We start from the raw sequence: 57,383 nt of genomic DNA, 5'->3' as shown, positions 1-57,383 counted from the left end.
GCCGGCTTCTGTTGGGCTCATGCCTCGCAGTAGGCCTGTGAGTAATCCGCCGAGAAAACTATCCCCTGCACCCGTAGTGTCGATCACGGGTCCCGGGGGGGGTATGGATGGAACTTCGACGTACTCACCGTCGGTTGGGCTTAGCAGGGCACCTTGCTCGCCGAGCTTGACCCCTAGGAGTCCTTTTGCACCTGCGGTGCGATAGGTGGTGAGAATTTTTTCCGGATCGCTCTCGCCGGTTTGATGCTTCGCTTCCTTGTGGCTCGGCACATACACATCGAGATACTGCAAACACTCGGCGAGTGGCTCCATGGTGCCGCCGTCTCCGGCGGCATCGAGCGCTGTCAGGCATCCTGCTGCTTGAATTGCCTTTAGCACTTCCGCCAGATCATCCTGCAAGTTCGGCAACAGCGAGTAGTATCCCAGCAGCATCGCCCGACTCTTAGCGAAGAATTCGAGCTTCGAGAGGAAGGCCTGCTTGTTGAGTTGCTTGGGTGCCCCAACGGCATGCAAAAAACTGCGTTCCCCTTGGGGATCGATCAGCACAGCGGTGGTGCTCGTTGGCTCGGTCTCATGCGTCATGAGTTGCGAAGTATCAATTCCCTCCGCGGCATACCGAGAGTGAATGACTTCAGCCCACTCGTCTTTGCCGACGTAGGTGAATGCGGCGGTGCGCATGCCAAGTCTCGCCAGAGTCGTCCCCGAATTGGAGACAATTCCTCCGGTGGTAATCAGCAGAGGTTCGGTGCGGACCAATTGTCCCCCGCCGATGGGCACGTCCAATGGCACCGGACGCACCAACACATCCACCACACAGGAGCCACAGACGATAGCGTCGAATGATTTGTCCAGTGGAGGCTCCTAGCCGGACCGCCACGAGGTCCGAGAATTTCAGTGTTGCGCTATCCCGGAGGCAGGTGTGCCTCCGGCTAAGGGTTTTACTATGCCCGAGGTTTTTCCTCAACTAGGCCGTAGCGGCGAATCTTCCTGTCCAATGTTGAACGCTCGACTCCCAGAATACCGGCTGATCGACTCTTATTCCAACCGGTGGAATTGAGCGTTTGCAGGATGTGAATTCGCTCGATATCGGCCAGGGACATCGGCTCATAGTCCTTCGGGTTGGCCAGCTCGACTCCTATCTCCGTGTCGCCAGCGGTTTTCAATGCAGAGAGCACCAAGTCCGTGTGGTCCACATACTCGCCGCGCGCCAGCACGACGGCCCGTTCGATGACGTTCTTGAGCTCACGCACATTGCCTGGCCAGCGATACCTCAAGAGTTCTTCCATCGCGCGGGGGGTAAATCCTTTGAGCTTGCGACCCGTCTCTTCGCTAAAGCGGCGCAGGAAAAACTCTGCCAGATCGGGAATGTCACCGGGCCGTTTGCGTAGACCAGGAACGATGATTTCCAACACGTGCAGGCGGAAATACAAATCGCGGCGGAATTTGCCTTCTGCGACATCCTTTTCCAAGTCGCGGTTCGTCGCGGCTATTACCCGCACATCGACTTTGATCTGTTGCGTTCCACCCACGCGCTCATAGGGATGCCCCTCGAGCACGCGCAAGAATTTCGCCTGCAGTGACTGGCCCATCTCGCCGATCTCGTCAAGCATCAGGGTCCCTTTGTCGGCCTGCTCGAACTTGCCGATCTTCCGCTCGGTAGCACCCGTGAAGGAACCCTTTTCGTGGCCGAAGAGTTCGCTCTCCAGTAGCGACTCGCTCAGTGCGGCACAGTTGAGACACACAAACGGTTTCTTCGCCCGCGGGCTGGAGAAATGCACGGCCCGGGCGACCAGTTCCTTGCCGACGCCACTCTCCCCGCGAATCAAGACTGTCGCGCGACTTGGGGCAGCCCTAGCAATCTGCTGGGTCACCTCCATCATTACTTCACTGGAGCCGACGATCTCGCTTTGCACACCCAGCTGCTCGCGAAGCTGCACGTTTTCGCTTCGCATCTGGTTGAGGTTCTCGGCCAGCTCTTGCCGCTTGTTCATGTTCTCCAGGGCCACGCCGACGGTGTCCGCCACGGCCAGCGTAAACTCTAGATCCTCGGGATCGGTCGTGCGGTCAGCACCGGTGGTGTAGAGATGAATCAGACCAAAGATGCTCCCCGCCATGCGGATGGGAGCGCAAATGACACTGGTAGCCAGGATTTCCCCTTTGCTGTCGCGGTTGCCCAGATCGCTGTCGTCCATCACGTTGCGTGCCATGACCGCCTGCCCATCACGCAACACGGTCGCAGTCAGAAACGACGAAACTCGGTGATACGAATGTTCGCTGTCGCTCCGTGATGCGATCACGTCCAACTCCTCCGCTTGTCGTTTGCCGGTGTTATCTTGCGAGCGAAGCAGAATCGCGCCGGCATCCACGCCGGTTCCTTCGAACAAGCCGGCCAGTGTCGCATTGGCCAGTGAGACGATGTCGGTCGACTTGGCCAAATCGAAAGCGAGGCGGCAGAGTTTGGCAGCAGCGCGGCCGACCTTGGGAAACGCTTCATCGCTTTCGTCCAGGTCGCTCTCATCGAGAAAGCGACTCTGATCTTTGCGATGCGTAATCATCGTTGGTTCGAAAGATTCGAACACACTCTCGGTGTCTTCACCCAAATCGCCGGTGATCGCATCAGGCTCGCCCATAGGTTTAGACGATTTCAGAAAGCTCCCCGACTCGGGAAACGCTTCGGTCAGCTCATGCACAAAAGCCAACTGAGAGTTGCCAATCTGGATAATGTCGCCCGGCTGGAGTTCGTGATCCTGCGAGACTTTCACGCCGCTAACCAGGGTGCCATTGCGGCTTTCCAGATCGCGGAGCATCCACTTGCCCTGTGTGAAAAAGACCTCAGCATGGTTACGACTACATCGCTCGTCTTTAATCGAGACCGTGTTGGTCGGGGCCCGTCCAATGGTTGCCGATTCGCCAGGAACCAGGCGTATGACATCCGCCCATTTCGAGCCCTCGCGGATTATCAGATAAGCATTCATGCAGTTTGGCAGGGGTCAGCAGTTTCACTCTCGCAAGATAGTCCTATTGTAACCAATTGCTGCACTTGGCGTAGCCTTCTCTTGTGTCCAATTGTCCGACTGGCAATCGTGGAGACGTTACAGGCCGCATGATCGGAAGCGTAAATGTCCTCTTGCCAATGCTGCCAAAACCGGCGGAAATCTGGCTGCGGCACTTGATCTCCGCCCAGTGAAGGCGTTTAGAAGATACAAAACGGCTGCTTTGCCCTGGCTGAGAAGAGAAATGGGGCGAAAAATGTTGAATATCGTCTCTTTACCGACTAGTCTAAAGGGAGAGGCAACCAATACCCAACAACCCTTCTCTTGCCCACACCGGGCGAGATTGTGTCGTTAGCGTTCCGCCGAATCACTTCTGATTTGGTCCTGAGGAGAAGCACAAGAGATGAACCGATTTTCAACCCGCTATCGTTGTCCCGTTTTTGTTCTGGCATTAGGTCTTGCCTGGTCGCTGGCCACGGCGGAACTATCTGCACAGTTTGTGCAACAAGCGATCGGTGGTATCGCCGTCGATGCCGAGGGTGTCGTCCAGGCGCCCACGGTTGAAGACGAAGCCGCCTTGGCCAAGATGCGTGAGTCAGCGCTCGCTGAAGTGCCCGAGGATTTGCAGGCCTTCACCGACGTGCGCGCCGTGTCGCTCAAGCAACTTGAAGCCGAAGTCGCCAAGCACTTGGCCGAAGGCTCGGAGCTTCCCGAGTCGGTCCGCTACCTAGCAGGACTACAACGGGTGAAGTATGTGTTTGTCTATCCCGAACAAAACGATGTCGTCATCGCGGGCCCGGCCGAAGGATGGCGTGTCGATAGATTGGGCAATGTGGTGGGTGCCACGACCGGCCGCCCCGTGTTGCTGCTAGAAGACTTGGTCGTCGCATTGCGCACCCGCGATGTCGAACAACTCGAAGCGATCTCCTGCTCGATTGATCCCACCCCCGCCGGGATGCAGCGACTCCGCGGTGTGATGCGCCGCATCCAGTCGATGGGCGATCCCGAGCAAACGATGACCACGATGGAAGAGGCCCTGGGCCCACAAGTCGTCACTGTCACCGGTGTACCACAATCCAGCCATTTCGCTCGCACCATGGTCGCCGCCGACTTCCGCATGAAACGGCTCGCCATGGGTTTTGATGCGTCCCCCGTCGGAGACATGCCAAGCTTCATGGAAATGCTCGCCTCGAGTCGCGGCAGCACCAGTGCCACGCCTCGTTGGTGGCTCGCTCCCAAGTACGAACCCTTGGCCAAGGATGCTGCCGGCCTGGCCTGGGAACTTCGCGGCCAGGGCGTGCAATGCCTCACCGAAGAAGATCATTTCAATGCCGCAGGCATTCGCCAAAGCAGCTCCAAAGCGGGTGCCGCTGCTACTGCTTGGGCCAATAAATTCACCGAGCGTTTCAACGAACTGGCCGACCACGATTCCTCGTTCGGATCCTTGCGCAACGCGATGGACTTGGCCGTCGTGGCCGCCCTGATCGACAAGCAGGGCTTGCTCGACAAGGCAGGCCTCACTTTGCCCGAGCTAACTCACGCCCTGGCTCTGAGCGAGTACTATGCCCCTCGTCAGGTCAATTCCCAAGCGAACTTCGTACGCCGCCGCAACGATTTCGTCGTGAGTGCTTCCGGTGGCGTGCAACTCATCCCCTGGACAGTCGCTGACGAGATCGAAGAAGTCGCTGCCGTGGGTGATGTCCGTGCGAAGTTGGCCGCACCCAGTGGCAACTGGACTTGGCAATAGCTGTTAGAGGCTTAGCCTCTGAATACTGTTTTTTTCCCGGACCAAGGTGTTAGTCCGGCTAGGGCGCTTGCGGTTTCGCGTTAATTTTCTAGCCCCTACAGTTTCGGGCCGAGATTCGCTAAAATCTCCTCAGCGCATAAAAAGAGGGTCCCTGCTCGCCGGGGCAAGAACCCTCGAAGTTTAGGCTGACCGGTTGTCTCACTTGCGTGTTCAACACCCGGAGACCCACAGCCTAATTTGGGCTATCGTCGTAAGAGCTGACCTGGCTTGACCGCCAAATCCCTTCCCACTCCCCGGCAGGTAAAGTAGCAACGATTCAAATGGCACAACCGGCAAAATTGGCACTCGAAGATGGAACCGTCTACGCCGGCAGTTCGATCGGCGCCGAGGGCGAAGTCGATGGCGAGGTCTGTTTCAATACCTCGATGACCGGCTATCAGGAGATTCTCACTGATCCGAGCTATCGGGGGCAGATTGTCACGATGACCTACCCCCAAATCGGCAACTACGGCGTAAACGAAGCCGACTTCGAAAGCAGCCGTCCCCACTTGGCAGGCTTCGTCGTGCGGGAGCATAGCCGCATCCAAAGCAATTTTCGCTCAGAGGCCTCACTTTCAGAGTTTCTCAAAAAGTGGGGGGTCGTAGCCATCGAATCGATCGACACGCGAGCCCTCGTCCGTCGTATTCGCTCCCAGGGAGCCATGCGGGGCGTGCTCTCCACTACGGATCTGGACGACGCCAGTTTGGTGGCCAAGGCCAAGGCGAGCCCCGGCCTGGTCGGCCGCGATTTGGTCCAAGAGGTCATGCCAAGCGAGTCCGCCACATGGGATTCCACCGTCAGCAACTGGACGCATTTGAATGCGGAATGCGGAATGGGGAATGCGGAATCACCCCACGTTGTTGCTCTGGACTATGGCATGAAGTGGAATATTCCTCGGCATCTGGTTGACCAGGGTTGCCGGGTGACGGTTATGCCAGGGACTTCGACGGCTGCGGATGTGATAGCTCAAAATCCCGACGGGGTGTTCCTCTCCAATGGCCCCGGCGATCCGGAGCCGCTGGAATATGCAATTGGCACAATCCGTGAGTTACTAGGAAAGCAGCCAATTTTCGGCATCTGCCTGGGGCACCAGTTGCTCTCCCTGGCCTGCGGGGCAAAGACCTTCAAGATGAAATTCGGCCATCGGGGCGCGAACCAGCCAGTGCAAAACCTCAAGGACGGAACTGTTGAAATTACTTCACAGAACCACGGCTTTGCCGTTGACGAAGATTCACTGCCGGAAGTTCTGGAAGTCACCCACCGCAGCCTGAACGATGGCTCGATCGAGGGTGTCCGGCATCGGGATCTAGCCGCATTCAGCGTGCAATACCACCCCGAAGCATCCGCTGGTCCCCACGACAGCCACTATCTGTTTCAGCAGTTTTTGGACTCGATGGGGAAGGGTCTAGAGTTGAGTGTTTAGTGTTGAGGGTCCCGAGCCCGATTCTTGTCCTCAACTCTCCACACTCAATCCTCAACTTCTATTGCCCCGTCAGCAATTCGATCACTTCAATCGCCGCAATGGCATGCTCGGGATTGCGCACGCGATCCGCTTCACATTCTCTCATGAGATCGGTAGCGTAGCGCAAATACTGTTCGCGCGATTCTTCCACAAGTTCCCAGCCGATCATCTCGACCACCTGGGGCCACAACTGGTGGGCCTTCGCTAGCGACGCAGCATCTCCGCGGATCGCTTGGAAGACAACATCGTCGAGTTGCTCAAGTAGGTGCCGCACCTGCTCAGAATCAGGATGGAGCCGATGGGATGGGCATTCTAAAGTGGGTGACGTACCACCTCCAACATCTGAAGGCTGGCTATTATGTGCAGCGTGGGGATGGTATTTCATGGACGGTTAGCTCTTTGTGAAAACGTTCAAGACAAACTCTCGCAGAGACGCGGAGTCACAGAGAAAGAGGTTGTCGTTTCCTCTGTGTGGCTCTGCGAGAGTCTCTTCCCTCACTCCTAGGGTTCGAATGATCAAACCGATTCGAGACCGTTTGGACTATTCGCACTTAGTGCAGATGCGCTGCTATTTCTTAGCTCTGCGCCGCGATTGGTTCCGTTGCCGAGGAGCCGGGCTCTCTGCAACTGAAGGAACCGTTTTCGTCGGATCAGGTTCGCCCGTTTCCGTCCCCTCTTCCAGAGTTGTTGATTTCTCTAGATGGACCAGGAGTTTTGCATGGTGCTTATCGAGTGCTACGTGCAGTCGCTCAAATTCTTTTTGCCAGATTTCACGTGCCTTTTCGGCACTGTGGCGTTGGCTCTCGATTGTGGACACGAGCTGGCTGACTTGTTCCTGAGCCGCGTGCAGCTCCGACTTGATTTGCTCGTATTTGCTCACCAGTTTCTCGTATTGAATCAGTTGCTGAGCCTTTTCTTCTTCCAGGACTTTCGCGTCTTCTTTGGCCGCGGCTAGCTCTTCCTGGAGCTCCGTCAGTTGGTGCTGCTGATCCTCACTGCTACCCTGAGGGCACTTTTCCAGTGCATCCGAACGCAGGTCGAGTTGCGTTTCCTTTCGTGCCAATTCGCTCTGCCACTGCGTGAGTTCCTCGTGCAGTTTCTCTAGGGCTGCAAACGAGTCGTGTATCCAGGTCCCCAAGTCGTCGTTCTCGGTCCGTACTACGCCTAGAGGCTCCAAAGCTTCGTGCAAAGATTGCATGGAATCAAGAGTTGATGTTGACATGATATGGTTCCGATCGTTCGCGCAGCTCATGAGCTGCGATTTGATGTCGTTGATTTGTTCGGCAATGGCCTGAATATGGGGCTGTTGAACCAGCCAATGCGGCAGGATGGGTGGAAGCCGCATGGGAAAAGGTGCGCGAGAGGTCGTCATAAGCCTCCGCTGAAGAAAAAATAGCTCGAATCTACTCGACAGGCAAATCAAATAATCTGAAATTTTGAATTCCAGGTCCTAGCCAGACGATGGGGCACAAAGTTAAATGGTCTAAGCTCTCACTTTGCTGTTTTTTTGCATCACCGTGCAATTCTCGCAACGAGTCTTATGACTGCCAAGAAGAACAAGCCATCCAAGAAGCAAAAGAAGCTTCAATACCGGACTCCCGCCGAATCGCGGGGGAGCGAGGCAATCACGGTGGCTTGGACCGTAACGATCACCACGCTGTTCTTCTGCGATTTGGCGATCGTGGCAATTCACTTTTGGTTGGCCGATTCGCCTGAAGCAAAAGGACTCTTGGCCTTGCGTGAATTAATGCTTTTTGCTGGGGCCTTTATCGGCGTGTTGTCGCTGCTGCTCTTGCCAGCGGTCTACAAACTGCGGAGCACTCTCCCACCGACAGGGCTGGTCGTCTTCGGAGCCTGTCTGGCGATCGCCCCCATTTTGACCCTGCTGGTGCGTGGATTGCAGTAGAGGACTTAACTTCCTCGCACTCGATCCCACGATAGGATACCAACAAGCGTCTTCGCGTCCTCGATTTCGCCCCGCATTGCCATGGCCACCGCGTCCTCCCAGGGGACGATCAAGTTCTCAATGTCCTCTCCAGCTTCGCGTGCGGTGGAACCGACCGTCAAATTTTCAGCGACGAACAAGTGCATGCGTTCACGGAGAATGCCCGGTGAGAGATAGAAACTCGGTAGTTCTTGCCAGCTTTGGGCCTCGAAACCGGTTTCCTCTTTTAGTTCTCGAATAGCCGTCTCTGAAGGGGAATCGGGGGGTTCGATCGTGCCGGCTGGAAGTTCGATCAAGGTTTTCTTCACCGCGATGCGATAGTTCCGGATCAGGCAGACCCGATTTCCTTCCAAGAGGGGAATAATGGCTACCGACCCGGGATGCTCAATCACCTGGCGATGAACGACACTTTGTCCATCCCCAGCTTGCAAAGTGTGCTCCACCACACGGAAACGGCTTGTCTTGAGCAAGAGCTTGGATTTCTCGGACATTTGTGGTTTTTTCCAGGGATTCGCAGTACCATTTCAAGGACTTTTTCCCGCTCCAGAAAACTCTGGTTTGCCGACAATTGCAACCGTTGGTAGGATACTTAATTGGAAGGTGTGTTGTCTATTCAGGCTGCCCATCAGCCAGCATGGCATTACCGCTTCCTCCGTCGACCTCATCAATGGGCCAGATTATTGAGCCACGGCGAGTACCAACATGAACCCTTCGAATGAACGGCTGAGTCTGTGCGTGGGACGTTGGCGTGGGATCGATGTGCGTGTACACATCCTCTTCCCTATCTTGGCCTTGAGTGCTCTGCTGCTGACCAAAGATTTCAACAGAATTCATGCCGAAGCTGAGAGCGTCATTACGACCGAAGGATATCTCATTCCCCATACCTTCGGGGGAGCGAACACGCGGTTGGTTTGTCTGGCGCTACTAGTTCTGCTTGTGAGCGTCGCCCTTCATGAACTCGTTCGATTGCTAGCGGCCAGACGTGTCGGAGGTCATGCGACATCGTTAGTTTTAGGCCCCATTGGCGGATTATCGAGGATCCACCTCCCCGCTGATCCTCCAGCCCATCTGCTTACTGGGTTGGTTGGCCCCTTGGTTGCACTTTTGCTCATTGTGGTTGCTGGCTGTGGATTGGCCTTCGCGGGGGATCGTAGCGTTTTGGAACTACTCTTCAGTCCCCTCAATCCCGAACTCGCTTATCCTGGACCTGGCACGAGGCTTTTCTCGATGAAGCTGGTAGGGCAAATGATCGTGTGGATCAATTGCTGTCTATTCCTGGTCGATCTCCTCCCGGTTGATCCTTGTGCGGGTGCCGAGATCCTGCGAGGCGTGTTGTGGCCTGTCGTAGGTCGCAACACCGCAGCTTATGCAACTTCGCATGTCGCTTTGGGAGCGGCCATCCTCTTGGCTATCTCAAGTGCCGTGCTGGTTGGCCAGGCCAATCCAGACGCCCTGGTTCCCGCTTGGTTTCCGCTTGCTTTGGCTTCCGTTTTCCTGCTGTACGCGGCCCGTGGAAATATGCCGTCGAAGAACTACGATGTCGGACTGGCAATCGACGAACTAGATTCGGACGATGAGATTTGGATAGCGGGGGATTGGGTCGAAGAAGATCACGCAGCAGTTCTCGTTGAGCATATCCAGGACAAACAACAGGAAGCATTGGATCGCAAACGGCGGGAACGTGAAGCCAATGAGGATGCTCGTGTCGATGCAATTCTGGCTCGGTTACATGGAACCAGTTTCGAGAACCTCTCGGAAGAAGAACGCGCCTTTCTTAAGCGAGCAAGTCGCCGCTATCAGCGACGCCGTGGAACGGCCGGCGATACTCCGCTGTAGAGGTTCAGACGGTTTTCCGAGTCATGTCGCACTCAAACTTGAATGCCCAATTTCCAATACCCAATGACCAATACAGGTAAGTAGCACCAATGTATTGGTCATTGGGTATTGCACATTGTTCATTTCCTAATTATGGCTCGCCACACAGAAGACCGCGAAGACCTGCTCCGAGACGCAACTGCCCTAGTTCCTCGTGTTATGCTTCAAGTTGAAATTGAAGAACGCACCGTCGAAGTCTTTGCAGGTTTTCGCAATGGCGAGGCGCTGAGCCTCTATTTCGATTCCGACCCGGTGTTTCACTTCAATAGTGCCGGACACCTACGGCGGGCCTTCGCCGCTGGGCACATCCTCAAGGCAAGTCAGGGTCGGCTGGTGTCCTGGAGTCCCCAACGAACCGAATCAAGAGTCACCATGGCCAGCGAGGAGCTTACTACCGAGAAGCAGGAGCAACTTGGCAAGCGCATGCTGGCATTATTGTGCAATCTGAAGAACGCCATGGCTCGGCAACAATTTACACTCATGGGACAGGTGCCGGCGGACGGGGATGGGCTTGAGCGCCTGAGCAGTTGGCTAGAGTCACACTCAGGATTTACCATAGCCGAATTGCCGAATGTGAGTTGAACACGCTTTAAGTTTTACTGATTCTGCAACGACTCCACAATAACTGCGCTGCCTGCCGGACTTTCCATCTCGCTACCGATTTCATTGGCTCCACGTTTTACCATTGCCAAAGCTGCAGGGCGAGACGCTTGAGGAGACCAGCAAGGAGTCGTAATCGTCCCAACTTCGGAATCGCCGCTTAGCAATTTCGCTCCAACTTTAGGTACAGAGGTTCCCTGGATAGAAACTAGCACCACTTTCTTGTTCACATGCCCCAAAGCATCGATGCGCGCAACCGTCTCCTGTCCGAGATAACAACCCTTGGTAAAGCTAATCGACTGAGCATCGCGATTCACTTCTTGCGGTAGATTCGAATCATCGAAGTCGATGCCAAAGAGCGGCAACTGGGATTCGACTCGAAGAGAGGACCATACGGGCGAATCGGTATCGATTGTTGGCACATCGAGGCCATTTAAGGGCGAATCTGTAGCAGCAGTTCGGACCAATAATGCCCCCGGCCAAAGTATCGGGAGTCGTGCCACCAGACCTTGCTGTCCAGCCAGTGTACAAGTGGCGTGATTGTAGTTTTGTGTTGGGATGTCGTTTTCGTTCTCAGTGTTTTGCTTGAGAGTTGCGTGAGCCTGGGGGCCCACGACGATCCACCAAGCGTACTTGGCAGTACTATCGGCTAGTTCAACGTCTTCGCGAATAACATAACGCCCCAGTTGAGCTATGATCCGTTCGGCCTGTCCTGGAACGGTGAGAAGTGATATTCGGTCCTGTTCGATGAATACGAACACCTGGGCTTGGATCTTACCTTTCACATCCGTGCAAAATGCTTCGCAGCATTGACCAGCGGACAACTTACGAATCTCGTTGGTACACATGTTGTGCAAGAATGTCGCGCGGTCACTACCAGTAATGTCTATCTGCGACCAATCCGTGAGCGCAACAACTCCACATTGTTGCGAAAGATCGCGATAGACTTCCTCCCAAGGTGTCGACTGATCAGGCATCTTCTGAAACCTTCGGTTGCAGAAAATGGGCATGGTCCAAGAGGAGGCAATTATTCTGCGATGCAATCAACCGCCCAAGTTCTTCCTCGTTTGTAATGGGTGCCATTCCTAGGCATTCAACCGTGGTAGGCTTAAGAGAACTGGCCAAATAGACCGTGTGCTGCTGTAAGATTCGGCATAGCTGACGTGCCAGAATACTGTCTGCATGGTGAGCGTTCTTTAGTTTGTTCTCTAAATCGGAAAGGTCAGCAGTGTCCTTGAGACGCTTTAGCGCTGGACCCGGAGGCGTGGCAATTGCAGAACAGATCGCGATCGCGCCGTTTGCAGAGACCAGCTCTTCGGCCACCGACAACGCTCGACTCAACGCGTGCCAGGTCTGTTGCGATGGGTCACTACCAAGTGATGCGACAACCAGATCAGCACTTTCCGACGGAGTATATCCCCAAATATCTCGATACTGTTGTGCTGATCGCTTTGCCACGGCACGGGGAGTACCGCACATACAAGCGGCGACCGAACCCTCAGGGCCAGGTACCACGTCCATGGACAAACTCAACCCAAGCAATGCATTGCACCTGTCTGATTCCTGAGCCAGCCTCGCCCGCTGACTCGGCGTCTCGCAATGGCGAGGCGTCTGAAATCGGTTGATAGATTCCTGATCCGCAAAAGTTGGGAAAATCGGTTCCATTGGCATCGGGTGCGAGGACTTGCCTTGAGCAGGTCTAATGGAAATCACCAGATCCGCATCGCACAGAATTCGATTGAGCCGCAAAGGTTCCCCTGCTTCAGTCACGCCAAGCATGGCAAGTTGTTCTATGTCGTCGGAAGAGTGAACGACAATCGAAACTCTAGATCCCAATTCGTCTTGCAATTCGGATTGAAGCTGTTCTTGCCCCGGAGGAACAACGACCGTAACGTACTCTTCCTCAACGCCTGCGTGTGCCAGAGCTGACAGTGTTCCAGAGAGAATCTGATTCAGTTGCGGGACACCCGCTTGGAGGGCAATAGCAACGCGATCCCCGGGTACAGTGGCGCTTGCGAGAGGGGGATAGTCCAGCGGATCGTCGAATGCCCGCTGCACATGATCTGGCAATTGACGATTATCGATTGGCACCACCGAACGGGCACCCAGTGTGGTGACTGTCGAAGGAGAAGTCTCGGTCAAGTTGATTGTGTCGAGTAGTGTTGGCATAGGGATGTTGGGGAGAAACAAGGCGCAGTGCCTTGTTAAAACCACCTAAGTTTTCTATTTTTGAGGATGTCCTTAGACCGCGTTTGGGATAGCAATTGCTCTGGGCGCATCATACCCTTTCCCCTTTTTATTTCCAGTCAAACAAGAAAGAACCCCATGTCTGTCTCTCGCGAGTCAATGACCCAGTGGTGCAATACCCTACTTGCTGGTCGGGCAGCCGCCCCCACTTTGGAGCTCGTCGACTATCTTGCTGACGTTCCCCGTCTAGACACTTTGTCCGATATCCCTTCGGGAACCGCCGTAGCTATCCGCGGCGATGTCGATGCCAAACCGGGCGACAAGGTTGGTGAGGGCGATATCCGGCTGCGCTCGATGGTGGAAACATTGAAGTTTGGCATCGAGCGAGGTTGGAAGCAAATCGTATTTGGCCATATCGGACGCAAGCCTGAAGGGTCACTCAGCAAGGTAGCTTCTCGGCTGGGCGAACTGCTGGGCCAGGAAGTGACTCTCGTTAGCGACTGGATCAACGAAGAAACGGATTCAATCACTGACGCGGCTCGGGATCAGATTGCCGCTGCCAAGCCAGGGTCGGTTCTCGTATTGGAGAATACGCGTCGCTACGAAATCGAGCGTGTACTATGGAACGCCACTCCTGACGACGTTCCTGCACTAGCAGACAGACTCACTCATTTCACGAACGAATTTGCGGAGAAGATCGCTAGAGTCTATGTCCACGAAGCGCTTTCCGCGGGAAGTCTCGATACATCGAGCACGATTATCCCCGCCGCGATGGACCATGTCGCGATGGGACTCTATGAAGCGTCGGAGTTTGACGGGCCAATGCGCAAGTGTCTGGCCACGCAACTCGTGGTTTTCAGCGGCCTCAAGATCGACAAACTGGACGACCTTGATGCGATGATCGGCCGTGGCAGTATCGAGTGTGTGTTTGCAGCTGGATCACTGGCGATGGCACTCAAGAAGGCGATTGGCGAAATCGATGGTAAGCCCTGTTGCTTAGGTGTAGCTGAAGACCCAGCGCATTCAGATAAACCTTATTTCATACCCGCCGAAAGAGTTGTCCAGGCCAAGCGTATGGTGACCGAAGGTCGAGCCAAGGGGATCAAGTTCGAGGTGCCAGTGGATTCGGTTATCGAGGATGGGTCCGTTGTGGATGAACTCCAGCCCGGACAGCAGCAATTCGACATCGGTCCCAAGTCGAGCAAACTATTTGAGACGCAGGTCGGCGAGTTTATCGCTACTCATCCTGATGGAGGAGTAGCTTTCCACAATGGAGTTTTCGGGATGTTCGAAGATCCCCGATTCGAGTCAGGCACCAAAAACTTTATCCCCCAGTTGCAGCGGATGACCGAAGCGGGCATTGATGTCTACGTCGGAGGCGGAGAAGGAGGCAAGGCACTGGAACTCTATGGCAAACCCGACTGGGTGACCCACGTCTTCACCGCTGGTGGCACGGTTTTGAACGCCCTCGGCAGCGAACCGGTACCCTACCTAGTCGCGCTCCGACTGGCGGCGAAAGGATAACCTCACTGTAACACGGGCGCTCCAGCCCATGATTGGTGATCGTGAGGGAATGTCGCTAACCACAGGCATGTTGACTAGGCAGCGGAATTGCGTGGCAACTGAAGAACCGGCGGCAAGAGCCGATCCGCCCAATTATCCTACGCGGCAGCCCCAGCTCGAACGAGTTCGCACTGCTCGACAAAGTTGTCTAGCGATCGCAGGATCTCATCCGAGGAATTCTCGCCGCGACAAGCGTATTCGATGCGAGCCGCCAAAGTGCTGAGCTGAGGAAATCCATAGCTACTCGCATTCCCGTTGAGCTGATGGGCGACGCGAGAGAGCGATTCCCAGTCTTCCACTTCTGCATGGGACTGGAGTGTTTCAACTCGTTGGGGAAGTTCGCTGACAAAAATCTCTACAAGCTCTGCGAGGTTCGGGTTGTCTCCAAAAACGGAGTATATAGGCTGCAGCGTTTGTGATACTTGCACGGGATAGATCTCCTAGTCTTAGCGATGCATTGGGACGTCCCTGGGATGCGTCCCCAAAACGAGACTGATACAAGGTAATACCTTGGAAGCCTAGACCACTTTTCGGCATGCAGGCACTCATCCGTAGAGATAGGCAAAGCGGAAAAGAGAGAGATTTTCCCAGCACGGGTCATATGCGGAGAAACCGTCAGTATTAGAATTCCAAGAGAGCACAAATCTTCATCCGCTGATGATGTCGTTCGACTTCATCTGCAAATTGAATAGAGGTTCTTATGCTTACCTTTAATTAGAATAAACGGTCGACTGCTCTGGACGAAAAGGAGAACTGCAGTTAGGGCGATGTAATAGTCAATATGAGCGACAATGCGCTAGGCGCCGATTCCCACTCTAGTTGTGCCATCAGTTTTCATTCTCAACCCACCGGTAGTGAGCGCCGATCCGCTCACTCAGAAGGCGTGGTCCCGAACCACGAGTTCCTGTTGTAACGCTCTCGCCGGTTGCAGCGGCCTTCATATCCCGCTGTTTTCAGTCGTTTACCGTCGCAATCGGTACGAACGAAACACCCTGAACTGCGAACCCCATTCGAGCTAGCAATTTCTTGAAACTCTTCAAGGGTTTCTGTGGGGCTCGTCGATATCCCATCATATCCAATGGAGCGTTAGCCTCTGGCAATCAGAAGCGACCCCTATCGAACTGGCACAATAACAATACGAAAGTAAGTGCGGTCGAAGGCCTTTGTGATTGCCATGTGGCGACTGTGTTTCCCTCTCAATTTTAGGAGCCTCCCAAATGAAGAATCAAGTCCTTTTGTCGACGCTAGGCGTTGCAATCGTTCTGAGCTGTGCTGGAAACGCAAATGCGTTCTTCGGCATGTTCGGTGGTTGTGCTGAGCCTAGCTGTGGTTGTGCTGACGACTGTTGTGAGCCATCCTGTGGATGTGCTGACGCATGCTGCGAGCCAAGCTGTGGTTGTGCTGATGATTGCTGCTGTGCCTCAAGCTGCTGCTGCAAGAAGCCAGGTCTTTGTGCACGTCTCAAAGCCCGTCACGCTTGCAAGAAAGCCCGTAAGCATTGCTGCGAGCCAAGCTGTGGCTGTGCTGATGCATGCTGCGAGCCATCCTGCGGATGTGCTGACGACTGCTGCAATGGTGGTTGTGGTTGCGAGCCCAGCTGTGGCTGTGCCGACGCATGCTGCGAGCCATCCTGCGGATGTGCTGACGATTGCTGCGACAGCTGCTGCAACACCTGCTGCTGCAAGCCAAAGCGTGTTGGCCTCTGTGCCCGCATGAAAGCCCGTCACGCTTGCAAGAAAGCCCGTAAGCATTGCTGCGAGCCATCCTGCGGATGTGCTGACAGCTGCTGCGAGCCAAGCTGTGGCTGTGCCGACAGCTGCGGTGGCGGTTGTGGCTGCGAGCCCTCCTGCGGTTGCAACGACAGCTGCTGCGAGCCATCCTGTGGATGTGCTGGCTGAGCTAAGTTAGCTACAACCTCGGGTCACACGACCTGAGTTTGAAACCTCTCAAACGGCCCCTTGTTCTCACGAACAAGGGGTCGTTTTTTTTATTGCAAGAAGAGATTCTCCGTACTTGCAAGTCATAAGTTCTCGTCGTTCCGCTTGGTACCTCAGCGGCAGAACAAATAATCACTAGAATTGAAGTCGAGCCGAAAAACGCGAATAGGTCGACATTCTCACAAACGGTCCACAACTGGGAACAAGTTCTTGGACCATGCCCCGTTCATCGCAGGCTCGTGTTGGCGAGAGATTTGCGTCATAATCATGCACTCGATTCGATTTGGCTAAAATGCGACAAGAATCACTTGATCCAAGAGAATCGAATTAGCTTGGCAACCCCAGAAACCTCGAATGTCCATTTTTGAATAGTGCGAGAAAAATATGCCTGTCCACAAAGTAGCACGAACTTATGTTGAATCACTTGTATTGCCATGTGCCAATTCATCCCTACTGGGCTTCGCTCTTCTCATGGGCTTTCTCGCCATCAACTTTTCACTCGCAGAAGAAACTACCCTGGAGCAGCGGCCCTGGCTCGATAAATCTGCAAGCCCTGACGAACGAGTTAGTTCATTGCTTTCCCAAATGACTCTGGAAGAGAAGGTGGGGCAACTTAATCAGTCTAACGGTATCAGTGGGCAAGCAACTGGAAACACAAAGAACCTCGTAGCCGATAGCGCACTTTACCAGTTAATCAGCAAAGGGCAGATTGGTTCAATCCTCAATGAAGTCGACCGGGCCATTGTCAATGAGTTGCAACGGGTCGCGGTCCAGGAGAGTCGACTCGGAATTCCGCTCATTTTTGGGAGGGATGTGATTCATGGATTTCGTACAATTTTTCCCATCCCTCTCGGCCAGGCTGCCACATGGAATCCCGAATTGGTAACTGCAGCATGCCGTACGGCTGCCAGAGAAGCACGCTCGAAGGGCATCCAGTGGACGTTTGCCCCGATGGTCGATATATCTCGCGATCCCCGCTGGGGGAGGATCGCTGAGAGTTTTGGCGAGGACCCATATCTCGCGAGCGCTCTCTCCATTGCTTCAGTTGAAGGCTACCAAGGTGACGACTTGTCAAATAGCGATTCCCTCGCAGCCTGTGTAAAACACTTTGCCGGATATGGTGCTGCAGAAGGAGGCCGCGATTACAACACGACGATGATTTCTCCCTCGGCAATGCGCAACGTGTATCTTCCACCATTCAAGGCAGCGGTCGACGCCGGCGTGGCGACCTTGATGTGTGGTTTTCACGATGTAAACGGAATTCCAATGTCTGTCAACAAATACTGGCTGAACGACGTGCTCCGCGGGGAGTGGGATTTCCGCGGCTTTGTGGTGAGCGATTGGGATTCCATCTTCGAGACAATCGAACATGGGGTCTCCAAGGACGAACAGACGGCAGCATTGGCTGCTGCGCGGGCGGGAGTCAACATGGAGATGAACAGTCCCTGCTATAGGAACCACCTGGCTGAGTTAGTCTCGAATGGACAATTATCCGAATCGACGCTTGACGATTTGGTCAAACCAATACTCCGTATCAAATTTCGCCTCGGTTTGTTTGATCAGCCTTACTCTGAGCCCAACTCTGAAAGACTACTCCTAACCAAGAACAATCTAGAATTGGCCCAGAAGGTCGCAAGACAATCCATAATACTACTCAAGAATGAAGATGGCACTTTGCCGATAAAGAAAAGCCAAATCAAAGAGTTAGCCGTCATCGGCCCCTTGGCAGATTCCAAGCGAGACCAACTCGGAACTTGGATCCCCGACGGAAAGGAAGCCGACAGCCAAACTCCGCTGGCTGCCATTCGTGCGACCGCCAAATTGCATGGAACTGAGGTCCTGTTTGTACCAGGGCTTGAGGATGATTTTGATCGAAGTACTGAGAGATTTGCAGAAGCCGTGACCGTTGCTGAACGGGCAGATTTGGTCATCCTTATCGTTGGTGAACGGGCAAACATCTCCGGCGAAGCGCGGAGTCGAGCGATTCTTGACTTGCCGGGAGCGCAGAACGAATTGATCAGTGCGATTTCCGAAGTGGGCAAGCCTCTCGTACTTATAGTGCAGGCCGGGCGACCGCTGACTATTGGTAAGCAAGTCGAACAAGTCAATGCCTTACTCTACTCACTACATGCTGGCACTATGGCCGGCCCCGCGTTGGCCGATTTGCTCTGGGGCGTTGAATCTCCCTCAGGGAAGACTCCCGTGACTTTCCCTAAATCTGTAGGACAAGTCCCGCTCTACTACAATCACGTTAACAGCGGTCGGCCACCGCGTCCCTATGAGTATGAGAAAGACAAGACTGTTGATGACTCGATCAATGTAGAATTGGGCTACAACTCAAACTATATAGATGTCGGACCCTATCCTCAGTTTCCGTTCGGATTCGGTCTCTCTTACACAGCGTTTAGCTACGGCGAAGTCGAGCTATCTGCAGCAAAACTTCGTGACGGCGAGACACTAGCGGTCCGCGCACCGGTTACGAATTCGGGGGAGGTCGCAGCCGATGAAATTGTGCAACTCTACATACGGGACCTCGTTGGAAGCCTCACGCGTCCTGTCCTTGAACTCAAGGGATTTCGCCGCGTCCGCTTAGCACCAGGCGAAACCAGTATCGTTGAGTTCGCCCTTCCTGTTAGTGACTTGGCTTTTTACAACAATGACGAAGAGCGCCTCATAGAACCTGGCGAGTTCGAGATCTTCGTCGGTGGCAGTTCACTGGCACCCAAGGTCGGCAAGATTGAAATCGTCAAGTAGTTCGCCTGGCTCTACCAGCACATCTTACGATTGCTGCGATGCGCCATTCCTCGGACAGGGTTGGGCAGAGGACGTTTGCGGAAGCTGCGTCGCTTGGATTTCATGCGGTCAGGAGCGACTCCGCTGCGGTGGCGAGGGGCACCAGCTGAGAAATGGACCTGCGAAGAGTCATCGTGGTCGTCTGAAGAATAAAAACGGTCTGCGTTCACAAGTCGGCCCTCTTTTCTAGCGTTTGAGATAGTATCTTCAAGCCGTGCCACAACGCGGCAAACGGACAAAAAAGTACCACGAGAGCCAAACTGAAGTGCAATCACTATGCCAAGCCATCTGTCTTGCGTGGGGAATGATCAGGCTACGCAACCTTGGGATCTTATAAGGCTGATAGAAATCTCCAGATTGCGGGAGAGAACTGCAATATTCCGGTGTGCAACGGCGCAAGAAAACTTTTACTCGAACGATATAGCTCTGCAAGTGTCGACTGTCAGTTTCACCAGATGTGTGATGAGAGGCCCTATCGTCATAACTCATTGTTAAAGAAGCATTTACGTGTGACCGGAGAGATCCGCAATTGCTCTTCGACGCATCCAATCCTTTTCACAAGTCACAGTCAGAAAAGAAGTTAGAACAACGTCTCACCAATATGCACCTGACGATTCACCAAAATGGTGAAACGGTCGGCTGCTCACAGAGCGCATATTACTTGATGCTCGGTTCATTCTAAGCGGGGTTGGCCCTGCACCGTAGACAGCAACTCAAGTGACTGGCAGCGGCCTGGGGACAAGCAGATTGTCTCGCTGCCAACGCGAACTAAACCGCTTCTACCAAGGGTTTTCCAACGAGCAGTAAGAGTGCTACGAAAAGGGAAGTATCTGTAACTCGAAGGAACGCCAAACTTGTTTAGGTCGCAAGAAGGTGCGAGCTGAAGAGTTGATTGATTAGCGTCATCCTTATCGTGAATTACTGTGAAGACTTCTAACAGTCGCAAACAATGTGCCAGAACCTGGAATTCAGCCTAGCGACGCAAATTCTGGGGCGTATTTTACTAGCCCATCGCCAACCGGCAGGCTGCCCTCAACCAGTTCAACCACCTGGAAAGCGACACCTCCTCCGTACTCATCCGAAAGACCAAACTCCGTGGCTGGCTGAAATCCACACCGAGCGTAGTAACCCGGCTCTCCCAGCACGACAACCCAGCCGAAGCCATTCTCGCGGCACGCCTGCAATCCTGCCCGCACCAATTCGGCAGCGACCCCCTGCTTTCGATACGACTCGATGACGGCAATGGGAGCGAGCCCAGCGCCGACCTCGCCAGATTCAACCGTCACTGGACTGAACGCGATATGCCCGACGACCAAGCTATCTGCCTCCGCCACCAGCGATACTGAGAGTCGATCAGCCTCTCTCAGCAAATCGACCAACTGTGCCTCGGCGTTGGTGGGAAAGCTGGCTACGTGAACAGTATGGATTGCCTGTAGATCTTCTGGTTCTTCGGAACGAATCATTCACGGCACTCCGTCTGGCGCTAAAATTATACCGTTGGTAACCATACGAGTCCGGCACACTTCGCAGGATATGTTAACGAGCGATGCTCTGGATTAAGTCCGAATACCCTGATAAATCACGGGCCTAGTACCGGCTGCGCCGGGGAAGGGTCATGTACTAAGCGGAGTAGTAGTCCTGGAAGGTTCCGGCGAAAGTAAAGCCGTCTGATGGTGGCCAATGAATGCAACTGCCACTAGTCCACTGCCAGCAGTCGGGCAGCATCCATTTGGCCGAACAGCGGATAGCCGAGATTCTTAATGCCGAAGATGCTGCTTCCTGATCCAACTACTCAAACGATTGCCGACGCACGTCAAGAGCGGGATGCAACACACGTAGAAGTTTCAACGCTTGGCGTTGGTCATCAATACGGTAATAGAGACCATAACCGCGATAAGTGAAGAGTCGTAAGCCTAGCTTGAGATCGTTTTTTTTTGACCCCTAGCTCCGGAATCTTTTCCAGTAGTTCACAAGTCTCGATCAATCCCTCGCCAAATCGAACGGCTGCGGATTGGTTGTCTTTGGCGATATAGTTGAGAATGCTCTCAAAATCTGCCAAGGCCCCCTCGGTGAAGATCAATCGCATCATGCCGACTTGTCTTTTAGCTCCTGCACTTTGGCCCGCATCCTTGCGAAACCTTCCTCACGCGAAACTTCGGCGCTCTCTTCCCCCTCTTGCAGCAACGCCAGTAGACGAGCCCGCGACGCCTTGTCCTGCTCGACTGCTAGAAAGAGAAATTCTTCACCAACGACGAAGTATGTCCGATTCGACAATTCGTCGACAAGCGGCACTGCCTGACCTGGGTTGTCTGCGATCTCTTGGCGGAGTTCTGGGGAGAGTTTAGCAGCCATGCACCAATTATACCATGCTTCGAAACAGGTGACACCCAGGATTATTGAGTCGTCTCAGCATAACTCCATCCATTTCTTGCATGCCGATTTATCGGGGTTTCCCGGCGCAGCCGGTATTAAGCCCGACATTTATGTCGGGTTTGGTTGCGACCCCAACTCGACGTCACGATTTGCCCGGCCCGATGGTCGCCGCAGACGGCCATCGGGCGGGGGGGATGCGTGTCGCCGAGGATTGGGTTTATTGATTTGAGTACCCGTGATGAATCAAGGGCCTAATACCGGCTGCGCTGGGGAAGGATGATAAATGCCCCCCAGAGAAATGCAAAAGGGAGATCGAATTGGCTGGGAGCCATTCTTGAACACGACTCCCGATTTCTTTGGGTCTATTCTAACATTTTCCTATTGCTCACCTCGAAGTATTAGCATTTTCCGAATTTCGCTCGGCTTGGGAGGTGTTCCATTCCAACTATCCATTTTCAAGTCGGCCTCAATATTGCTTACACTCTTGAGGACCCACTCGTTCTTGTCCTGGCTCAATCCATATGCTGCCATTGAACGCGCCTTGCAATCGACAATTGCGACGAACTCTTGGGCTCCATGTGGTCTAATAGTGAGCGCCATTAAATCACCGTTCGATGTCAGCCAACCAACTGCATTCGCGCTAACGTCCTCATTGGGTAGTGAACCGGGTTGGGAGGTTGCCTATGTACAGACCAAACTGACGACCCCCCAGTCTGCCAAAATGGCATTCCGCCGGATTCGCTTGGCAACTCCCACTTGGGCATTGGTGCTAGAAAACCAGCCGTTTTTCCCGCTATCCCCCCCTCCCACCACCACTTGGCACGCCTCTTGCGTAAAGTAGTTGGCACGTGGTGGTCTGTCTGCCAAAATTGGTCGTTCATTGGCAGCAAGACTCTGCCATCCGCACACAATAACACAAAAACTGACAATTCAAACAAACCGGCTTAATCCAAGCCCTGACCAACGAAATCTATAAGAGGAGTAAACCGTGGCCAAGCTAATGCTATTTGAGGAAGAAGCCCGCAAGCCCCTGCAAGCCGGCGTTGAGAAACTCGCCCGGGCAGTTCGTAGCACCCTCGGCCCCCGGGGCCGCAATGCCGTGCTCGACAAAGGGTGGGGCTCGCCCAAGGTGACTAAGGACGGCGTGACCGTCGCCGAGGACATCGAACTGGACGATGCCTTTGAGAATCTCGGTGCCCAGCTTGTGAAGGAAGCCGCCAGCAAGACTAACGATGTCGCTGGCGATGGCACGACCACTGCTACTGTGCTGGCCGAGGGAATCTTCCGCGAGGGCATCAAAATGCTGGCCGCGGGTGCGGATGCGATGGCCCTGAGCCGTGGCATCGCCAAGGCTGTCGAGGCAGTATCCACTGCGATTGGCAAACTCGCAGAACCTGTTGACGTCTCCAACAAGAAAAGCCTCCAGCAGGTCGCCACGATCGCAGGCAATAATGACCCGTCGATTGGTGCAGTGCTCGCCGAGGCTTTTGCCAAGGTCGGCAAGGATGGCGTGATTACGGTCGAAGAAGGCAAAAGCAACGAGACCAGCGTCGAGGTCGTCGAGGGAATGCAGTTCGATCGCGGTTTCTTGTCGCCCCACTTTGTCAACAACGAAGATGATCAGTCCGTCGAATTCGAAAACTGTCTCGTGTTGGTCTATGAGGAAAAAATCTCTAACGCCAAGGCTTTGGTTCCTCTTCTGGAAGCCGTTTCCAAGGCGAGCAAGCCACTTTTGATTCTCGCTGAAGATGTTGAAGGCGAAGCCCTGGCTACGTTGGTCGTGAACAAGATGCGCGGCATTGTTAATGTCTGTGCCGTGAAAGCCCCCGGCTATGGCGATCGTCGCAAAGCGATGCTGGGCGATATCGCTACGCTCACCGGTGCGACTGCCATTTTCAAGGACCTTGGCATCAAACTCGATGCCATCCAGCTTTCCGACCTGGGCAAGTGTCGCAAGATCATCATCAAGAGCGACAACACGACCATGGTCGGCGGTGGCGGCAAGAAGGACGACATTGTCGCGCGTGCGGATCAAATCCGCCGCGAGATTGAAACCACCGACAGTGACTACGACCGTGAGAAGTTGCAGGAGCGACTGGCGAAGCTAGCCGGTGGTGTGGCCCAAATCAACTGCGGTGCCGCCACGGAAACAGAAATGAAAGAGCGCAAAGCTCTCTTGGAAGATGCCCGTGCCGCCACCCAGGCAGCTCTTGCTGAAGGAATCGTTGCCGGCGGCGGTGTCGCCCTGTTGCGTAGTGAAAAGGCTCTCGACAAGCTGAAGCTTGAGGGAGACGAAGGACTCGGCGTCGAGATCATTCGCCGTGTACTCGATTACCCCTTGCGGTACATCGCCGAGAACTCCGGCGTCGATGGTGCCGTGGTCGTCAACAATGTCCGTCATTCCAAGGGTAAGAACGAGGGCTACAACGCCGACAAGGATACCTACTGCGACCTGGTCGAAGCGGGCATCATCGATCCTGCCAAGGTAGTTCGCACCTCGCTGCAGAATGCTGCGAGTGTCGCATCGCTGCTGCTGACCACTGATTCGCTAATCGTAAACGCCCCTCAGGAAGATGAGCCAGCCGGTGGCGATCACCATGACCACGGTATGGGTGGCATGGGCGGAATGGGTGGCGGCATGCCTGGCATGGGCGGAATGGGTGGCATGGGTGGCATGCCCGGAATGATGTAGAGAAAGAGGTGTTAGTCGTTGGTAGTTAGGTATTAGCCAGACAGAATACTAATGACTTACGACTACAAACTTACGACCAAAGACTAAAAACTAACTGCTTACAGCTACTTAATAAGGAACCTAAATATGGCCAAAATCAAATTGCGTCCGCTCGATGACCGCGTTGTTGTTGAGCCCAGCGAAGCCGAAGAAGTAACCGCCGGGGGCATCGTGCTGCCGGACGCCGCCCAGGAAAAGCCACAACGTGGTAAAGTCGTCGCCGTAGGCGGTGGCAAACTACTCGACAGCGGCAAGCGTGGCGAGCTCTCCGTCACCATCGGCGACGAGGTCATCTACGGTAAGTATGGTGGGTCCGACGTCGAAGTCGACGGCCTGGAACTCAAGATCCTGCGCGAGAGCGATATCCTGGCAAAGGTAGTTTAGTTTGTCAGTGGTCCGTGGTCAGTAGTCAGTTGCATCAATATTGCGACGGGCAACTAACAGCGGACAACTGACCACGGACAACGAACAACTGACCAACTCAATCAAGAGGAAGAATAATCGTGGCTAAGCAATTAATGTTCGAAGATCAGGCCCGGAGCAAACTGCTTCGCGGCGTTGATAAACTGGCCGACGCCGTCGCCGTGACGATGGGGCCCACCGGCCGCAATGTGATCATCAACAAGTCCTTCGGTGGTCCGACCGTCACCAAAGACGGCGTGACCGTCAGCAAGGAAATCGAACTCGAAGATCCGTTCGAGAACATGGGTGCCAAGCTCGTGCATGAGGTCGCCGACAAGACCTCCTCGATCGCTGGCGATGGCACGACTACCGCTACCGTGTTGGCCCGGGCGATCCTCAAAGAGGGAACTCGCAACGTGGTTGCCGGCAGCAATCCGATGGCCGTCCAACGCGGCATCCGTAAGGCTGTCGACGCCGCCGTCGAATATCTCGATTCCATCTCCAAGAGCGTGACTAGCAAGGAGCAAATCGCTCAGGTGGGCTCCATCAGTGCTAACAGTGACCGTGTGATTGGCGACCTCTTGGCCGACGCCATGGAAAAGGTTGGTAAAGATGGCGTGATCACGGTCGAAGAAGGCCGCTCGATGGAAACTACGCTTGAGTTGGTCGAGGGCATGCAATTCGACAAGGGCTTCCTCTCGCCCTATTTCATCAACCAAACCGCCGACATGGAATGCGTGCTCGAAGATGCTGTCATCCTGATCCATGAAAAGAAAATCAGTAACCTCCGCGACTTGCTGCCGATCCTCGAACAGGTCAGCCAGAAGGCCAAGCCGCTGTTGATCATTGCTGAAGACGTCGAAGGCGAAGCCTTGGCCGCTTTGGTCGTGAACAAGCTCCGCGGCGTTCTCAATATTTGTGCCGTCAAGGCCCCTGGATTTGGTGATCGCCGCAAGGCGATGCTGAGCGATATCGCTACCCTCACAGGTGGCACGCTCATCAGCGAAGACCTCGGCATGAAGCTTGAGAACATTACGCTGGAACAACTTGGTCGTGCCAAGAAAATTACCGTCTCGAAAGAGAACACGACCCTCGTTCAAGGTGCTGGCAGCAAGGCTGATGTTTCCAAGCGTATCGATCAGATTCGCAAGTCGATTGAGGCTTCCACAAGCGATTACGATCGCGAAAAGCTGCAAGAGCGGCTTGCCAAGCTCACCGGTGGAGTGGCTATCATCTCGGTTGGTGCGAGCAGTGAAGCCGACATGAAGCAGAAAAAGGCTCGCGTGGAAGATGCCCTGCACGCGACCCGTGCTGCCGTGGAAGAAGGAATTCTCCCTGGCGGTGGCGTTGCTCTGCTCCGTGCGAAAGATGCAGTCGCTGCGGCTAAGAGCAGTGCAAAAGGTGATGAGAAAATAGGCGTCGAGATCGTGCTCAGCGTACTCGATGCCCCCATCAAGCAGATCGCCGACAACTGTGGGTTGGACGGCAGCGTGATCGCCGACGAACTGCTTCGCAAGCCGCAAAACACCGGCTACGACGCGAACAAGGGTGAGTACGTCGACATGATCAAGGCTGGCATCATCGACCCAACCAAGGTCGTGAAAACGGCTCTGTCCAACGCGGCCAGCATCAGCGGGCTGTTGCTCACGACAGAAGCTCTGGTCACCAACTACGATCCCAAGGAAGACGACAAGCGTGGAGTGGTCGGCAGCATCCGCTAGTCGTTCGCCACATTGAAGTTTCGCCACCGGGCCGCTCGGCAATTTGCCAGTGGCCCGGTTGCATGTTGGAATAGTCGAGAGCGGATTCATGACCGAGAAGCGATGCTATTACGAAGTGCTGCAAGTCGAGCGAACGGCCTCTACTGGGGAGATCGCCACGGCCTACCGCAAGCTCGCCGTTACTTACCACCCGGACAAGAACCCGGGTGACCAAGAGGCCATCGATCGCTTCAAAGAGGCCTCCGAAGCATTTGAGGTCCTCCACGACCCGGACAAGCGCGCCCGCTATGATCGTTTCGGCCACGCTGGAATGAACGGCCAAGGCGGAGCAGGGCACTTCTCGGATGTAGAAGATATCTTCTCCGCCTTTGGCGACATCTTCGGCGACCTCTTTGGTGGCGGTCGAAGCCGCCGCAGTCGAGTTCGCAAAGGGCGAGACGTGCGATGCACGGTGACCCTTACCTTGCAGGAAGCTGCTCAGGGTGTCCGCAAAAAGGTTGAGTTTCAGCGACACGAACCTTGCGATACGTGCGAAGGATCGGGAGCCACTAAGGGAAGCAAACGAGAAAAGTGTTCCTACTGTGGAGGTCAGGGACAAGTCATCCAGCAGGCTGGCATCATCCGTGTCCAGACAACGTGTCCGGCATGCCAGGGTGAAGGCTCGTCGATCACTTCTCCCTGCAAGTCATGCCGTGGGACAGGACAACGACTCAAGTCCGTCGAGGCTGAGGTTCAGATCCCCGCGGGAGTCGACGAGGGGATGCAGGTACGCATCACAGGGCAGGGCGAGCCAAGCCCCAATGGAGGGCCTTCCGGCGATTGCTACTGTTTTGTCTCAGTTCTCCAGCATCCGTTGTTTGAACGGGAAGGCCGACACCTGATCTGCCGAATTCCCATCACGTATTCGCAGGCGGCTCTAGGGTGTACATTAGAAGTCCCAACTCTGAGTGGCCCCGGCACGGTGGATGTGCCGCGGGGGACTCAATCGGGCGACGTATTCCGCATGGAAGGGGAAGGCCTCCCCGATCCTCGTATTGCTGGACTCGGCGACCTGTTGGTGCAGGTGAACATCGAGGTTCCCAAGAAACTCACCGACGACGAAGAACGGCTCTTGAGAGAACTGGCCGAAATCGAGCACAAGAACGTTGCTCCTGAGCGCAAAGGTTTCTTCGACAAAGTTAAAGAGTATTTCAAACACGAAACAGTGGACTCATAAACAACGAGTCTTCCAAGAGGAGAAATTGGACCGATGGCGGTAAAACCATCCCCTGAAGATAGTCAAAAGGCGAACTCGGACGTCGAAGAGTTGCAAGACGAAGCGATCGCTGACATGAATTTCGAAGAAGCCGAGAGCAGCGAAGCCGCTGAGTTGGCTGCCGAGAAGGACCGAGTCCTCCGTTTGCAGGCTGACATGGAAAACCTGCGGGCCCGCACGACACGTGAACTCAACGAACAACAGCGTTACGCGGCCATGCCCATCCTCCGCGATCTGCTGCCTGTGGTCGACAACATCGAACGTGCCATCGAGGCCGCTGAGAAATCAGGGGAAGCTAAATCTCTGCTCGACGGATTCAAATTGGTCCATCAACAACTGCTGACCCTGCTTGCGCAGCATCATTGCAAACCAATTGAAGCCATGGCTGAACCCTTCGATCCGCAAATTCACGCCGCAATCCTGCAACAACCCAACGAAGAAATCCCCGCCCAGCACGTTGCCCACGTTGCCCAAGTCGGCTACCTGCTGCACGACCGAGTCGTTCGCCCCGCACAAGTCATTATCTCGACGGGGCCCGCAAGCTGAATCCTAGCCTTCGCCGGAAGGCGATGGTTGCACAGTTTTCCAATCAAACAACGCCTTCCGGCGAAGGCTATTACGACACATATTTTTTACGCGACAACTTACTATGCCAACCTACGACTATCTCTGCGACGGCTGTGGCCACGAGTTTGAACTGTTTCAGTCCATCAACGAATCAGTGAAACGTAAGTGCCCCGAGTGCAAGAAACCCAAACTCCGCCGCCTCTTCGGGACGGGCGCCGCCGTAGTATTCAAAGGCTCAGGCTTCTATCAAACCGATTACCGTAGCGAGTCGTATAAATCCGGCGCCGAAAAAGACAAACCGCCCGGCGACGCCGCATCAGCGACCGGCGACAAAAAAACCAAGTCTGAACCAAAGACCAGCGAATCCAAGACAGAAACTCCCAAGAAGAAAACAAAGAAGGATTCGTAGGGTGGGCACCGCCCACCAATCAAGGACTACGATCAATTTCGTGGGCGATGCCCTCCCTACATGCACCATGCAATGCCCTATCTGCAACTCGCAATTCGAGCCGTCTGAAACTACGGCCATGCCCTTCTGCAGCAATCGCTGTCGCCAAATCGACATGGGCCGCTGGCTCGAAGAGGGCTACTCCTTGCCTCACGTCCCCGATCCCGAAGACGATGAAGTCCCGGACGACGATACTCTGCTGAACTAGACGATGCGGCAATTACCTGCTGACTAGGAGAAACTTCACCGCCGTTCTATAATGCCTGTGGCAATTGCCCCTAAGCGAAGCTCTGCAAGCCCTCAGCAAGTTGACCTCCACGATGTCGCAATCCCCCGGATCAATTTACGAAATCCGCTGGCGCGAGCTTTTCCCGTGGCTGATTTTGGTGAAAGCTCTGCGGGCAAGCCTCTTTATTCGAGTGTTGGTCATCGCCTGGCTGGGGGTGCTGGTCACCCAAGGTGGTTGGTTTTTTATCGAAGGCACTTTCAGCGATCCTGCGGATTTGCCAAGAATCGCGTCAGTAGAGCGGCCACCTGATAATTCATCACCAACGCTTGTGCTTGCTTTGTCGAGTGATGGCGAAACTTTTTTTCGTACGACGACGGACGCAGAGTTTCGCGGAACGGGTATCACTCGCTGGTTATGGCGACATCTAGGTCAGCACGAAATGGGACCACTCGTTGAAGGCTGGAGTTGGCTCGCAATCCCGTTTGTACGCATCTTACGGCTGGATACCTCGTTCTGGCAGGCATTTCAACTTTTCCTCTGCGGTGTCTGGGCCATCGGTGTCTGGGCGCTTGCCGGAGGGGCTATCTCTCGTATTTCTGCCCGCTATCTGTCTCGTGAAGAAATTCTTGATCCACTCGCAGCCCTCAAGTCAGCGGCCACCAAATGGACGGCCACGGCTGGATCACCGCTGGTTGGTTTGCTCTTCGCGGCAATGTTCGCCTTCCCGCTTGCCTTGATGGGACTATTGGTGCGTCTTGACTTCTTTGCACTCATCGCTGGCGTTCTCTGGGGACTCTATTTGGTCTGGGGCATCCTCTTGGCCGTCGTGCTGATCGCCCTCTGGTTTGGCTGGCCGCTCGCATGGGCAGCCATTGGAGTCGAACGGAGCGATGCCTTTGACGCCGCCAGTCGGGCAACTGCCTACGTTTACCAAAAACCGCTTCGGTTGGGCTTCTACGTGATCGTCGCCTCACTGCTCGGAATATTCGGTCATCTAGTTGTTGCAGGATTTGCTACCGCTGGAAGCGCACTCACCGATTGGGCAGTTAGTTGGGGAGCAGGTTCCGAACGGACCGCTGCCCTCGTGAACACATCACTCTCAGAAGACAACCCCGCGCTTTCAACGGGGTCCGCCATCACGGGTGCCAGAGCAATCCACTTCTGGAAGAACATGCTCGCCTCTTTCTCTGATTCCTATCCCATGGCGCTGCTGTGGACCGCCAGTACAGGGATTTACCTCCTCCTGCGGCACCATGTTGATTCAACCGAAATGGATGAAATCGAGGGAGAGCCAGGAGAAGATCTCCGCTCGCCACGTACTCCCAAAAGTAACAAGTCCCCTGAGGTGGCGTCAAAAACACCGTAGACGGAACAAGCGTCATGCCGGAACTGCGCACTGCTTGTTATGGCCTACAAGAAACTCCGCAGGATCGATTCCGCATCGCTCATTATTTGGCCTCGCGAGACGACAAGATCACAACCGGCTTCCTTGGCTGCTGCGAGCTTTTCCGTACGGACATGGGGAGCATAAGCAATAACCTGGATCCCCTCTGGGGATCGAGCTTTCAGATTCTGAACCAATTCATCTATGTCCAAGCCAGGAATTTCCAGATCGACCACCATCACACGACAATCGGCCACACTTTCCAGCACTGCCTCGTCTGTGCCGATTACCTTGAGCGTTTGATCAACCCTCCGTGCCGCTCCCTCAAGCTTCGAGGAAAGCATCAGATCACGTGAAAGCAAAACAATGGACATGGAGTGAAGGTACCCTGACTAACGACTAAAGACTAACAGCTAACAGCTTCTCTTAAATCGCCCCTGGTCCGCGTGTTCCATCGCTCACCTGAATCGATTCTTCCATCGGCAGCACAAAAATTTTCCCGTCGCCGATGTTTCCTTCCGCGCTCGTACGGCATTGCTGCGCCAAACATTCGACCGTGCGCTCGACAAAATCATCGTTGACGGCAATTTCCAATGATATTTTTCGTAGCAGATTGGTGGCGTATTCGCTGCCGCGATAGGTCTCGGTTTGGCCGCGCTGACGAGCAAAGCCCATTGCATCGCAGATGGTTAGCCGTGTCACACCGAGCCGCCTGAGCGCTTGCTGGACCGATTCCAGTTTGATCGGCTGAATAACTGCAATAATTAGTTTCATGGCATGTGCTGTCAGGTTAAAATCGTCAATTCCCAGTTTAACCCGCATGAGGCGGGGGGCAAAGTGGCGAGAAACGAGCGAATTGGCGCCAGACCACTGGTGAGTTGCATTTTGTACCGATCGACGAGTCGTTTGAGAAAGAACCGGCAGATAGCGCCGTTCCACTCAAGAAAGAGGCACCAGAAGCAACTCACCTATTACACCAAGAAGGCAATTCCTTTGACGCCGAAAATCGAAGTTGCAGAAATAGCTCCACTCCTCAGCCACTGGGGAATTGAGCCGCTTGAACTGAAAGCCGTTCCAGGGGGCCTCAGCGGAGCAAGAATCTGGCGAGTATCGCATGAAGGGCATGAATACTGCCTACGATGCTGGCCAGTAAATCATCCTTCTCCGGACCAATTGCGGACCATCCATCAACTAATAGAACATGTCAGGCATCTAGGGATAACCAGCGTCCCCAAGCCCTACAGAACCCTCACAGGAAATACCTTTCTTTCAAATGGGGGCCACCTCTGGGAACTCACTGCCTGGCTTGCTGGCCAACCACTCGGGAGTCACTCTTCAAACGAGCAACAACGCATTGCGGCCTGCGAAACACTTGCTAGGTTTCACCTGGCGGCTGCGAGCTTTGGACCCGCGAATCTCGGCGTCAAACGTGAACCCGCACCAGGGCTTCTCCGACGCCGGGATCTCCTCGCAGAGTTGCTTCAGGGCCGATTGGCCGAACTGTTTCAGGCAGTTCATGATGAACCTCGTTCGCCCACACGCGAGACACTTCTCGAGTTACTCTCTCGAATCGAGCGTATCCTGCCTGGAGCGACTGCTACCGTTGAACATTGCGCCAGTATTCCCCTCCCCTTGCAGTGGTGTCTCCGTGATGTGCATCCTGGCAATGTGCTGGTTATTGGCACTCAGGTCACGGGGATCGTCGACTTTGGAGCAGTCGCGATCGACTCGGTCGCCGGAGATATTGCCCGACTGGTTGGGGGTCTCCAGTGCGAGAGAGCGGACCGTCAAAAGTGCTTCAGTGCCTACGCCAGGCTTCGTCCACTAACGAACGACGAGCTGCGCTCCATCGCCGCGTTTCATGTTGGTGGTTTGATCTTATCTGCAACCAATTGGATTCGCTGGATCTGTATCGAACATACTGTATCTCTGGCCAATACTACCCAGGCCAGGCTGGAAGAACTTCTCCGCCAAATCACTCTGATTGGTGACTGGAATATGCAGTAATCACCGAGAATCTGAGAGTATTGCTAGGTAGGTTTCCCCCATCCTGTGGCGAGCTTTGCAACTTGAGCGTTTTGACAAAAATTCCGTCTATTCTTCGCACTCATCTCATCTTCAGTATTCGATACATCTTGCCGATAAATAATCTCATCGCCAGTTCACCTAATTTAGCCAAGCTACTTGACAGGATTTTTTCATTTATCATTCGCCCTATTACTTCAGTGGAGGCAAACGATCTCAATGCTGGAGCGCCACGAACGCATTCATAACTTTGAGGAAATTCGTTGTTACGTCGTTGAAACCCTTAGCAAAATGGAGTTATTGAAAAGTGATTGCTGCCATTTGACCGTGAGAATGCTCTCGCGGGCTGGCAAACCTTGCGGAGTTTATTTCTGCCTGCACGGGCCCCGAGCCGTGAGGCTCTCTGCGATCTGGGAAACAGATTCGAACTCGATTCTGTTCTACGGGTCAGGAGGCGAGCGAGTCCAACGGACACGCTTAAAGGAGGCCCCCAAGCTTCCTCTCGAAGAGACGGTTTGCTAGCACGAGATACGAATGCACTAACAATTTTTTGTGCAATAGCGGCCAACTGGAATTGCTAGACTACCTAACTACGATTACTATACATAAGTACACATCGCCCAACACGGGCCTAACAAGGAGGTGCAAGATGCTAGTTTTATCACGCAAAGAAGCCGAGAGAATTCGACTCGGAGACGACATTGTCATCACCGTCGTGCGAATCGGTGGCGACAAAGTCAGAATTGGTATTGAAGCTCCCAAAGAGGTTTTGGTTCTCCGCGACGAACTGGAACCCTTTGAAAAAGCTCCGCAGAGCGTTTCCGCTTGCGTGGAAACTGGACTCGCAGAGCTCCAGGCGGCAGGCTGAGCGGTCGCTTTGCCTGGTTACCCCCGTTTGCATTGACCCCCGCAATGCCTACTGGCTGCCAGAACCTATTCGCAACTCTTTTCACTCGGCGAATGCAAGAAATAGAACACAGAGGAACGCGGTTCACTTCCTCCGTTCGAAATCGATAGTAGCAGAACCCACAAAACGAGCCGCCCGGAAATCTCCGGACGGCTCGTTCTAATTCTGCTTACTAACTTCTTGTCACCCAGCACTAATCACGCGGCCGGACGGCTCCCGTTAGACCGCTGTAATCAGCCCGGTCATCAGAGTGCCACAAGGGATGGCCCATGCGAATCCGCTCGGCCATAACTTCCAGCTTTTCACGGGATCCGGCGGGGGCTTGGGTGCTCTTGAACTGGTCATCGACTCGAGGAGCAAAATCCTCGTCGTGACCATACTTCAAGATCGCTTCAAAAACATTCTTCAATTTTGGGTCTGGCATTTTTAATTCACTCCTACAACAACATTATTGGTCCCGGCGGGGCCAGATTCACTCCAAAAAAAGCAGTATTACGGTGAACCTGGTGTGACCAACTCGACAGGGAAGGAAAACTCACCACAAATTGCCAGACACTACCATCCCAGGAAGGGGTCGCTTCCCAAAACCAATATTTGCCTAGCTCGTCAAACCTTTGAGTAAGTGATTATTACCACACAGAACACAAAGTCAAGTTTTTTTCTGATAGGTATTGACAAAAAGCAGATGGACGAGATTCGAGAGGGTAAAATGTGCCGTATGGGTAGCCGTGGCAGGCTTTGAACCCTCAAATCCCGAGCTTCCAGCGGCCAAATCTACCTCTGGACGAAAAAAAGTTGGCCGGTCAAATTGTCCACCCGGCTAGTGGACATCTAGACACTTGAGTGCGGAAAAGCCCGCAACAGATGCTAGCATTGGTAGTTGCAACAATTCATACCTCGAATTTATTACCCCAAAAGTACTTACCATGCCGTGGTTCCAAAAACAGGTGCAACTCCAAGCCCACAAGCGAGGCTTCCACCTCATTACGTCTGAATTGGTGGAGGCTTTGCCCGAGATCAGCCAGATTCGCATGGGGATGCTCAATCTCTTCTTACAACACACATCGGCTGCCCTGTCGATCAATGAAAATGCCGACCCCGACGTCCCGTTCGACCTGGAAAGCAGCCTGTCGGCAATCGCTCCTGAATCGTTCCCCTATCGTCACACCTGCGAGGGCCCCGACGACATGCCGGCCCACGTGAAATCGTCGCTATTGGGCTGCTCCCAGCTGATCCCCATCTCCGAGGGCCAGCTCTGCCTGGGTACTTGGCAAGGCATCTACCTCTGCGAACATCGCAACCGGGCCGGGCGACGGCGGATCGTGGCAACCTTGTGGGGCGAATAAAGGCTGCCTGCGCTTTGTAATAGCTAGTATTCACGTTTTTCATAGATTTCAGTGGAATCTCTATCAACTCTTTCGTCTAGTTGATTGAGGCGGATTACCCCCCCAACTATGGAATCTTGAAAATGGAACACTGTTCAGAACTGGTAGAGAGAGTCCGAGCGGGGGACTTACAAGCCTTTGGGATACTTTATGATCGGTACGGACGTCTCGTGCGGGCGATCTGCTATGACCGGTTGGGAAATCAAGCAGATGCCGAGGATTTGGCTCAAGAGGTTTTTCTGCGAGCTTTTCACAAATTGGAGCAGCTTCAACATGCCGACCAATTTGGTTCTTGGCTCGTCGAAATCGCGCGTCGCATGACCATCGATTGGCATAGAAGAAATAACGCCATAAACAATCTAAAGATGGAACCTTTTTTCGACCTGCACGCTAAAGATACAGATGATTGCCAACTTTCGAAACTCGAAGACCTCCATCGTGCCATCTCTCGACTTCCAGAACGCGAACGACTCGCAATTCACATTTTTTACCTGACTGAACAGCCCGCCCCAGTTGCACAGAAAGTACTCGAACTATCCGCTTCAGGTTTCTACAAACTGCTAGAGCGAGCGCGTGAGAATTTGGCCAAGCAAATGACCTCGAAAAAAGGGATAAGACAATGATTCTACAGCCAAACGATAACATGTTGCGTTCCTACTACGACACCTTTGATGCTCGACATGATAGGTGCCGCAAGGAATTACTCAACTTACTATCATGCGCATCGATCGCCACTCACCCTGACAATACCAATCCTCTTCCTAAGTGGTTGACATATTCACGACTAGCTGTGGCAGCACTTTTGCTGGTAGCGATCGGTTTACTTCTGTCTTTTGGCGGGGGAACTCCCCAGACTGTCTATGGCATGGAGCACTTGGCAGAGAGGCTCATGACCATTCGTAGCCTACACCTGAAAGGGTGGATTTACCAAACAATCACTTCCGAGCATGGCGACGAGAAGTTAGAAAAATTCCCAACGGAGTTATACGCCAAGCGACCGAATTGTATCGGTTATCGGTCTTATGGATTCAGCATTCCAGGTGGCGGAAAGCCCTCGACCGTAACGAGCGCATACATGGCCAGCAATGGCAAAGAGACAATCGTTGTGTCAGACGACAACAGAGAAGCGACAATCGCGAATGTCGCCGGCGACGCTTTTTATACTGAACTCTTGGTGGAGTCGTTTATCCAGTCCAGCATCGCTAGTAATTTCCTCCAGGGACCTCCTGAATATTATCGCAAGATTCGATCCGAAGATTTTCAGGGGGTTTTTTGTGACGTGTATGAATACCACCAAGAGGAGGTCCCATTTGCATTTGAAGGGCGACATCTGGTTTGGCTCAATCGATTGACTGGCATCCCGATGAAATCGGAAAGCAGCACTGTGGATGAATCAGGTGTCGAAAAGCTCCATAGGAGCGAAGTCATTCAGGTTGATGTCGAACCGCCTGGCTCGCTCTTCTCCTTTCAAGCCCCTCAGGATTACAAATTAATCAAGCTGGATGCTAAAAAGGCAGCGGACCTAACCATGCAAGGCATCAAATTGTCGCCGTACGGTGAAGGGGGCTCCGACACAACTTGGCTAGGATCATGGCACAGCTTAAACATAAACGAGCGAGCTGTTTTGGCCTGCTGGTATCAGTACGATGCGAAAGAGGGAGAGAAAGATTTCTTTGCCCGCGAGCCTACATTTGAGCTTTACCAGGGCAATCAGTCTCGTATTTGCCGCGAGCACACTCTTTCGACGAACAAGGTGAATGATACCCAATGGAGATGGTCTTTGATTCTTCCTGAAGACAAAGAGACGATTGGAGAATGCGCACTGAGAATCAAGGTTACCGATGATAAAACCCGTACATCTCAAGAATTAAAACCACTGCGATTTCCACCCGAGCGATTGCAAGAGATTATCCTTGAGGCTCAACGCCGCACGTTGCCAAACAACTCCCAGCAGGAACTATTCTCGCTGGATGACATTGAATCGATTGAGTGAAGGGTCCGGTTGTGCGAACATCGCAACCGGGCCAGGCGACGGCGCATTGTGGCGACCCTGTGGGGCGAATAGGAAGGATTGCTCAACGCGGTCTGACATAGCCATGTATATGAACATCGCCGCCGAGAACGTTTACCTCGATTTCATCCAATTCGAGTGCCGTGGCCATCTCTGCCAATCCCTGGCCGGCAACGGGCGTCAATGCCGCTTGGCCACCAATTAGCTTCGGGGCCACAAAGACATGTACCTCGTCGATGGCTCCCAAGTCAAAGAGAGTGCCGAGCAGAGTAGCGCCTCCCTCGACCAAGAGGTTTGTCATCTGCCGTTGTCCCAACTCATCCAGCAACTGGCCAATGAAATCTTCGTGATCCCCCATCGCAAGGGAAAGCACATCCACGCCAATAGATTGCAGCGAACTGAGTCGCCCGGCCGGGGCGTCCTCCCTGGCTACAAGCAACAGGGGTGCCTGGTCAAGAGTCTTTACAAGACGGCTATCCATGGGTAGCGTCGCCAGCGAGTCCAGGACAATCCGGGTGGCAATCCGCGCGCCGCTTGGTCTCGCGGTGAGCGTGGGATCGTCTTGCACAACGGTTCCCTTTCCCACCACAATTCCATCGACCTGACCCCGCACATGATGCACCACCGCTCGTGATGCTTCGCTTGAGATCCACTGGCTGTCGCCGGTGTGCGTCGCCAGCTTGCCGTCCAGGGTCATCGCCCATTTGGCGATCACCCATGGCCTCCCCGTGGTCATCAGCTTGGCGAAAGGTGCAACTAACCTGTGAGCCGATCCATCGTCTGCAATCAGCTCGACTTCAATCCCTGCTTCACGGAGGCTGGCGATTCCATTGCCCGCCACTTGAGGATTCGGGTCCTGGCACCCGATCACGACCCGTGCAACTTTTGCCCCAATCAATGCTTCGGTGCACGGGGGAGTTTTTCCCTGATGGCAACAAGGCTCCAACGACACAAACACGTCTGCACCTGTTGCGGCTTGACCTGCGGCACTTAGAGCTTCAATCTCTGCATGCGGTCCCCCGAACTTTTGATGCCACCCTTCACCGACAATCTCTCCTTCACGGACGATCACACAGCCCACCATCGGGTTGGGCTCCACGAAACCGCGCCCCTGCTCGGCCAACTCGAGAGCACGTGCCATATACTTTTGATCGCCGGACTTGCTCATGATTTCGTAGGGTGGGCACCGCCCACCAGATTGGTTGTTCTGAGATCCGTGGTGGGCAATGCCCACCCTACGGTGTCCAAATCGCGGATTTACCACTGCCAACTGCTGGAGCTGCTCCGCTCTCACCTTCCGGAGTCCAAAGTCCGCTTCCTCCTTGAGCATCATCTCGCGTTGGGCTCGCTGGCATGGCAAGTGGAGTTGGTCTGCTGGTTTCATGTGGCGAGATTAGCCCAGCAGAATACAAGATCCGATAGGTCTCCTCGGCCACTCCGGGCTCATTGATATGAACCGTCCGCAGTTCTTCAAGCACATGCTGGGCAGTCGCCGAGTCGTTGCGTTCAATCGCCAGTTCCAAATCCAGCAGTGCCCACTCGGCCACCGAGCGATGATTCTTCTCAGCCCATTGGCGGGCCTTGGCAATCCACTCCTGCGATCGCGCAACATCAGGATCAACTCGCACCAACTGCTGGAATACCCTCGCCAGATCGATGTTGGGCGTTTCGTCCGCACGAGCGACGATTTCGCCCCCGGTCAATAGGATGGCCAAATTCGCCCCCAGCATCGTCGCCCGATTGAAAAATCCTTCAAGTTGATCGAGAGTGAGTTTGGAAAATTCGAGTTGCGGCACACGCACGATGGAAAACCGACGATCTACAATCTGAGTCGGGTCAATGCTGGCCAAGGGAGGCAACTCAAGTTGTTCGCGTAATTCGGCGAACAACGGCAATTCTGCTGGGTCATCGGCGGCCTGTTCGATAATCAACGCGCTGGCTAACAACGCAAGCCGCAGTTCAGGATTCCCAACCGCTTCCTGAGGGCTCTTGCCCTCCAACGCGGCACGAGGTGCCGCCGTCCACCGCTCAAGTATCGCTCTCCGGCGTTCTTCAGCCACCAGTCGATTCCTCTGATCCAGTGGTGTCCTTGGTGGAAGTCGCCACCGCCAACTCAGCGATTCTTCGCTTTGCGACTTCTCGGCGACCACTTCCTCCTCTAGTAGTTCACCGAGCAAATCTCCTGCCACGTCGACCAGCAACGATTTGGTCACCTCCAGACCTTCATCACGATCGGTCGTCAACTCCAACTGGGCACCGCGATCTGTCCGCTTGCCAAACAAACTAAGAAAGCCCAGCACCCGCGGAATTTCATCCCCCTGGAGATCGGGACGTGCTTGAGGTGTAGGTTTATCGAGCAGGATAAAACTATTCCTTGGCCTCGGTGTATCCTCGTCGAATTCGTCCGGATTGAGGGGATACTCTTCCAGACGCGCTTCTTCTGCAAACCGTTCTGACAATGCATCCTCGTCCGCAATCGCATAGGCGATCCGTACCGTCTCCAACTTGGGGTCTTCCAGATTCGGATCGATCAGTTGAGCCAAAGCTTCGGCCTCGACCGCTCGTTCTTCATTCGGCTCAATTCGCGCGTATTCGTGCAGGCCTTCAGCAAAACGATCGATATTGCCCAACCAGCCTCGCACCAAGGCAAGATTGTAAACAATCGCCGGTTCTGCTCCTGCCTTGTCCCGCAGGGAAGTCAAGATTTCCTCTGCGATCCGCCATTGCCCGCGACCGATGGCGCGTGAGGCATGATCGAATTCACCTTGCCAGGGTGCATCGTCCGGGCAATCCAGCGGGTTCGAAAGCTCGCGAATCAACAGGGGCAACCCACTTTGCAGATTCATTCGCAACAAGAGCTTGATTGCCATGTTGTCGTCTTGAGGTGCGATTCCAGCGTAGAGGAGCAAATGCCCCCGACCGGCGATCAGCTCGCCTTCCAACAACAGCGCATGTCCCACAGATCCGAGTGCTTCAAACACATGCAGGGGCATGTCGTCGTCGAGCAATTCCAGCGCGTCCTGTAACGGCCCAATGGCTGCCGTCCCCTCTTCGGTTGCGGCAATGAGTATTGCCTTCTGACCATGTGCCGCCGGATTCTGGGGATGCTTGGCAAGGTAGTGGTCAATCGTCTTGCGGGCAGCGTCGAACTCATGCATGGAAAGTTCGAGATTGGCACGCAGATCCAAGAGCGACGCCCGATCCGGTTGCTTTTGCATAAGAGCGTCTAAATGCTTCATCGCTGCATGAGGTTGATCCCCCGCAACCATGCGATGGATCTTTTCCATGTCGGCAGCAAGATCCGGGCAGCAAAACTTGAGTTTCTTACCACTACCACACGGACACGGAGAATAAGGATCAATAGCCATAACAAACTACCAGAGGGTTAGATGGAATGCTGAATCAGCTTCGCTCGAAATCAGTTTCGAAGACGCATGCTGCATGATAAGGCAGCACAGCATGGCACCGCAACCAATATCATTATTAAGCCACGGATTGAACACGGACGGGATCGGAATAAAGACCCTCTTAATCCGTGCTTCATCTGTGCCAATCCGTGGCTAAGACATCTTGGAGTTAACGCTGTTAAACAAGTTCTTTCGCTTTCTCAGCAACAAGCGCCAGCAACGCCTTCTGGGGGTCGGCAAACTTTTTGATGCCTTCCTGCATCAGGGTCTCTTCCAGTTTTTCCATATCTACTTTCTGCTCGATTTCCTTCACGATCGCCGTCGGGGGCATCTTGTCAACCGTGCGGGTGAACGTGAGATCATGCTCAGCGATCGCTTCATTGGTAGCAGGTGGATTGGTTTGGATATCGCTCCCTGCCAACGCGATCACATACTTCCACGGGTCATCCTCGGCGTTTTTCGTCCCTGTGCTGGCGAACACAATCTCTTGCTTTAGGGGAGTCGCATGCTTCGACCAGAACTCCTGATTCGCTACCCAAAGTTGCTTAGCATTCAGAATACCCACTTGTCCCTGGGCGTCGGCAGATAATTCAGGCACGTGCTTCTGGGTGTACACATCAACGCGGGAAATGAAAATGCTGTACACACTTTTGAATGTATCGAGCGATGAGCAATTCTGCGCTCCCTGCCAAATGGCATCGCGTGCCGCTTCATATTGTCGCATAGTAAAAATCAGTGTGACGTTTAGCGGAATCCCCTTTGCCGCCAGTTCCGGCAGCGCACGAATCCCCGCAGGTGTGGCCGGCACCTTGATCATCCGATTCTGATGCCCCTGCGACCACTTCGTACCCTCAGAAACGTAACCTGCCACACGATCATCCAGAGGCATACCCGCAGTGGGATCTTCCAGCAGCGGATCGACCTCGAAGCTCACATAGCCATCGTCTGCTCCGGTTTTCTGCCAGGTGGGCTCGAATACTTGCTCCGCGTTGGCAACCACCAAATCATTCAACTGCCACGCAGCATCGCTAGGCGAGCATCCGTCTCTTACTAGCGCTGAGAGTTGCTCATCATAACGCCCGGTCTTGATCAGATCGCTGATGATAATGGGGTTCGAAGTCGCCCCGGTCGCGCCCAACTTCACATTCTCCGCGATCAAATCGGGGTCGACCGAATCAAGCCATAGCTTCGTCCCTGTATTTATAAGTGAGGTCAAAGATTGCTGAGACATGATAGCTTCGCTCCTTGATGACAAGTGGGTGGAATTGCTTGCGCTCTTGGTGGCCTCGCGAGTGGAAAGGAGTCGGCTGCCGATCTTACAAGCCCGGCCAGCAGCTAGCGCCGAACCGCATTGCTGATGACACTCCACCCGCGATTCTCAACGCAACGTCTACCTCCGACAAGTGCCGAATATTGGCAATCCAGTCAATTTAGCGAAACTAGCCCGCTTATCGACAACCCTGCCGTTTGGCTGGCTTTTAATGATTTTTACGATTCTGTCGGTTATTCCTGCATCTTACCTGACTAGAGGACGATGAATTCTCTGTACAAAAATGCTTCCGCACATGATGCGCTAGAATTTTGCTTGTCGTTCCAAAGGGGAGGTCTTTGCGGTGAATAAGTTAGTCGGATTCCTAATATTAAGTGTGCTGGCGTTCTCCTGTAGAGCGGTCACAGCAGAGGATCTGTTCGGATCTCAAACTCTCGGAGTTCTCCCTCCTCAATTCGCTTACGATGCATCAGAAGAGGCGACCTCTTCTGGAATGCAAAGGATGATGCTACCTTCCGAGGAGCAGATTCCCGAGCCCATTGCGGAACCTCTTTCGACTCCGCTCAGCGCAGGGGATTTTGACCCCAATCCAGTGGACTACGCGGAAGACAGCTTTCGCTCTTTCGACTGCCGCCCTGCCTTGCTGGAAAGCACGGGTACTTGGTTGCGCCGAGGATTCTGGTATGCAGAAGCAGATGCGGTGATTTTCGCGCGTACGTTTAACGCGAACGAAGTCATCCTGGCAAGAGATTTCGACACCATAGTGGTTGGCGGACTCAAGAATACTTTGGCGATCGACGGTTCTTCATGTGCCGAAGGAGCTCCTCGATTGAGTGTTGGCCGTTTCCTGTTTCGCGATCATGAGAATCGCGATCACGCCATGGAGTTTACGATCTTTGGTGGCGGCAACTACGGCCAGGATTCGCAACTTGAGGGCGGCAATCTGGTGATGCCCAATAATATAGCTAACGGGAATCCTAGTTTTGACAGCGCCCAACGCATGAGTTTCGATTATACCACGTGGTTCAATAGCTTCGAGTTAACTTACAACGTCAAGCAAAGAATGCAGAAGGACCGCATGGAACTCGAACCCAGCGGACACTGGGTGCGACGTGCCCAACCTTCCAATACGAATGCTTTCCTGGCTGGTGTACGCTACTTCAGTCTCGATGAAGAATTGAATATCAATGCCTTCGGAATCCCTGATGGCAATGGGGACGGCGACAATGAAACGGGCAATTACCTGGTTCAAACGGGCAATCATTTCATCGGCACGGAACTGGGCGTATCGCATGCGTATGAGACGGCTCGCTGGAGCATTACCGGAAAAATAAAGGGCGGAATGTATTTGAACATGATACACTTGAAGTCAAACTTCGATGTCTCAGGAAACGTGACCTCGGGAAGCACTGATCTCGAAGGGGACAACCTCTCTTTCATTGGCGAAGGATCGCTCATAGGCAGGTGGCACTTGCGGCCCAATTTTTCTATTCGAACGAGTCTCGAAGTCATGCAAGTCACGGGTGTAGCATTGGCGCCCTACCAAGTCGATTTCGTTCCCAGTGGAAGTCCCTACATCGGAAAAAATGGCGACCTCTTCTACCTCGGCGGGGGATTCGGCTTCGAGAGCTACTGGTAAGCTCAAGGCGACCAAAGGGAAGCTTCAATTCGTCCTTGCAACCTTTGACCTAGGCGAAGAGATTGCTAGCTTCCAACTCTCTGGCATCGCCCTGTTCGGCAGCAAGCTACTGAGCAAAAACCGAAAAATTGCGATTCAGAGCCATCCCTCTTGCCTAACCGGCTCTTCCCTGCCAGTTCGACGTAGACTTATCCAGCATTTCTCGTTAGCCTAGGTTACTGTGAAGGCATTTTTGGCAGCACCTTCTTGCGTCTGAGAAGCAACCTCGGGCAAGCGTTGCTGGCAGTCCCGCTTTTTCTGTCTGTAGAAAGCCATTCGAGACTTAATCCCAGTGACCTCTCCCGATCAGATTGACAAGCCTTCCTTTCTGGCTCGCAAGACCTTTGGGCAGCCCAACTATTTCTTGTTGGCGCTAGCCGCCGCGTTTCTCATTGCCTTGTTGCCTCGCGGTGCCCGCAGAGCCATCGAAAGCAACACCAACAAGGCCGAAGACTGGCTCCCGCCAAACTATTCGGAATCAATTGACCTGCGCTGGTTTCGCGACCACTTCGTCGGTGAACAGTTTGCCCTTGTAAGCTGGGATGACTGCACGCTGGGCAATACAGAGAAGCTCGACCAACTCGAGCGAAAACTGATCCCCGGCAAGGAAGCACTTGCCCAAGCTGGCCCCGACTCTGATCTGGCCAAACGATCCCGTTGGTATAAACGAGTCATCAGCGGTCCAGCCGTTCTCGAAGAACTTACGACACCGCCAGTAAGTCTAGGCTATGGCGATGCCGTAAAGCGACTCGAGGGTGCCCTTGTGGGACCGGTCAAGCGCGATGCTGAGGGAAATTCCTTAGGCAACGAGAGCCGCACCACCTGTCTGATTGTCTTCCTGAGCGAGGAAGCGACTAAAGACAACAAGACAATGCGTGCCGCGATTGAGAAAATCACCGAGATCGCAACCACCGAGTGTGCCATCTCCGCGGACTCCATCCACATGGGCGGTCCTCCTGTGGACAACATCACGATCGACGTCGAAGGGGAGAGAACCCTTATCCGGCTTGCGTTGCTTGCCGGATTGGTCGGATTCGGACTTTCCTACTGGTGTTTTCGCAGCGTGAAGATCACCAGCATTGTTTTCGCTATTGGGGTTCTCAGCGCTGGAATGAGTTTGGCCGTCGTCTTTTACTTCGGCATCCTGGAAGTGATGGTCACGGGGTCTGATCGGCCACGACTTGGCACCGTCGACGCGATTCTCATGTCGATGCCTGCCGTTGTCTACGTGTTGGGCCTCTCCGGTGCGATCCATATTGTCAACTACTACCGCGATGCCCGCCGCGAGCAAGGGCTCAAAGGCGCAGCCGAATCGGCGGTGCGCCATGGCTGGTGGCCCTGCACGCTGGCGGCGTTCACCACGGCTGTAGGTCTCGGCTCACTGTTTACCAGCGACATTCTCCCCATCAAAAAATTCGGCCTCTTCACTGGCATTTCGGTGTTGGGAACCGTCGTTGTTCTGTTCACCCTGTTGCCAGTATTCCTGCACCGCTTCCCCATCAGCGACGACTTAATCAAGCGTCAATCGGGTGATCACGAACATGGACACCTTCCCGATTGGGCCTTGCGTCTCTTTGGGATTGTCATCGGCCGCAACGTTTGGACTTGCTGCTTTTGGTTGGTTGTGATGGGAATCTTTGCTTTTGGTTTCACTCGGATTGGCACGTCCGTTCAGCTGTTAAAACTGCTCGACCAGGACACTCGCCTAATCCACGATTATGCCTGGTTGGAGAAAAACCTGGGGAATCTCGTCCCCATGGAAGTTGTGCTGACGGTACCTCCAGAAAAAATCCGTACCGCCGAGGAACATGCTGAAGCCGATGGCAAGCAGTATCGTATGACCATGCTCGAGCGACTGGACCTCATGCGAGAGATTCAAAGCCGCATCGAAGAATTCCCCGAGATAAGTCGTGTGATGTCCGTCGCAACTTTCACTCCTGAGAGTACAAATACTGGCATTGGCGGTGCCGACCGAAGTGCCGACTATGCAAAAAACAAGAGCCTCGAGGAACACCGCGAACAACTTCTTTCTGGTGATTATCTCCGCATGGAGCGCGATAAGAAAACCAATGAGGAGACCGGACGCGAACTTTGGCGAGTTAGTGCCCGCGTCGCCGCCCTGGGTGATCAAGATAATGACAATGGTGGCATCGACTACGGCGAGTTTGTTGAAGATCTTAAGGCCGCTGTCGATCCGGTTCTCGTCGCTTATCAACAACGCGACATGATCGTCGAGCAGCTTCACGAACAGGGCAAACAACTCGATGGGTCACAAGTTACGATCCTCTACCGAACCCCACACGGCGATCCCGAACCTACACCAACAGCCCAAGAATCTGTGTTACGAAGCCTGCTGCTGAAGAGTGGTGTGCAGCCCAAGAGTGGCGGCAAAGCTCGTGCCGTTTCGTTCTACAATCTCTCTGAATTCGACGAGCATAAGAATGATGCAGATTATGTCGACCGAGCAATCAAAGCGCTTAGCAACCAGGACGCGCTGATTCTGGTCTCGGCCGGGAGCGATCCGACTGCCAAAAGTTTTGCCAAGCGAGGGCTTCCCCTAATCGACGTTACGGATTTTGATATCGACCTCTCTTCTGCAGCCGTCAATGTTGGCAATGCGGATGAACCGCGCCCAATTCGCTCGGTTTACACGGGAATGGTCCCGCTGGTCTACAAGACCCAGCGACAGCTGTTGATCAGTCTCAATGAAAGTATCATGTGGGCCACCGTGCTGATCGCCGTCGTGATGATGTTCCTGCTCAAGAGCCCGATGGCCGGCCTCATTTCGATGATCCCCAACGTGTTTCCTATCGTCATCATCTTTGGTGCACTTGGTTGGTTGGGAATTAAAGTGGACATCGGCATTATGATGACCGCGAGCGTCGCGCTTGGTGTGGCGGTGGACGATACGATTCACTTCCTCACTTGGTTCCGCCGCGGCATCAAGATCGGTCTTGGCCGTGTCCAGGCAGTAATGCTGGCTTATGACCGTTGTGCGATGGCCATGCTCCAAACGACTCTCATCGGCGGCCTCGGCCTGGCTGTATTTGCCACGAGTACCTTTACACCGACCCAGCAATTTGGCTACCTGATGATCTCCATGCTCGGCGCCGCCTTGGTCGGAGATCTGCTTCTACTGCCAGCGATCTTGGCCAGTCCTCTGGGAGTTTTCTTTGGAGGTAGCATTTCTAAAGAAGGCACTGCTGCTCTCGCTACCCCTGGTGCTTTTGCCGATGCCACCAAAGAACTCATCGAAGAACTGCACCGGAGCGGCCAGCTCAACGATTTTTCCTCGCCCGTCGACCCTTCGGATGAGCCACAATCTCCGACTCCAACTGCTCCCAAAGTCGCGCCTGCCGTACCCGCCCCTCTCGCATCGCGTGACTCGCAGTTACCCGCGCAATCAACCCGCACCCTGCTGAGCGACGAAGACCGCAAAGACCTTGTCGACGGCCCCCACGCTGCCCTCCACGCCCGCCTCCGCAACCTCCGCCGCGAAACTCCCCAACGTTAGCCGAGCTGACTTAGCCCCACTGAAGAAGAGCTCGCTTCAGCTCCGACACGCGCCCCACGCTTCCCCCACACGGCGTTCTTCCAGGACTTCCCTCAGAGCCGTCGTGCTACGCACGGCCGGCCCTCCTCCACAGACGCTATTTCAAGAGTGGTCAATCCGATGACGCTGCCTACGGCTCACTCCTCAAGCTTAGGAGGGTCAACGTGCTTTAGATCCTCTCCCGCGTACTGATTGGGAACCGGTACGCCATTTTCCGTCACTTGATAGACGAGCTTCCGATCTTTGGCGTCCCAGTGCATTTCATGGATGACAGCCGTACGTGGGGTATTGCGCATGCCGCGGGAAAGTACCTCGACCCAATCTCCGATCCCAAAGCCTTCTGGCTCAACAGCCTGCCAGAGAGTTCGCTTGACGCGAAGAAGCACGTCGCCATAGTGCAGCAGGACATAGGGCTCTTGCTCACCGTCCCGACAGAAAACGCGCGGGCTGGGGATCAGTGTGCGGGCCAACTCAGCATCCTCGGGGTGGATCCAATCGTCGCCGTCCTCGGGCCACCAGGGATAATAGCCGTACTTGGGATCTGTTTTCATAGTGATTCTCTCGATCCGTGATAAGTGCCCTTATCTATTTCCAGATTATCCAAAGGACGCACAATTGACCAGCTTGCACCGATTGTATCGACAGTGAGCTTGAGCACTTCTCCTTAGGAAACGCCAGCAGACAACCTATACTTAAAGGGCCGAATTTCGCCCAAATGCATGACACTTTATCGTCTACTCGAACACCCCCCGACGCGTTATGAACCTTCACGACCTGTTTGATCATCATGGAATGGCCACGAATCCGTTTGCAGACGAAGATGCACAAACGGATCCTGTCTTTCAGGGACGTTGCCGCACTAGTACGTTTCATCCGAACTGGGACAAGGTCTACGGCGATCCAGCCAACCCCGGCACATCCATCGTGTTTGGCGAAAAAGGTGCCGGCAAGACCGCCATGCGTCTACAGATCACCGCCCAAATCGAAGAATTCAATCGAACGCACAAAGACCATGGCGCGTTCGTGATCGAATACGATGATTTCAATCCATTCCTGGATCGCTTCGCTGAACGACTGAGTAGTCGCACGCGCCGCAAACCAACGAAGGTACTTGAAGAGTGGAAGCTCTGGGACCATATGGATGCGATCCTCTCGCTAGGCGTAACCGATGTCGTCGATCGATTCCTGAACATCTCCCAAACTTCAGGTCCCACAGGAAATACTTTGCCCGAAAAGGCCGTATCGCGCCTCGATCACTTCCAGCGCCGCGATCTGCTGCTGTTGGCTTCTTGCTACGATGATTCGCTTTCTGAATCGTTTGATGCACGTTGGTATCGTTTGCGCCACATCCTGAAATACAGACCTTGGCAAAGTTGGGGGATTCGAGCACTCGGCCTACTAACGATGTTGGTGGTCGCGGGGACTATTGTTTACCTGCGCAAGTGGAGTTGGCTCACCACGGTTTGGCCGTGGCTGATCATGGCTCTCGGCTGGGCACCGTGGCTTGCCCAAGTATGGCGATGGTGGCCACAAGCCTTCTCCGTCTCACGACATTTGCGCTGCGTAAATCGGGACATCAATCCCTTGCGCAAGGTGCTCATGCAGTTCTCCGGTCACGATATCAATGGGCAACCCTTGCCCAACAAGCGTCGCACCGACGATCGCTACGAACTGCTCTATAAATTCCAAGGGGTGCTCAAGGCACTGGGTTTCTCGGGCATCGTGGTACTCGTAGATCGCGTCGACGAGCCTCACCTGATTAACGGTTCCCAAGAAAACATGAAGGGACTTGTCTGGTCGATGCTCGACAACAAGTTCCTCAAGCAACCGGGGTTGGGTCTGAAGCTCTTGTTGCCAATCGAATTGGCCAACTGCATGCAGCAGGAAGGGCATGATTTCTTCCAGCGAGCTCGCTTGGACAAGCAAAACATGATCCCCTCGCTCGAATGGACAGGCGCTGCACTCTATGATCTGGCCAATGCGCGGGTCGAGGCCTGTGGAAAAGAGGGATCCAACCCTCAGTTGCAGAACTTGTTTGAGCAGAACGTAACCAGCGCAAGGTTAATCGAAGCCTTTGCGGCACTTCGCGTACCCCGCCACTTGTTCAAATTTCTTCACCGCGTCTTGGTGGCTCATTGCCAAAGCTTCGTCAGCTCGGAGCCCTCCTGGCAGATCAGCGCTGCCACCTTTGAGTCACAGCTAGCACTCTATCGTCGTGATCAGCAAGCAGTCGACGAGGGGCTCAGTGCGGGTAGATAGCTTTTCCTCGACCTTGAGGTTCCGGCAAGTGGTCCAGTCAGGCCTATTCTTGGCGTCGCTTAGTCTTGACCCCACATCGGAATTTTGCCACACTCCCGCCCCTTGCAGGATGCAGGGTTAGATAATCTAGCCTGCACATTCCTAAGCTACAAAATTTGAGGTCACCGATGCGCTGTTACCCGGTTCAAATATTGGCTCTTTCACTGATAGCTATCACTGCCGGCTGCGGATCGCAAAACTCGTCGAGCAGTTCGGCTGGAGACGGAGTGCCTAGCGATCCGGTGGCCCAGGTAGTGCACCAATTCCTAAGTGCAGTCCGCGCGGGCGAAACGGAAACAGCCAGCGAGCGACTGACTCCACTGGCGCTGAAAAGAACAAGCGAGTTGGAACTCAATTTCTCACCTCCCGGGAGCGACACGGCTACTTTTCGGGTAGGCGCAGTCGAAATGATCGATGCTGACAAAGCAGTAGTTGAATCGACTTGGAAGGACTTGGACGCCGACGGTCAGCCTCAGGAGGAGAAAATCACCTGGGCTTTAAAGTTAAACGGTGGGCAGTGGCGTATTTCAGGCATGGCAGCCGAATTGGGCGAGGACCAGCCACCCATCGTGATGGACTTCGAGAATCCCGGACAATTTGCGATGCCGTCTTCGGTGAGTGCAACGGAACAGAACTCTCCCTCGACGCCACGACAAGCATCTCAGCCCTCACAGGACCCTTTCCGTGCAGGTCCTCGATAGCTCCTCAGAGATGTGATGCAAGAGGCAGCTTAGGCGGAACCAGCCTTTCTCCATTCACCGCATCCAACGCATTTTACCATGCGATCAATTTGGTTACCGACTTCTACGGAAAGCCACTCTCACTGCTGAAAAAAGCGGACGAATTTCGCTACTTGCCCGATATGCCTGTGAAACTTAGGTTTCGATGACTTCATTCGGTTCTCTCGTATTCAAGAGACTCTGTAGAGGCTGGTGATTTGGTTCTTTTGGGCTAACGAGCCACTTGACATCAAAAGTAGCCATGTTATTTTGTCGGCCTAAGTTTTCTAATTCGTAAAGTCAGAAAATTAGCAGCCGGATCGTGCATCAATGTGCAGTGGCTGAAGCGATACAGGTTTGATTTCCCCCGCCGCTACTGGCCGTCGTAGCACTTCGGGGCAAGAATTTTGACGGTGAAAGAAGTAGAGAATTTGTTGCGCCGTTAACGGAAACGTATTCCGATTTACCGCGGCGCGGGTTTTTCCCAAGAGGAGGGATTACATTATGAAACGTGCTATGATCGTGTTGACTGCTGTAATGGTGATGTTGGCTGCTTCGAGCGCCGAAGCTGGTTTGTTCAAGCGCAAGAACAAGTGCTGCAAGCCCGCCACTTGTTGCCAGCCTGTATGCTGTGAAGCTACTCCAGCTTGCTACAGCGAGCCAGTTTGCCCATGTGAAGCTGCTCCTGCTCCTTGTGGTTGCGAAGCTGCTCCTGCCGCTCCATGTGGTTGCTCCGCCGCCGCTCCTTGCGGTTGTGAAGTTAGCCAATGCAGCTGCGAATGCATGACCCGTCGCGAGGCCCGTAAGGCTCGTCGTGCTGGTTGCTGCACAACTTGCTCCTGCAGTGCCGCTCCTTGTGGCTGTGGTGAAGTCCAAGGTTGCAGCAGTTGTGGTGGTGCCGCCGTCGAAGGTTGCAGCAGCTGTGGCGAAGCCGCTGGTGAGATTGTTCCAGAAGCAGCTCCCCAGGCTCCTCAGAGCGATTCCACCACCTGAGCTTTCTGCCATAGCAGAAAGTACAGTTGAAAGAAACGAGAACCGGTCCTCAACGCGAGGACCGGTTTTTTTGTTTGGTGCTTCGCCTGTCAGTGTGACCTGGTTCGAGGGAAGTTCTGCGTTTTACCGCGAAAGTATTATCCCGAGAACTAGCGCCAGCAAGCAAATCAGAACGGTCAGAACCAGAGTAACCATTCTCGCACGTTGACGACGTTCTCGTTGAAGACGGCGATGAGTTGCTACTGCTACAGATTCCTGAGGAACAAAACCACTTTCTTCAACTACAATGGTTTCCGGATTACTTGGAATTGCCCCAATGTCTTTAACAGTGTTGGCATTCGATCCGTCGGGGGTTGATTCAATTTCGGGGAACACATCGATTGCCCGTTGCCAATCTTGCCACCCGGTCCGCCAGACCCAAGAGTCCTTGTCGACCTGTCCAATCTCTATTTGAGCCTTCACCTGGGCGTAAGGAATCGGTCCTTGTTCAGCACCGGAGGCACCACGAACGTGCCAGTCGGTGTCAGCAAGATGGGCCTCTTCCTTTTTCAGAGAGTCGCTATGATTGGCCGGTGCGGGTACATCTGACCCCAGCAACTCGGTAGGCTCTTCAAGGGCTTCAACTCTTCCACCGCTTTCCATAGGAACCAGAAAGCGCGCATCGCATTCGGGACAGATCCCCCGCTTGCCCGCGAGAAATCCTTTCACATTGAGTTTGTGGCCATTCGGGCAAAAGAAGCGAATTCCCATGTTCTTTCAATCTTGCCAGGGTTTCACCAGGATGCAACCTATTCTTTAGCTTAACGACCACTCGATGCGACGAGAAGTGACTGTTTTCGCCGCTGACATGAGCATAGTGGGCAATTATAGTTGGTACTTTGACTCAGAGACTAGCAGACGCGAATTCCATACTTGTGAGACCCGCAGCAAATGACAATCTTCGAAATCATTCTCCTCGCGATTGTGCAAGGTCTCACTGAATTCTTGCCGGTGAGTTCATCAGGACACCTCGTGGTAGCCAACGCGATTTTCCAATCGCTTGGTAGTGAACCGGTCAAGGATCTGGTTGAAGTTGAAATTGTGTTGCATCTGGGAACCTTGCTTGCCGTGTTGGTCTATTATCGCCGCGAAATCTTGCGACTTTTTACCTCGGATCGTCGGCTGATACCACTTTTGATCCTAGGCACAATACCGGCGGCCGTGATTGGAATTTATCTTAAGAAGGGGCTCCCTGCTGCAACGAGCGATTTGATACTCGCCAATCCACTGGTAGCAGGGTTTTGCTTTCCCGTTACAGCAGTGCTCCTGTGGTGGGCTTCCAATCGCACTGAAGGATCAACTGACTACAAACAACTAAATTGGCAGGACACTCTCAAGATCGGCATGCTCCAAGCTTTTGCATTGCTACCAGGAATTTCTCGCAGCGGTGCTACCATTGCCGGAGGACTAGGCGTTGGCTTGCAGCGGGAGTCCGCTTCGACCTTCGCGTTTTTGTTGGCGATTCCGGCTATTGCCGGTGGTGGAGTGCTAGAAATGCTCGAGGCATTGAAAGAAGGCACTACGGGAACGCCGCTGGGAACGCTGGCAGTAGGCTTTCTCATCTCGTTTGTCGTAGGCCTGGCAGCATTAGCCCTGTTGATACGCTTTGTCCGTCGTGGTCGACTCGCGATGTTCGCCTACTATCTCGTGCCGCTGGGAATCACTGTTGTCGCTTGGCGGCTTCTCTTCTAAGCATCCGGGAAGATACCTGATCCGAAGGAATCTTCGACTTGATGCGGAGGTTTGCCTCCCGGGGCTCTCGAAGATGAACTCTCGTGCCCACTGCTCTTTACGTCTCCTTTTCGAGATTCATGTGGCGAGGAGTCTTTATGGGCCTGATCAATTCGTGTCTCACGTTTGCGCGGCAGTTGGGGCACATCCTCTTCGTAGCCTAGTTCGACATCGACATCGTCATACCGTGATACATAGCCGGGGAGTTTCGAGCGATCAAGTTCATCGTAATACTCATTGATTACATGATCCTGAATCATCTCCCGACAGGAGGAATTGATGGGATGGGCGATGTCAGCATAGAGCTTTGCTCGACCATCGGCATCCAGCGGCATGTGATCGTGGCTAATCGACGAGCCGCATTGATTGCAATACTGGGCCCGGAGATGGTTTTTCATGCCGCAACGCGAACAGTGGGAAGTCAGCTTGCGACTGGGCATAGCTACGAAAGGGCCATTGGATCCTTCGATGATTTTGAGATCGCGCACGACGAAACAGTTATCGAATGTGATCGAACAAAAGGCCTTGAGCCTTTCGCCAGGATCTTCCATCAGTTTAATTCGCACTTCAGAAATATACATGGTAAGTCTCCTTGCGATTCATTGGTCGCCTTACCAACTCGTTGACGTAACCAACACAGTTCCCATGCTTTGTGCCGATAGTTGTCGGGCGATCCATCTCGCATGCCTTGCTGATCGAGCAATTCCAAATAAGGTTGAGCCGCTGCCAGTCATGAGTTGTCCCCGGCAACCTGCATCCGCTAATAAGTTTTTGATACACAGAATTTCTGGAGCGATCCGCGCTGCAGCGGACTCCAGACAGTTAGTCATCCAGCGACTAGCAGTTGACAATGCCCCAGCTTGTAGTGCGCCAATCAAACTAGTGAGCCTAGCAGTTGAATTGTCATTCGAACTTTGTATCTGTTCCTTAGAACTCGAAAACTCCTGAAAAACTTGCGCCGTTGAGAGGCCGAAGGAGGGTTTCACCAGTACAAAGTGCAAATTCGCTAGTCCAGCGGCGGTTGAAATTCGTTCGCCTCTGCCACGGCAGATAGCAGGGCCGGAATGCAGGAAAAACGGGACATCGCTGCCCAGCTCAGCGGCCAATTGAGCAAGTTCCGACTCCGCAAGACCTGCTTTCCAGCAGGCATTTGTTAGTCGCAAAGTAGCTGCTGCATCGCTGCTGCCTCCCCCGAGGCCAGCTTGCAAGGGTATTCGTTTCGTGAGCTGGAAATGCCCGTGGGGTGGTCGGCCAATTCGGGCGGCGACCAGATGGGCTGCCTGCAGCACTAAATTCTCTGAGGAATTGAGTGAATGCAAACTTGGACCTGGATTGAGAGCACGAGAATCGACAGTTAGCGAGCAAGATTCAGCCTGAACTGGCCGTCCTGAATTCTCGGGACACCAGCGCAATTGGTCGCATAGCTGCACCGGGACCATGAGCGTATCCAGGTCATGAAAACCATCGGAGCGCTTGCCGAGAACTTTCAAGTACAAGTTCAATTTCGCAGGAGCGAGGATCTCCCAGTCGGTACCAGCCTTACGGGGAACCATGTTGTACGTCCAGAGTCGATATCACGCAAAGCTGTTGGTCCAACCCAACATTGGACCCAAAAACAGCATTTTCCTTGTGTTTCTATCCTGCGACTTTTCTTGTCGCGCTTCAAACTCTCCGGAATGATCTGTCGAGCTGGCTATATAAGCGTGGATGAATAGACCATTTGGCACCGCCAACTCAGAATGCCTGCACTTGAAAATGCACAACCGCCAATTCTGCCAGCAGCACCATAAGTCCAAGTGACAGCAAATTTTAGAAGGATTGCCGGAATCGGTCAACGGAAGTCTGCAGGGGCAGAAGGCTGCAATCTGGGGCAAATAGGCTGACAAATCAGGCAACTATGGAAGATGTGCACCAAGAAGTGCCCTATTGCCCCTGGATCATCTCGATCATGCGTTTGCCAACATCCGTTGCATGGAGGATGCCAGTAAACCGCTCCGATCCCGGGCCGAAACTTGCGATCAACACTGGGGTACTGGTGTGGGTGCCAGATCCCCAAACGACATGTTGCTGTGTGCCCAGGATGTGGCCAAGTCGATTCATACGCAAGTTTTCCCCATAGACGTAGAAAGACTCTTGGTCGGGCATCTCGGGCAACGTCGGAGTGCCGAGATAGGGATGTCCCTTCTGGTAGTATTGGTTCGGCATTCGATTAAGCAAGTCCGTAGCGTCGGCAAGCGTGATCGACAGCGGCTTGACGGCCCCGTTCACAATCTCCATCAGCCTTTCGGGGGTCCGCTCCTCAGCGGGCAAAGAATCAAATTCGGTGAAAATCTCGAAGTAGCTTTTCTGTTGGGCTGCCAAATCATCGAGGGCATGTTGGGGGCCAAAATTGAAATTTGGGGCAAACGGCTCTTCGCCGAAAACATTTCCGCCGATCTTCTGAGCTTCAGGAATCTCATAACCTGAGTAGCTAAATCCGAATGATCCTGTTTCATGATCGGCTGTGATCAGCACGAGAGTGTCGTCCCTTTTACTGGCCCAATCAAATACAGCCCGAACAGCATCATCAAATTGAATAAGTTCCCAGAGCATGTCTCCAGCGTCGTTATTGTGTCCCGCCCAATCGATCTGGCCACCTTCAACCATCAAGAAAAAACCCTTGGAATTCTTGTTCAATATTTCCAGAGACTTCTCCGCCATCTCTACCAAGGTGGGCTCCGTACGTACGCCGCTTTCGAGCGTTTTGCGTTCTCCAATAGCATCGAGCATTTCAGAGTTGGCAAACAGACCGAGCACCTTGCCCTCCGAAAGTTGCGCCATCGACGACCGATCAAATACCAACTGATAATCTCCACGCGCTTCAAGAAGCAAGTTGCGATTGTCTTGGCGTTTAGAAGAAACATCGAACGCTCCGCCGATCATCTGCACCAAAGCCATGTATGAGGCCGAATCCCGCTTGTTGACGGCTTGCGGTATCCAATGGCGCAGACCACCACTCATGAGAACGTCCACTTGGTTGCCGAGCATGTCGACGGCGATCTCGTTTTCCATCGATCGATGGCGTTGGTGGGCCGCGAAAGCGCCAGGAGTTGCATGGGTCATCCGCGTGTCGGAGACAAGCCCCGTCGATCGACCCGTGTCGCGTGCAATTTCCAACACGGTCTTGGCTGCGTTTCCTCGGTAGTCGACACCGATCATTTCCGATCCGGACCAAACTCCCGTTGCCAATTGCGTCGCCGCCGAAGCGGAATCAACGACCAGAGCCCCATGGGGATTCGTGCGTACGATGCCAACATTGCCTTGCGACGCCAGTTTTTCGATAGCCGCCATTCTTTCTGATAGTGGCTTTCCAGATGCTTGCGACGCTAGAGAATGGCGAGCGTATGCAAAGAGCAATCCCAACTGCTGGGGGCCCATACCGTCGCCGATCATGAGGATCACATTGCGAATTCGTTGCTCTGGTAGGGCAACCCCATTGGCCAAGGAACTATCGGGGGTTGATGTGCTTGGGAAATCAAGCTTCGGCGCAACTTCTTCGCCCTGCGAGTGATCTGCAAACAGCACGACAATGTCAAGCAATGCGAAGCAGATTACAAATGAAGATCGGAGAAAATGCATCGTGAGACAGATCCGGCGGGGATAAGTGCGGTAAACCTTTATTATATCTCGGCATACTTCATATCGCGCCAAGTTGAAAGCCAATTTTTTGAAAAAACTCCCTTCTGCTCGCTTTTGAGCGCTTATTCTTCGTCCTATTAGTCATTCCGACGCCGATTGCGGGTCAGCGCAATTCCGGTGCTTTCGCTCTGGTATTGATTGTGGAATGCCCTTGAACGTGGCAAAATAACGGGACCTTGTTCCTGTTTCATCCTCTCTAATCAAGGCGAAATAAAAATGCTCCGCTACGTTGCCACAATTCTTCTTATGATGTCCCTCGTGCCGACCGCTCTTCACGCCCGGCCTCCTATCGATCCGGACGAAGGGATCAAACACATCAGTTGGGACGATGCTGGCGATGCGATCGGACAGACCGTCTTTGTGAGCGGCAAGATCGTAAGAGTTGGCAGCGCCGGGCGGATTAATTTCTTGAACTTCGACAATGAACGACCACCTGGGTTTGTAGGGATCGTCTTCGGTGAGAATCTCGAACGATTCCCTGGCGATCTCAAAGAACTTTATGAAAACAAGTTGGTGGAAATGCGTGGATTGATTAGCACCTACAATGGCAATCCTCAGATGGTCATCGCACGATCGGATCAGATTCGTGTACTCGATGCCCTGCCGAAAACAGAAGGAGTGGAGAAGAAACCGGTCACTACCTGGTCTGCCGATCCCAATGAAATCGTGGTCGCTACGTTCAATGTTCTCAATCTGTTCGACGAAGTTGACGATCCCTACCACGCTGACGAAGGAACTCGAACTAAGCCTCGCGATGAACTGGAGCGTTTGGCTGCCACGATCCACAAGGTGAATGCCGACGTGATCGCACTCCAGGAGGTAGAGAATCGAGGTTACTTGGAGCGATTCAACAAGGTTTTTCTCAGTGATATGGGATATGAGAATGTCGTGCATTTTGAAGGTAACGATGGCCGAGGAATCGACGTCTGTTTGCTCTCTCGCGCTCCGATTGGCGAAGTCACTTCCCGCAGACATTTGACATTCAAAGGACCAGATGGAGTTGAACGACAATTCAACCGCGATGTGCCGGCTATCACTGTATTGCCACCCGGCGGCGAACCTCTGGAGGTGTGGATTGTACATCTCAAGAGTAAGGCAAGTGGGGCCGACTCCTCTGAGCCCATTCGGCTTGCCGAAGCTTCGATGCTCCGCAAACTGCTCGACGAAAAACTTGAGAAAGACCCAAACGCGAGAATCATTCTGACCGGCGATTTCAATGATACGATCGATAGTACCTCACTGCTGACCATTCTGGGCAGCGGCCCCACAGCAATGTGGCCTACTCCCACAAAAGACACTCCTGATTCAATACTTGACCCCGATCAGGAAGGCTGGGAACCGATTGATTTCATTCTCTGTTCGCCAGCAATGGCAAAGAGCTACGTCGAAGGGTCCTCGCAGAAGATGCGAGCCCCAGCAGAGATGGACGGCTCGGAC

The 57,383-nt window shown here is 53.9% G+C and carries 50 protein-coding genes (2 of these 50 running past the window's edge); 28 read left to right on the top strand and 22 right to left on the bottom strand.

Translation table 11 applies throughout. The annotated features are described in order from the left end of the window. Together Pr1d_RS06520 and Pr1d_RS06515 are read right to left on the bottom strand one after the other, a co-directional pair. Nucleotides 1-798: the 5' portion of a carbohydrate kinase family protein gene (locus tag Pr1d_RS06520; protein WP_168205091.1), read on the bottom strand. The gene continues 108 nt to the left of window position 1, outside the view; 798 of the gene's 906 nt are visible here — the first part of the coding sequence; its start codon is at nt 796-798; its stop codon lies off the left edge, out of view. 143 nt (nt 799-941) lie between these two features. Then, nucleotides 942-2,975, bottom strand: coding sequence for a sigma 54-interacting transcriptional regulator (locus Pr1d_RS06515; protein WP_148072780.1), 2,034 nt, complete (start codon nt 2,973-2,975; stop codon nt 942-944). 421 nt (nt 2,976-3,396) lie between these two features. Here Pr1d_RS06515 and Pr1d_RS06510 point away from each other — a divergent pair, with 421 nt between their 5' ends. Further along, on the top strand, nt 3,397-4,740 hold the full coding sequence (locus tag Pr1d_RS06510; RefSeq protein ID WP_148072779.1) for a DUF1598 domain-containing protein: 1,344 nt from the start codon (nt 3,397-3,399) through the stop codon (nt 4,738-4,740). Nucleotides 4,741-5,060: 320 nt separating this feature from the next. After that, nucleotides 5,061-6,203 (top strand): glutamine-hydrolyzing carbamoyl-phosphate synthase small subunit, encoded by a 1,143-nt coding sequence (carA, locus tag Pr1d_RS06505; RefSeq protein WP_148072778.1) that lies wholly within the window; start codon nt 5,061-5,063, stop codon nt 6,201-6,203. 58 nt (nt 6,204-6,261) lie between these two features. On the opposite strand, the gene Pr1d_RS06500 is transcribed toward carA, so the two are convergent. Beyond that, nucleotides 6,262-6,627 (bottom strand): hypothetical protein, encoded by a 366-nt coding sequence (locus Pr1d_RS06500; protein ID WP_148072777.1) that lies wholly within the window; start codon nt 6,625-6,627, stop codon nt 6,262-6,264. A 183-nt stretch (nt 6,628-6,810) separates the two neighbouring features. After that, the gene (locus Pr1d_RS06495; RefSeq protein ID WP_148072776.1) at nt 6,811-7,464 is read right to left on the bottom strand and encodes a hypothetical protein; all 654 of its coding nucleotides are present in this window, start codon (nt 7,462-7,464) and stop codon (nt 6,811-6,813) included. A gap of 318 nt (nt 7,465-7,782) precedes the next feature. Between Pr1d_RS06495 and Pr1d_RS06490 the strand changes: the two genes are divergently transcribed. Then, nucleotides 7,783-8,148, top strand: coding sequence for a hypothetical protein (locus tag Pr1d_RS06490; protein WP_148072775.1), 366 nt, complete (start codon nt 7,783-7,785; stop codon nt 8,146-8,148). A 5-nt stretch (nt 8,149-8,153) separates the two neighbouring features. Here the strand turns inward: Pr1d_RS06490 and Pr1d_RS06485 are convergent, their stop codons facing one another. Next, nucleotides 8,154-8,678 carry an NUDIX hydrolase gene (locus tag Pr1d_RS06485; protein ID WP_148072774.1) on the bottom strand — a complete coding sequence of 175 codons (525 nt, stop codon included), beginning with the start codon at nt 8,676-8,678 and terminating at the stop codon, nt 8,154-8,156. A gap of 211 nt (nt 8,679-8,889) precedes the next feature. On the opposite strand from Pr1d_RS06485, the gene Pr1d_RS06480 reads away from it, so the two are divergent. Continuing rightward, complete coding sequence (locus Pr1d_RS06480) at nt 8,890-10,023, top strand: zinc metalloprotease (RefSeq protein ID WP_148072773.1); 1,134 nt, start codon at nt 8,890-8,892, stop codon at nt 10,021-10,023. A gap of 132 nt (nt 10,024-10,155) precedes the next feature. Beyond that, entirely contained in the window at nt 10,156-10,644 is a 489-nt protein-coding gene (locus Pr1d_RS06475; protein ID WP_148072772.1) for a hypothetical protein, read from the top strand. A 14-nt stretch (nt 10,645-10,658) separates the two neighbouring features. Here the strand turns inward: Pr1d_RS06475 and ygfZ are convergent, their stop codons facing one another. Continuing rightward, nucleotides 10,659-11,639, bottom strand: coding sequence for a CAF17-like 4Fe-4S cluster assembly/insertion protein YgfZ (gene ygfZ / locus Pr1d_RS06470; protein ID WP_168205089.1), 981 nt, complete (start codon nt 11,637-11,639; stop codon nt 10,659-10,661). After that, nucleotides 11,632-12,831, bottom strand: a complete 1,200-nt coding sequence (locus tag Pr1d_RS06465; RefSeq protein ID WP_148072770.1) for a lactate racemase domain-containing protein — start codon at nt 12,829-12,831, stop codon at nt 11,632-11,634. Before Pr1d_RS06465 ends, ygfZ begins: the two co-directional genes overlap by 8 nt. A gap of 156 nt (nt 12,832-12,987) precedes the next feature. On the opposite strand from Pr1d_RS06465, the gene pgk reads away from it, so the two are divergent. Then, nucleotides 12,988-14,373: a phosphoglycerate kinase gene (pgk, locus tag Pr1d_RS06460; RefSeq protein ID WP_168205088.1), complete on the top strand. Its 1,386-nt coding sequence runs from the start codon at nt 12,988-12,990 to the stop codon at nt 14,371-14,373. 137 nt (nt 14,374-14,510) lie between these two features. Here the strand turns inward: pgk and Pr1d_RS06455 are convergent, their stop codons facing one another. Then, nucleotides 14,511-14,840: an Hpt domain-containing protein gene (locus tag Pr1d_RS06455; protein ID WP_168205087.1), complete on the bottom strand. Its 330-nt coding sequence runs from the start codon at nt 14,838-14,840 to the stop codon at nt 14,511-14,513. An 856-nt stretch (nt 14,841-15,696) separates the two neighbouring features. Between Pr1d_RS06455 and Pr1d_RS06450 the strand changes: the two genes are divergently transcribed. Next, nucleotides 15,697-16,128 (top strand): hypothetical protein, encoded by a 432-nt coding sequence (locus Pr1d_RS06450; RefSeq protein ID WP_148072767.1) that lies wholly within the window; start codon nt 15,697-15,699, stop codon nt 16,126-16,128. A gap of 605 nt (nt 16,129-16,733) precedes the next feature. Continuing rightward, the gene (gene bglX, locus Pr1d_RS06445; RefSeq protein WP_210417906.1) at nt 16,734-19,103 is read left to right on the top strand and encodes a beta-glucosidase BglX; all 2,370 of its coding nucleotides are present in this window, start codon (nt 16,734-16,736) and stop codon (nt 19,101-19,103) included. 1,007 nt (nt 19,104-20,110) lie between these two features. Here bglX and Pr1d_RS06440 read toward each other — a convergent pair. The 3 genes from Pr1d_RS06440 to Pr1d_RS06430 form a co-directional block, all read right to left on the bottom strand. Further along, a complete protein-coding gene (locus Pr1d_RS06440) occupies nt 20,111-20,605 on the bottom strand; it encodes a GNAT family N-acetyltransferase (protein ID WP_148072766.1) in 495 nt (164 codons plus the stop codon). A gap of 401 nt (nt 20,606-21,006) precedes the next feature. Beyond that, a complete protein-coding gene (locus Pr1d_RS06435; RefSeq protein ID WP_148072765.1) occupies nt 21,007-21,231 on the bottom strand; it encodes a type II toxin-antitoxin system RelE/ParE family toxin in 225 nt (74 codons plus the stop codon). Then, complete coding sequence (locus Pr1d_RS06430; protein WP_148072764.1) at nt 21,228-21,494, bottom strand: hypothetical protein; 267 nt, start codon at nt 21,492-21,494, stop codon at nt 21,228-21,230. Before Pr1d_RS06430 ends, Pr1d_RS06435 begins: the two co-directional genes overlap by 4 nt. A gap of 1,021 nt (nt 21,495-22,515) precedes the next feature. On the opposite strand from Pr1d_RS06430, the gene groL (Pr1d_RS06415) reads away from it, so the two are divergent. The 8 genes from groL (Pr1d_RS06415) to Pr1d_RS06380 all read left to right on the top strand — a co-directional run bounded on the left by groL (Pr1d_RS06415) (nt 22,516) and on the right by Pr1d_RS06380 (nt 30,234). Next, entirely contained in the window at nt 22,516-24,207 is a 1,692-nt protein-coding gene (gene groL / locus Pr1d_RS06415) for a chaperonin GroEL (RefSeq protein WP_148076277.1), read from the top strand. Between the two features lie 126 nt (nt 24,208-24,333). Beyond that, nucleotides 24,334-24,630 (top strand): co-chaperone GroES, encoded by a 297-nt coding sequence (gene groES, locus Pr1d_RS06410; RefSeq protein WP_148072761.1) that lies wholly within the window; start codon nt 24,334-24,336, stop codon nt 24,628-24,630. A 119-nt stretch (nt 24,631-24,749) separates the two neighbouring features. Continuing rightward, nucleotides 24,750-26,369 carry a chaperonin GroEL gene (gene groL, locus Pr1d_RS06405; RefSeq protein WP_148072760.1) on the top strand — a complete coding sequence of 540 codons (1,620 nt, stop codon included), beginning with the start codon at nt 24,750-24,752 and terminating at the stop codon, nt 26,367-26,369. An 88-nt stretch (nt 26,370-26,457) separates the two neighbouring features. Beyond that, on the top strand, nt 26,458-27,585 hold the full coding sequence (dnaJ, locus tag Pr1d_RS06400) for a molecular chaperone DnaJ (protein ID WP_148072759.1): 1,128 nt from the start codon (nt 26,458-26,460) through the stop codon (nt 27,583-27,585). A gap of 33 nt (nt 27,586-27,618) precedes the next feature. Next, the gene (gene grpE / locus Pr1d_RS06395) at nt 27,619-28,170 is read left to right on the top strand and encodes a nucleotide exchange factor GrpE (RefSeq protein WP_148072758.1); all 552 of its coding nucleotides are present in this window, start codon (nt 27,619-27,621) and stop codon (nt 28,168-28,170) included. A gap of 103 nt (nt 28,171-28,273) precedes the next feature. Beyond that, a complete protein-coding gene (locus Pr1d_RS06390) occupies nt 28,274-28,600 on the top strand; it encodes an FmdB family zinc ribbon protein (protein WP_148072757.1) in 327 nt (108 codons plus the stop codon). A gap of 1 nt (nt 28,601) precedes the next feature. Next, the gene (locus Pr1d_RS06385; protein WP_238476647.1) at nt 28,602-28,847 is read left to right on the top strand and encodes a DNA gyrase inhibitor YacG; all 246 of its coding nucleotides are present in this window, start codon (nt 28,602-28,604) and stop codon (nt 28,845-28,847) included. Nucleotides 28,848-28,959: 112 nt separating this feature from the next. Then, nucleotides 28,960-30,234 (top strand): hypothetical protein, encoded by a 1,275-nt coding sequence (locus Pr1d_RS06380; RefSeq protein ID WP_148072756.1) that lies wholly within the window; start codon nt 28,960-28,962, stop codon nt 30,232-30,234. 44 nt (nt 30,235-30,278) lie between these two features. On the opposite strand, the gene Pr1d_RS06375 is transcribed toward Pr1d_RS06380, so the two are convergent. Further along, nucleotides 30,279-30,626 carry a hypothetical protein gene (locus Pr1d_RS06375; protein ID WP_148072755.1) on the bottom strand — a complete coding sequence of 116 codons (348 nt, stop codon included), beginning with the start codon at nt 30,624-30,626 and terminating at the stop codon, nt 30,279-30,281. Nucleotides 30,627-30,678: 52 nt separating this feature from the next. Continuing rightward, the gene (locus Pr1d_RS06370; RefSeq protein WP_148072754.1) at nt 30,679-31,026 is read right to left on the bottom strand and encodes a P-II family nitrogen regulator; all 348 of its coding nucleotides are present in this window, start codon (nt 31,024-31,026) and stop codon (nt 30,679-30,681) included. Between the two features lie 219 nt (nt 31,027-31,245). On the opposite strand from Pr1d_RS06370, the gene Pr1d_RS06365 reads away from it, so the two are divergent. Further along, nucleotides 31,246-32,259, top strand: a complete 1,014-nt coding sequence (locus tag Pr1d_RS06365) for a phosphotransferase enzyme family protein (protein WP_168205086.1) — start codon at nt 31,246-31,248, stop codon at nt 32,257-32,259. A 667-nt stretch (nt 32,260-32,926) separates the two neighbouring features. Continuing rightward, nucleotides 32,927-33,145, top strand: coding sequence for a carbon storage regulator (locus Pr1d_RS06355; RefSeq protein ID WP_148072751.1), 219 nt, complete (start codon nt 32,927-32,929; stop codon nt 33,143-33,145). A gap of 232 nt (nt 33,146-33,377) precedes the next feature. On the opposite strand, the gene Pr1d_RS06350 is transcribed toward Pr1d_RS06355, so the two are convergent. Continuing rightward, nucleotides 33,378-33,608, bottom strand: a complete 231-nt coding sequence (locus tag Pr1d_RS06350) for a hypothetical protein (protein ID WP_148072750.1) — start codon at nt 33,606-33,608, stop codon at nt 33,378-33,380. Between the two features lie 502 nt (nt 33,609-34,110). Here Pr1d_RS06350 and Pr1d_RS06345 point away from each other — a divergent pair. The 3 genes from Pr1d_RS06345 to Pr1d_RS06335 all read left to right on the top strand — a co-directional run bounded on the left by Pr1d_RS06345 (nt 34,111) and on the right by Pr1d_RS06335 (nt 36,562). Then, nucleotides 34,111-34,530 (top strand): secondary thiamine-phosphate synthase enzyme YjbQ, encoded by a 420-nt coding sequence (locus Pr1d_RS06345; protein WP_148072749.1) that lies wholly within the window; start codon nt 34,111-34,113, stop codon nt 34,528-34,530. Nucleotides 34,531-34,652: 122 nt separating this feature from the next. Continuing rightward, nucleotides 34,653-35,192 carry an RNA polymerase sigma factor gene (locus tag Pr1d_RS06340; protein WP_148072748.1) on the top strand — a complete coding sequence of 180 codons (540 nt, stop codon included), beginning with the start codon at nt 34,653-34,655 and terminating at the stop codon, nt 35,190-35,192. Then, complete coding sequence (locus Pr1d_RS06335; protein WP_148072747.1) at nt 35,189-36,562, top strand: hypothetical protein; 1,374 nt, start codon at nt 35,189-35,191, stop codon at nt 36,560-36,562. Before Pr1d_RS06340 ends, Pr1d_RS06335 begins: the two co-directional genes overlap by 4 nt. An 82-nt stretch (nt 36,563-36,644) precedes the next feature. Here Pr1d_RS06335 and ribD read toward each other — a convergent pair whose 3' ends face one another. From ribD to Pr1d_RS06320, 3 genes are all read right to left on the bottom strand, one after another. Continuing rightward, nucleotides 36,645-37,748: a bifunctional diaminohydroxyphosphoribosylaminopyrimidine deaminase/5-amino-6-(5-phosphoribosylamino)uracil reductase RibD gene (gene ribD / locus Pr1d_RS06330; RefSeq protein ID WP_210417905.1), complete on the bottom strand. Its 1,104-nt coding sequence runs from the start codon at nt 37,746-37,748 to the stop codon at nt 36,645-36,647. A gap of 67 nt (nt 37,749-37,815) precedes the next feature. Then, nucleotides 37,816-39,948: an SEC-C domain-containing protein gene (locus Pr1d_RS06325; RefSeq protein ID WP_148072745.1), complete on the bottom strand. Its 2,133-nt coding sequence runs from the start codon at nt 39,946-39,948 to the stop codon at nt 37,816-37,818. Nucleotides 39,949-40,165: 217 nt separating this feature from the next. Beyond that, nucleotides 40,166-41,218: a transaldolase family protein gene (locus tag Pr1d_RS06320; protein ID WP_148072744.1), complete on the bottom strand. Its 1,053-nt coding sequence runs from the start codon at nt 41,216-41,218 to the stop codon at nt 40,166-40,168. 541 nt (nt 41,219-41,759) lie between these two features. On the opposite strand from Pr1d_RS06320, the gene Pr1d_RS06315 reads away from it, so the two are divergent. Then, nucleotides 41,760-42,896, top strand: a complete 1,137-nt coding sequence (locus tag Pr1d_RS06315) for a BBP7 family outer membrane beta-barrel protein (RefSeq protein WP_168205085.1) — start codon at nt 41,760-41,762, stop codon at nt 42,894-42,896. Between the two features lie 331 nt (nt 42,897-43,227). Next, nucleotides 43,228-46,449 carry an efflux RND transporter permease subunit gene (locus Pr1d_RS06310; RefSeq protein WP_148072742.1) on the top strand — a complete coding sequence of 1,074 codons (3,222 nt, stop codon included), beginning with the start codon at nt 43,228-43,230 and terminating at the stop codon, nt 46,447-46,449. A gap of 176 nt (nt 46,450-46,625) precedes the next feature. Here the strand turns inward: Pr1d_RS06310 and Pr1d_RS06305 are convergent, their stop codons facing one another. Beyond that, a complete protein-coding gene (locus Pr1d_RS06305; protein WP_148072741.1) occupies nt 46,626-47,039 on the bottom strand; it encodes a DUF6960 family protein in 414 nt (137 codons plus the stop codon). A 208-nt stretch (nt 47,040-47,247) separates the two neighbouring features. Here Pr1d_RS06305 and Pr1d_RS06300 point away from each other — a divergent pair, with 208 nt between their 5' ends. The 3 genes from Pr1d_RS06300 (at nt 47,248) to Pr1d_RS06290 (ending at nt 50,498) form a co-directional block, all read left to right on the top strand. After that, nucleotides 47,248-48,747 (top strand): QueT transporter family protein, encoded by a 1,500-nt coding sequence (locus tag Pr1d_RS06300; RefSeq protein WP_148072740.1) that lies wholly within the window; start codon nt 47,248-47,250, stop codon nt 48,745-48,747. A 191-nt stretch (nt 48,748-48,938) separates the two neighbouring features. Then, nucleotides 48,939-49,487: a hypothetical protein gene (locus Pr1d_RS06295; protein ID WP_210417904.1), complete on the top strand. Its 549-nt coding sequence runs from the start codon at nt 48,939-48,941 to the stop codon at nt 49,485-49,487. 522 nt (nt 49,488-50,009) lie between these two features. Continuing rightward, nucleotides 50,010-50,498, top strand: a complete 489-nt coding sequence (locus Pr1d_RS06290; protein ID WP_148072738.1) for a hypothetical protein — start codon at nt 50,010-50,012, stop codon at nt 50,496-50,498. 123 nt (nt 50,499-50,621) lie between these two features. Here the strand turns inward: Pr1d_RS06290 and Pr1d_RS06285 are convergent, their stop codons facing one another. Next, nucleotides 50,622-51,248: a DUF4339 domain-containing protein gene (locus tag Pr1d_RS06285; RefSeq protein WP_148072737.1), complete on the bottom strand. Its 627-nt coding sequence runs from the start codon at nt 51,246-51,248 to the stop codon at nt 50,622-50,624. 180 nt (nt 51,249-51,428) lie between these two features. On the opposite strand from Pr1d_RS06285, the gene Pr1d_RS06280 reads away from it, so the two are divergent. Further along, a complete protein-coding gene (locus Pr1d_RS06280; RefSeq protein ID WP_148072736.1) occupies nt 51,429-52,229 on the top strand; it encodes an undecaprenyl-diphosphate phosphatase in 801 nt (266 codons plus the stop codon). On the opposite strand, the gene Pr1d_RS06275 is transcribed toward Pr1d_RS06280, so the two are convergent. The 3 genes from Pr1d_RS06275 to Pr1d_RS06265 form a co-directional block, all read right to left on the bottom strand. Further along, on the bottom strand, nt 52,226-52,849 hold the full coding sequence (locus Pr1d_RS06275) for a SpoVG family protein (protein WP_148072735.1): 624 nt from the start codon (nt 52,847-52,849) through the stop codon (nt 52,226-52,228). The two genes, Pr1d_RS06280 and Pr1d_RS06275, sit on opposite strands and share 4 nt — an antisense overlap. Nucleotides 52,850-52,879: 30 nt before the next feature. After that, nucleotides 52,880-53,821 (bottom strand): 4-(cytidine 5'-diphospho)-2-C-methyl-D-erythritol kinase, encoded by a 942-nt coding sequence (locus Pr1d_RS06270; RefSeq protein ID WP_148072734.1) that lies wholly within the window; start codon nt 53,819-53,821, stop codon nt 52,880-52,882. A 370-nt stretch (nt 53,822-54,191) separates the two neighbouring features. Next, entirely contained in the window at nt 54,192-55,886 is a 1,695-nt protein-coding gene (locus tag Pr1d_RS06265; protein WP_148072733.1) for an alkaline phosphatase, read from the bottom strand. Nucleotides 55,887-56,162: 276 nt separating this feature from the next. Here Pr1d_RS06265 and Pr1d_RS06260 point away from each other — a divergent pair, with 276 nt between their 5' ends. Next, a protein-coding gene (locus Pr1d_RS06260; protein WP_148072732.1) for an endonuclease/exonuclease/phosphatase family protein crosses the window boundary here: on the top strand, nt 56,163-57,383 show its 5' portion. It continues 36 nt past the right edge of the window; 1,221 of the gene's 1,257 nt are visible here — the first part of the coding sequence; the start codon lies at nt 56,163-56,165; its stop codon lies beyond the right edge, outside the window.

This window comes from Bythopirellula goksoeyrii, from assembly GCF_008065115.1.
In the GTDB taxonomy this organism is placed as follows: domain Bacteria; phylum Planctomycetota; class Planctomycetia; order Pirellulales; family Lacipirellulaceae; genus Bythopirellula; species Bythopirellula goksoeyrii.
Note: the sequence above shows the minus strand (reverse complement) of the source record. Positions and strands in the feature narration are given on the sequence as shown.

What these genes read in the sequence shown, in the direction of transcription:
- Pr1d_RS06305 (WP_148072741.1), bottom strand. Translation starts at nt 47,039, where the DNA reads ATGAAAACAGATCCCAAGTACGGCTATTATCCCTGGTGGCCCGAGGAC.
- Pr1d_RS06265 (WP_148072733.1), bottom strand. Translation starts at nt 55,886, where the DNA reads ATGCATTTTCTCCGATCTTCATTTGTAATCTGCTTCGCATTGCTTGAC.
- Pr1d_RS06430 (WP_148072764.1), bottom strand. Translation starts at nt 21,494, where the DNA reads ATGGCTGCTAAACTCTCCCCAGAACTCCGCCAAGAGATCGCAGACAAC.
- Pr1d_RS06500 (WP_148072777.1), bottom strand. Translation starts at nt 6,627, where the DNA reads ATGAAATACCATCCCCACGCTGCACATAATAGCCAGCCTTCAGATGTT.
- Pr1d_RS06480 (WP_148072773.1), top strand. Translation starts at nt 8,890, where the DNA reads ATGAACCCTTCGAATGAACGGCTGAGTCTGTGCGTGGGACGTTGGCGT.
- Pr1d_RS06270 (WP_148072734.1), bottom strand. Translation starts at nt 53,821, where the DNA reads ATGGTTCCCCGTAAGGCTGGTACCGACTGGGAGATCCTCGCTCCTGCG.
- dnaJ (WP_148072759.1), top strand. Translation starts at nt 26,458, where the DNA reads ATGACCGAGAAGCGATGCTATTACGAAGTGCTGCAAGTCGAGCGAACG.
- Pr1d_RS06290 (WP_148072738.1), top strand. Translation starts at nt 50,010, where the DNA reads ATGAAACGTGCTATGATCGTGTTGACTGCTGTAATGGTGATGTTGGCT.
- Pr1d_RS06375 (WP_148072755.1), bottom strand. Translation starts at nt 30,626, where the DNA reads ATGTCCATTGTTTTGCTTTCACGTGATCTGATGCTTTCCTCGAAGCTT.
- Pr1d_RS06325 (WP_148072745.1), bottom strand. Translation starts at nt 39,948, where the DNA reads ATGGCTATTGATCCTTATTCTCCGTGTCCGTGTGGTAGTGGTAAGAAA.
- Pr1d_RS06495 (WP_148072776.1), bottom strand. Translation starts at nt 7,464, where the DNA reads ATGTCAACATCAACTCTTGATTCCATGCAATCTTTGCACGAAGCTTTG.
- Pr1d_RS06320 (WP_148072744.1), bottom strand. Translation starts at nt 41,218, where the DNA reads ATGTCTCAGCAATCTTTGACCTCACTTATAAATACAGGGACGAAGCTA.
- pgk (WP_168205088.1), top strand. Translation starts at nt 12,988, where the DNA reads ATGTCTGTCTCTCGCGAGTCAATGACCCAGTGGTGCAATACCCTACTT.
- Pr1d_RS06485 (WP_148072774.1), bottom strand. Translation starts at nt 8,678, where the DNA reads ATGTCCGAGAAATCCAAGCTCTTGCTCAAGACAAGCCGTTTCCGTGTG.
- ygfZ (WP_168205089.1), bottom strand. Translation starts at nt 11,639, where the DNA reads ATGCCTGATCAGTCGACACCTTGGGAGGAAGTCTATCGCGATCTTTCG.
- groES (WP_148072761.1), top strand. Translation starts at nt 24,334, where the DNA reads ATGGCCAAAATCAAATTGCGTCCGCTCGATGACCGCGTTGTTGTTGAG.
- Pr1d_RS06280 (WP_148072736.1), top strand. Translation starts at nt 51,429, where the DNA reads ATGACAATCTTCGAAATCATTCTCCTCGCGATTGTGCAAGGTCTCACT.
- Pr1d_RS06340 (WP_148072748.1), top strand. Translation starts at nt 34,653, where the DNA reads ATGGAACACTGTTCAGAACTGGTAGAGAGAGTCCGAGCGGGGGACTTA.
- Pr1d_RS06390 (WP_148072757.1), top strand. Translation starts at nt 28,274, where the DNA reads ATGCCAACCTACGACTATCTCTGCGACGGCTGTGGCCACGAGTTTGAA.
- Pr1d_RS06345 (WP_148072749.1), top strand. Translation starts at nt 34,111, where the DNA reads ATGCCGTGGTTCCAAAAACAGGTGCAACTCCAAGCCCACAAGCGAGGC.
- Pr1d_RS06515 (WP_148072780.1), bottom strand. Translation starts at nt 2,975, where the DNA reads ATGAATGCTTATCTGATAATCCGCGAGGGCTCGAAATGGGCGGATGTC.
- grpE (WP_148072758.1), top strand. Translation starts at nt 27,619, where the DNA reads ATGGCGGTAAAACCATCCCCTGAAGATAGTCAAAAGGCGAACTCGGAC.
- Pr1d_RS06355 (WP_148072751.1), top strand. Translation starts at nt 32,927, where the DNA reads ATGCTAGTTTTATCACGCAAAGAAGCCGAGAGAATTCGACTCGGAGAC.
- Pr1d_RS06435 (WP_148072765.1), bottom strand. Translation starts at nt 21,231, where the DNA reads ATGATGCGATTGATCTTCACCGAGGGGGCCTTGGCAGATTTTGAGAGC.
- Pr1d_RS06370 (WP_148072754.1), bottom strand. Translation starts at nt 31,026, where the DNA reads ATGAAACTAATTATTGCAGTTATTCAGCCGATCAAACTGGAATCGGTC.
- carA (WP_148072778.1), top strand. Translation starts at nt 5,061, where the DNA reads ATGGCACAACCGGCAAAATTGGCACTCGAAGATGGAACCGTCTACGCC.
- Pr1d_RS06490 (WP_148072775.1), top strand. Translation starts at nt 7,783, where the DNA reads ATGACTGCCAAGAAGAACAAGCCATCCAAGAAGCAAAAGAAGCTTCAA.
- ribD (WP_210417905.1), bottom strand. Translation starts at nt 37,748, where the DNA reads ATGAGCAAGTCCGGCGATCAAAAGTATATGGCACGTGCTCTCGAGTTG.
- Pr1d_RS06335 (WP_148072747.1), top strand. Translation starts at nt 35,189, where the DNA reads ATGATTCTACAGCCAAACGATAACATGTTGCGTTCCTACTACGACACC.
- Pr1d_RS06380 (WP_148072756.1), top strand. Translation starts at nt 28,960, where the DNA reads ATGTCGCAATCCCCCGGATCAATTTACGAAATCCGCTGGCGCGAGCTT.
- groL (WP_148076277.1), top strand. Translation starts at nt 22,516, where the DNA reads ATGCTATTTGAGGAAGAAGCCCGCAAGCCCCTGCAAGCCGGCGTTGAG.
- Pr1d_RS06510 (WP_148072779.1), top strand. Translation starts at nt 3,397, where the DNA reads ATGAACCGATTTTCAACCCGCTATCGTTGTCCCGTTTTTGTTCTGGCA.
- Pr1d_RS06300 (WP_148072740.1), top strand. Translation starts at nt 47,248, where the DNA reads ATGAACCTTCACGACCTGTTTGATCATCATGGAATGGCCACGAATCCG.
- Pr1d_RS06450 (WP_148072767.1), top strand. Translation starts at nt 15,697, where the DNA reads ATGCGTTCTTCGGCATGTTCGGTGGTTGTGCTGAGCCTAGCTGTGGTT.
- Pr1d_RS06440 (WP_148072766.1), bottom strand. Translation starts at nt 20,605, where the DNA reads ATGATTCGTTCCGAAGAACCAGAAGATCTACAGGCAATCCATACTGTT.
- Pr1d_RS06285 (WP_148072737.1), bottom strand. Translation starts at nt 51,248, where the DNA reads ATGGGAATTCGCTTCTTTTGCCCGAATGGCCACAAACTCAATGTGAAA.
- Pr1d_RS06465 (WP_148072770.1), bottom strand. Translation starts at nt 12,831, where the DNA reads ATGCCAACACTACTCGACACAATCAACTTGACCGAGACTTCTCCTTCG.
- Pr1d_RS06315 (WP_168205085.1), top strand. Translation starts at nt 41,760, where the DNA reads ATGATGCTACCTTCCGAGGAGCAGATTCCCGAGCCCATTGCGGAACCT.
- Pr1d_RS06350 (WP_148072750.1), bottom strand. Translation starts at nt 33,608, where the DNA reads ATGCCAGACCCAAAATTGAAGAATGTTTTTGAAGCGATCTTGAAGTAT.
- Pr1d_RS06475 (WP_148072772.1), top strand. Translation starts at nt 10,156, where the DNA reads ATGGCTCGCCACACAGAAGACCGCGAAGACCTGCTCCGAGACGCAACT.
- Pr1d_RS06275 (WP_148072735.1), bottom strand. Translation starts at nt 52,849, where the DNA reads ATGTATATTTCTGAAGTGCGAATTAAACTGATGGAAGATCCTGGCGAA.
- bglX (WP_210417906.1), top strand. Translation starts at nt 16,734, where the DNA reads ATGCCTGTCCACAAAGTAGCACGAACTTATGTTGAATCACTTGTATTG.